This window comes from Treponema sp. OMZ 840, assembly GCF_050937815.1.
In the GTDB taxonomy this organism is placed as follows: Bacteria; Spirochaetota; Spirochaetia; order Treponematales; family Treponemataceae; genus Treponema_C.
Window position 1 is genome coordinate 1 of record NZ_JACDIJ010000008.1, and the last position, 57671, is coordinate 57671.

The 57671-nt window shown below is 41.8% G+C and carries 53 protein-coding genes and 3 tRNA genes (1 of these 56 running past the window's edge); 38 read left to right on the forward strand and 18 right to left on the reverse strand.

Annotated elements, in window-relative coordinates; all coding sequences use genetic code 11:
- The 7 genes from H0R92_RS10050 to H0R92_RS10080 form a co-directional block, all read left to right on the forward strand.
- Positions 1-552, forward strand: a 552-nt coding sequence (locus H0R92_RS10050) for a L,D-transpeptidase family protein (RefSeq protein ID WP_432964058.1), incomplete at its 5' end; no start/stop codon positions are given.
- A gap of 1 nt (position 553) precedes the next feature.
- Positions 554-1714, forward strand: coding sequence for an NADase-type glycan-binding domain-containing protein (locus H0R92_RS10055; RefSeq protein ID WP_432964061.1), 1161 nt, complete (start codon positions 554-556; stop codon positions 1712-1714).
- A 332-nt stretch (positions 1715-2046) separates the two neighbouring features.
- A complete protein-coding gene (locus H0R92_RS10060) occupies positions 2047-2457 on the forward strand; it encodes a hypothetical protein (RefSeq protein ID WP_432964064.1) in 411 nt (136 codons plus the stop codon).
- Positions 2458-2611: 154 nt separating this feature from the next.
- Complete coding sequence (locus H0R92_RS10065) at positions 2612-3283, forward strand: hypothetical protein (RefSeq protein WP_432964067.1); 672 nt, start codon at positions 2612-2614, stop codon at positions 3281-3283.
- Positions 3276-3851 (forward strand): hypothetical protein, encoded by a 576-nt coding sequence (locus tag H0R92_RS10070; protein WP_432964070.1) that lies wholly within the window; start codon positions 3276-3278, stop codon positions 3849-3851. The genes H0R92_RS10065 and H0R92_RS10070 overlap by 8 nt, the downstream gene beginning before the upstream one ends.
- A 103-nt stretch (positions 3852-3954) precedes the next feature.
- The gene (locus tag H0R92_RS10075; RefSeq protein ID WP_432964073.1) at positions 3955-4239 is read left to right on the forward strand and encodes a hypothetical protein; all 285 of its coding nucleotides are present in this window, start codon (positions 3955-3957) and stop codon (positions 4237-4239) included.
- A gap of 17 nt (positions 4240-4256) precedes the next feature.
- Positions 4257-5045 (forward strand): NADase-type glycan-binding domain-containing protein, encoded by a 789-nt coding sequence (locus tag H0R92_RS10080; RefSeq protein ID WP_432964076.1) that lies wholly within the window; start codon positions 4257-4259, stop codon positions 5043-5045.
- A 159-nt stretch (positions 5046-5204) separates the two neighbouring features.
- On the opposite strand, the gene H0R92_RS10085 is transcribed toward H0R92_RS10080, so the two are convergent.
- Both H0R92_RS10085 and H0R92_RS10090 read right to left on the reverse strand, forming a co-directional pair.
- Complete coding sequence (locus H0R92_RS10085; protein WP_432964079.1) at positions 5205-5351, reverse strand: Arm DNA-binding domain-containing protein; 147 nt, start codon at positions 5349-5351, stop codon at positions 5205-5207.
- Positions 5352-5452: 101 nt separating this feature from the next.
- Positions 5453-5526 (reverse strand) — tRNA-Val (locus H0R92_RS10090).
- Positions 5527-5703: 177 nt separating this feature from the next.
- Between H0R92_RS10090 and H0R92_RS10095 the strand changes: the two genes are divergently transcribed.
- The 3 genes from H0R92_RS10095 to H0R92_RS10105 all read left to right on the forward strand — a co-directional run bounded on the left by H0R92_RS10095 (position 5704) and on the right by H0R92_RS10105 (position 6708).
- A tRNA-Arg gene (locus H0R92_RS10095) sits at positions 5704-5777 on the forward strand.
- A 58-nt stretch (positions 5778-5835) separates the two neighbouring features.
- Positions 5836-5908: transfer RNA gene (locus H0R92_RS10100), tRNA-Pro, on the forward strand.
- Positions 5909-5910: 2 nt separating this feature from the next.
- Complete coding sequence (locus tag H0R92_RS10105; RefSeq protein ID WP_432964081.1) at positions 5911-6708, forward strand: sulfite exporter TauE/SafE family protein; 798 nt, start codon at positions 5911-5913, stop codon at positions 6706-6708.
- 58 nt (positions 6709-6766) lie between these two features.
- Here the strand turns inward: H0R92_RS10105 and brnQ are convergent, their stop codons facing one another.
- The 3 genes from brnQ to H0R92_RS10120 form a co-directional block, all read right to left on the reverse strand.
- On the reverse strand, positions 6767-8095 hold the full coding sequence (gene brnQ / locus H0R92_RS10110; protein ID WP_432964084.1) for a branched-chain amino acid transport system II carrier protein: 1329 nt from the start codon (positions 8093-8095) through the stop codon (positions 6767-6769).
- A gap of 27 nt (positions 8096-8122) precedes the next feature.
- Positions 8123-8818, reverse strand: coding sequence for a late competence development ComFB family protein (locus H0R92_RS10115; protein ID WP_432964087.1), 696 nt, complete (start codon positions 8816-8818; stop codon positions 8123-8125).
- 75 nt (positions 8819-8893) lie between these two features.
- Positions 8894-10942 (reverse strand): aconitate hydratase, encoded by a 2049-nt coding sequence (locus H0R92_RS10120; RefSeq protein ID WP_432964090.1) that lies wholly within the window; start codon positions 10940-10942, stop codon positions 8894-8896.
- Between the two features lie 138 nt (positions 10943-11080).
- On the opposite strand from H0R92_RS10120, the gene H0R92_RS10125 reads away from it, so the two are divergent.
- Genes H0R92_RS10125 through H0R92_RS10135 form a run of 3 tightly spaced genes read left to right on the forward strand, consistent with a single transcriptional unit; the run spans position 11081 to position 13394 of the window.
- Positions 11081-11725: a hypothetical protein gene (locus H0R92_RS10125; RefSeq protein ID WP_432964093.1), complete on the forward strand. Its 645-nt coding sequence runs from the start codon at positions 11081-11083 to the stop codon at positions 11723-11725.
- Positions 11722-12900, forward strand: coding sequence for a hypothetical protein (locus tag H0R92_RS10130; RefSeq protein WP_432964095.1), 1179 nt, complete (start codon positions 11722-11724; stop codon positions 12898-12900). Before H0R92_RS10125 ends, H0R92_RS10130 begins: the two co-directional genes overlap by 4 nt.
- 26 nt (positions 12901-12926) lie before the next feature.
- Positions 12927-13394, forward strand: a complete 468-nt coding sequence (locus H0R92_RS10135; protein WP_432964098.1) for a hypothetical protein — start codon at positions 12927-12929, stop codon at positions 13392-13394.
- Here H0R92_RS10135 and H0R92_RS10140 read toward each other — a convergent pair.
- Together H0R92_RS10140 and serS are read right to left on the reverse strand one after the other, a co-directional pair.
- Positions 13382-14527, reverse strand: a complete 1146-nt coding sequence (locus tag H0R92_RS10140; RefSeq protein ID WP_432964101.1) for an AI-2E family transporter — start codon at positions 14525-14527, stop codon at positions 13382-13384. The genes H0R92_RS10135 and H0R92_RS10140 overlap by 13 nt on opposite strands.
- A complete protein-coding gene (gene serS, locus H0R92_RS10145; protein ID WP_432964104.1) occupies positions 14524-15801 on the reverse strand; it encodes a serine--tRNA ligase in 1278 nt (425 codons plus the stop codon). The genes H0R92_RS10140 and serS overlap by 4 nt, the downstream gene beginning before the upstream one ends.
- A gap of 119 nt (positions 15802-15920) precedes the next feature.
- Between serS and H0R92_RS10150 the strand changes: the two genes are divergently transcribed.
- The 3 genes from H0R92_RS10150 to H0R92_RS10160 are packed head-to-tail and all read left to right on the forward strand — an operon-like array spanning position 15921 to position 21068.
- Entirely contained in the window at positions 15921-18878 is a 2958-nt protein-coding gene (locus tag H0R92_RS10150) for a chromosome segregation SMC family protein (protein WP_432964107.1), read from the forward strand.
- Complete coding sequence (locus H0R92_RS10155) at positions 18862-19209, forward strand: hypothetical protein (RefSeq protein WP_432964110.1); 348 nt, start codon at positions 18862-18864, stop codon at positions 19207-19209. Before H0R92_RS10150 ends, H0R92_RS10155 begins: the two co-directional genes overlap by 17 nt.
- Entirely contained in the window at positions 19206-21068 is a 1863-nt protein-coding gene (locus H0R92_RS10160; protein WP_432964113.1) for a hypothetical protein, read from the forward strand. Before H0R92_RS10155 ends, H0R92_RS10160 begins: the two co-directional genes overlap by 4 nt.
- An 84-nt stretch (positions 21069-21152) precedes the next feature.
- Here H0R92_RS10160 and H0R92_RS10165 read toward each other — a convergent pair whose 3' ends face one another.
- From H0R92_RS10165 to H0R92_RS10190, 6 genes are all read right to left on the reverse strand, one after another.
- A complete protein-coding gene (locus tag H0R92_RS10165) occupies positions 21153-21716 on the reverse strand; it encodes an ATP-binding protein (protein ID WP_432964116.1) in 564 nt (187 codons plus the stop codon).
- 85 nt (positions 21717-21801) lie between these two features.
- The gene (locus tag H0R92_RS10170; protein WP_432964119.1) at positions 21802-22143 is read right to left on the reverse strand and encodes an anti-sigma factor antagonist; all 342 of its coding nucleotides are present in this window, start codon (positions 22141-22143) and stop codon (positions 21802-21804) included.
- An 87-nt stretch (positions 22144-22230) separates the two neighbouring features.
- On the reverse strand, positions 22231-23886 hold the full coding sequence (locus H0R92_RS10175; RefSeq protein ID WP_432964122.1) for a GAF domain-containing SpoIIE family protein phosphatase: 1656 nt from the start codon (positions 23884-23886) through the stop codon (positions 22231-22233).
- 27 nt (positions 23887-23913) lie between these two features.
- On the reverse strand, positions 23914-24828 hold the full coding sequence (locus tag H0R92_RS10180; protein ID WP_432964125.1) for a transcriptional regulator: 915 nt from the start codon (positions 24826-24828) through the stop codon (positions 23914-23916).
- The gene (locus H0R92_RS10185) at positions 24825-25496 is read right to left on the reverse strand and encodes a metallophosphoesterase (protein ID WP_432964128.1); all 672 of its coding nucleotides are present in this window, start codon (positions 25494-25496) and stop codon (positions 24825-24827) included. The genes H0R92_RS10180 and H0R92_RS10185 overlap by 4 nt, the downstream gene beginning before the upstream one ends.
- Position 25497: 1 nt before the next feature.
- A complete protein-coding gene (locus H0R92_RS10190) occupies positions 25498-26868 on the reverse strand; it encodes a tetratricopeptide repeat protein (protein ID WP_432964131.1) in 1371 nt (456 codons plus the stop codon).
- 140 nt (positions 26869-27008) lie between these two features.
- Between H0R92_RS10190 and H0R92_RS10195 the strand changes: the two genes are divergently transcribed.
- Entirely contained in the window at positions 27009-27776 is a 768-nt protein-coding gene (locus tag H0R92_RS10195) for a tetratricopeptide repeat protein (protein WP_432964134.1), read from the forward strand.
- On the forward strand, positions 27748-30000 hold the full coding sequence (locus tag H0R92_RS10200) for a tetratricopeptide repeat protein (protein ID WP_432964137.1): 2253 nt from the start codon (positions 27748-27750) through the stop codon (positions 29998-30000). Before H0R92_RS10195 ends, H0R92_RS10200 begins: the two co-directional genes overlap by 29 nt.
- A 108-nt stretch (positions 30001-30108) precedes the next feature.
- Here H0R92_RS10200 and mutL read toward each other — a convergent pair whose 3' ends face one another.
- The 4 genes from mutL to H0R92_RS10220 are packed head-to-tail and all read right to left on the reverse strand — an operon-like array spanning position 30109 to position 35331.
- The gene (mutL, locus tag H0R92_RS10205; RefSeq protein ID WP_432964140.1) at positions 30109-32082 is read right to left on the reverse strand and encodes a DNA mismatch repair endonuclease MutL; all 1974 of its coding nucleotides are present in this window, start codon (positions 32080-32082) and stop codon (positions 30109-30111) included.
- Positions 32083-32089: 7 nt separating this feature from the next.
- Positions 32090-32326, reverse strand: coding sequence for an exodeoxyribonuclease VII small subunit (gene xseB, locus H0R92_RS10210; RefSeq protein WP_432964143.1), 237 nt, complete (start codon positions 32324-32326; stop codon positions 32090-32092).
- A 19-nt stretch (positions 32327-32345) separates the two neighbouring features.
- Positions 32346-33563 carry an exodeoxyribonuclease VII large subunit gene (gene xseA / locus H0R92_RS10215; RefSeq protein WP_432964146.1) on the reverse strand — a complete coding sequence of 406 codons (1218 nt, stop codon included), beginning with the start codon at positions 33561-33563 and terminating at the stop codon, positions 32346-32348.
- A gap of 52 nt (positions 33564-33615) precedes the next feature.
- The gene (locus tag H0R92_RS10220) at positions 33616-35331 is read right to left on the reverse strand and encodes a glycoside hydrolase family 13 protein (protein WP_432964149.1); all 1716 of its coding nucleotides are present in this window, start codon (positions 35329-35331) and stop codon (positions 33616-33618) included.
- Between the two features lie 250 nt (positions 35332-35581).
- Here H0R92_RS10220 and H0R92_RS10225 point away from each other — a divergent pair, with 250 nt between their 5' ends.
- From H0R92_RS10225 to H0R92_RS10300, 16 genes are all read left to right on the forward strand, one after another.
- The gene (locus H0R92_RS10225; protein WP_432964152.1) at positions 35582-36352 is read left to right on the forward strand and encodes an MBL fold metallo-hydrolase; all 771 of its coding nucleotides are present in this window, start codon (positions 35582-35584) and stop codon (positions 36350-36352) included.
- A gap of 15 nt (positions 36353-36367) precedes the next feature.
- Positions 36368-37237: a methyl-accepting chemotaxis protein gene (locus H0R92_RS10230; protein WP_432964155.1), complete on the forward strand. Its 870-nt coding sequence runs from the start codon at positions 36368-36370 to the stop codon at positions 37235-37237.
- A 74-nt stretch (positions 37238-37311) separates the two neighbouring features.
- Positions 37312-38787, forward strand: a complete 1476-nt coding sequence (locus H0R92_RS10235; protein ID WP_432964158.1) for a spiro-SPASM protein — start codon at positions 37312-37314, stop codon at positions 38785-38787.
- Positions 38762-39760, forward strand: coding sequence for a glycosyltransferase family 2 protein (locus tag H0R92_RS10240; protein WP_432964161.1), 999 nt, complete (start codon positions 38762-38764; stop codon positions 39758-39760). Before H0R92_RS10235 ends, H0R92_RS10240 begins: the two co-directional genes overlap by 26 nt.
- Positions 39757-40488 (forward strand): cytidylyltransferase domain-containing protein, encoded by a 732-nt coding sequence (locus H0R92_RS10245; RefSeq protein WP_432964164.1) that lies wholly within the window; start codon positions 39757-39759, stop codon positions 40486-40488. Before H0R92_RS10240 ends, H0R92_RS10245 begins: the two co-directional genes overlap by 4 nt.
- 8 nt (positions 40489-40496) lie before the next feature.
- Positions 40497-42119 carry an ATP-grasp domain-containing protein gene (locus H0R92_RS10250; protein WP_432964167.1) on the forward strand — a complete coding sequence of 541 codons (1623 nt, stop codon included), beginning with the start codon at positions 40497-40499 and terminating at the stop codon, positions 42117-42119.
- An 18-nt stretch (positions 42120-42137) separates the two neighbouring features.
- Complete coding sequence (locus H0R92_RS10255) at positions 42138-43211, forward strand: N-acetylmuramoyl-L-alanine amidase family protein (protein WP_432964170.1); 1074 nt, start codon at positions 42138-42140, stop codon at positions 43209-43211.
- Positions 43208-43705: a GerMN domain-containing protein gene (locus tag H0R92_RS10260; RefSeq protein WP_432964173.1), complete on the forward strand. Its 498-nt coding sequence runs from the start codon at positions 43208-43210 to the stop codon at positions 43703-43705. Before H0R92_RS10255 ends, H0R92_RS10260 begins: the two co-directional genes overlap by 4 nt.
- Before the next feature lie 95 nt (positions 43706-43800).
- On the forward strand, positions 43801-44850 hold the full coding sequence (locus H0R92_RS10265) for a flagellar filament outer layer protein FlaA (protein ID WP_432964176.1): 1050 nt from the start codon (positions 43801-43803) through the stop codon (positions 44848-44850).
- Between the two features lie 68 nt (positions 44851-44918).
- Entirely contained in the window at positions 44919-46208 is a 1290-nt protein-coding gene (locus tag H0R92_RS10270; RefSeq protein WP_432964179.1) for a (p)ppGpp synthetase, read from the forward strand.
- A 195-nt stretch (positions 46209-46403) separates the two neighbouring features.
- Complete coding sequence (locus H0R92_RS10275; RefSeq protein ID WP_432964182.1) at positions 46404-48026, forward strand: formylglycine-generating enzyme family protein; 1623 nt, start codon at positions 46404-46406, stop codon at positions 48024-48026.
- Positions 48023-49477, forward strand: coding sequence for a hypothetical protein (locus tag H0R92_RS10280; protein WP_432964185.1), 1455 nt, complete (start codon positions 48023-48025; stop codon positions 49475-49477). The genes H0R92_RS10275 and H0R92_RS10280 overlap by 4 nt, the downstream gene beginning before the upstream one ends.
- Positions 49477-51069, forward strand: coding sequence for an ABC transporter substrate-binding protein (locus H0R92_RS10285; protein ID WP_432964188.1), 1593 nt, complete (start codon positions 49477-49479; stop codon positions 51067-51069). Before H0R92_RS10280 ends, H0R92_RS10285 begins: the two co-directional genes overlap by 1 nt.
- Positions 51070-51078: 9 nt before the next feature.
- Positions 51079-51963 carry an ABC transporter permease subunit gene (locus tag H0R92_RS10290; protein ID WP_432964191.1) on the forward strand — a complete coding sequence of 295 codons (885 nt, stop codon included), beginning with the start codon at positions 51079-51081 and terminating at the stop codon, positions 51961-51963.
- On the forward strand, positions 51947-52753 hold the full coding sequence (locus H0R92_RS10295; protein ID WP_432964194.1) for a hypothetical protein: 807 nt from the start codon (positions 51947-51949) through the stop codon (positions 52751-52753). The genes H0R92_RS10290 and H0R92_RS10295 overlap by 17 nt, the downstream gene beginning before the upstream one ends.
- Positions 52750-54207, forward strand: coding sequence for an ATP-binding cassette domain-containing protein (locus tag H0R92_RS10300; RefSeq protein WP_432964197.1), 1458 nt, complete (start codon positions 52750-52752; stop codon positions 54205-54207). Before H0R92_RS10295 ends, H0R92_RS10300 begins: the two co-directional genes overlap by 4 nt.
- 160 nt (positions 54208-54367) lie before the next feature.
- Here H0R92_RS10300 and H0R92_RS10305 read toward each other — a convergent pair whose 3' ends face one another.
- Complete coding sequence (locus H0R92_RS10305) at positions 54368-55246, reverse strand: AraC family transcriptional regulator (RefSeq protein WP_432964200.1); 879 nt, start codon at positions 55244-55246, stop codon at positions 54368-54370.
- A 95-nt stretch (positions 55247-55341) separates the two neighbouring features.
- Here H0R92_RS10305 and H0R92_RS10310 point away from each other — a divergent pair, with 95 nt between their 5' ends.
- The 4 genes in view from H0R92_RS10310 to H0R92_RS10325 are tightly spaced (at most 58 nt apart) and all read left to right on the forward strand, a layout consistent with a single transcriptional unit that may run on beyond the window.
- Complete coding sequence (locus tag H0R92_RS10310) at positions 55342-55788, forward strand: hypothetical protein (protein WP_432964203.1); 447 nt, start codon at positions 55342-55344, stop codon at positions 55786-55788.
- Positions 55778-57001: an aminotransferase class V-fold PLP-dependent enzyme gene (locus H0R92_RS10315; RefSeq protein ID WP_432964206.1), complete on the forward strand. Its 1224-nt coding sequence runs from the start codon at positions 55778-55780 to the stop codon at positions 56999-57001. Before H0R92_RS10310 ends, H0R92_RS10315 begins: the two co-directional genes overlap by 11 nt.
- An 11-nt stretch (positions 57002-57012) precedes the next feature.
- Positions 57013-57444, forward strand: coding sequence for a SufE family protein (locus H0R92_RS10320; protein WP_432964209.1), 432 nt, complete (start codon positions 57013-57015; stop codon positions 57442-57444).
- A gap of 58 nt (positions 57445-57502) precedes the next feature.
- Positions 57503-57671 carry the 5' portion of a hypothetical protein gene (locus H0R92_RS10325; protein ID WP_432964212.1) on the forward strand. The gene runs 1280 nt beyond the window's last position, so the window shows 169 of its 1449 coding nt (coding positions 1-169); it begins with the start codon at positions 57503-57505; the stop codon falls past the right edge of the window.

The window sequence follows — 57671 nt, forward strand, 5'->3', positions numbered from 1 at the left end:
ACTTTGTTAGGAAATGCCATTTACACAGATTTTGTGACAGGCTCTTTTAATAAACAGAAACAGACATTGACATTGGTTTTTGTGGATAAAAAAGAAAAGATACATCGCATAACTTTTACTCCTGATGAAGTTACTTCTGGAGTTGAATGGGGCGGGGATCGTACTAGTTTATCAAATTCTCATATTGAAACAAGACAAGATAATGGTACAATGCCTACGCAATTTCCTGATGGCGATCATAATATTGAGTCAATTGCTGATACGACTGATCCTTCTAAGTATGGAAGTAAATGGTTAACAACAGATGCCTCTCAATATCTTTCTGTTGTGGATGAAAATGGAAATCCTACAGGGAAAACTGTAAAAGATTTCGGATATTATATACATTTTACTATTTATAAAAATACTCATGGTTGTATTGGAATTTTTAATAAATTGGTTATGACAATTTTATTAAAAGCTTTTGAAAAGAACAAAGAAACTTCCGATCCTTCAGCGACATTACATGTAACTGGAGATCCTTCTAAATATGAAAACAGTGTGGAGAACTAAAATGAATAAAAATAAATTCTGTCTATTTTTTATATTTCTTTTGGGTGACTTTTTTGCAATAGCACAACCGGTCGAATTTAAATTCTATAACGATATGGAATTGACAAAACAATTCGCGTGTATTTCATTTGACTCTAATGGAATAATAAAGAAAGTTCAGTTTAAAAATGATTTACTGCTGTGTTCGCAGTTTATTGAAAATGAGAAGATTAGGATAGATGTTATAAAAAATGATGAACAACAAAAAAAGACTTTTTATTTCCAAGAAAGCGGTGATTTTTTAATTATCCAAAATAAAAATTTAAATAAAAGAATTTCATTTGAAAAAAATACGCATAATTTAAAAACGGTTTATATAGCGGATGATTATTATTTTTCATTTGGTAAAGATTTATTTGTATATAAAAAAGATAGTAAAGAAAATACTTTTGAGAATAATAACTTTTCATATTCTGCCGTAAAAACAATAAAAAAGAGTTATTATTCACTGATACAAGTAGAGTCAATAGACAAAAATTCGATTTCGTATGGATATTATTCATTAAATGATGATGGGCGAGGCGGTGTTTTTTACAAGGATTTTGATTTTTATTCATTGATAAATAATAAAAATACTTTTTCGATGTCAACTAATGTACTTAATTATTTAATATTAATGGAATATATCCCGAGAGAATATATATCCATTATTTTAGGTTTTAATAATCTCCAATTTAGATATAATAAAACAGACATTATTAACTATGAAGTCTCATCGTTTCTAACAGAAGGAAATTCTATCTATGCGGCTGAAAATTTGGCAAGTATCGACGGATTGCCTTGGGCGTCAGCCAATGGATATGGAATTAATGACACGATAACTTTAACCTTGCATACCGGTACTGCTCCCAAACTTTTAATTTATAACGGTTTTCAATCAACTGAAAAACCGGATTTATACAACAAAAATTCAAGAGTAAAAAAGATAACAATCAAAAATATCGACATAAAAAAAGAAAAAGATTTTCTTTTAGAAGATAATACAAATCCGCAATTTTTAGATATTTCTGATATTTGTAAACCTTATTTTGGAGTTCAGAGGTTACAATTAATAATTTTAGATATTTATCCCGGAACAAAATATAAGGATTTGTGTATTCAGGCGATTGTTCCTGAAACCTGAATATTTAGAAATAACTCAGCCTGTAGACAATAGGATGCTGCCAAGCCCTTGCAGCTAAAGGGGAACGCCCGTATAATAAAGAATATGGAAGCAGGTATGCGAGTTTTTTCAGACGCAACACAGAGCAGTCCGAGCGGCTGTAAAAAACTCGGTAAGCACGGCTCGCGTAAGAGAGCCGTGCGACGGACTGGGAGGACTCTATAATACGGTGAATGTGCACTTGTAGCATTATGCGGGTACCGAAACAGAAATAATGACAGCTGGAAAAGTCGATCAGCAGAAGATAAACGATATTGCGAATTATAGTATAAATACTGTCATGAGATGGAAAAATGATACACAAAATATTGAGTAAATTATTTATTTTTATATCGATTGTAATGTTTATTAGTTGTCGTGTTGATAACAGTGGTAACACAAGCATACTTTCTCCGCAACTATATAATATATACCCCGACAATTGCACTGCCAAAATAGATTTAAGAACCGGGTATAGTGGAGAATTAAAATCAATTTTAGTTGAAGATACTCAGCAAGATTTCTCCTTCGTTCTAAATTTGATTGATGATGGTAACTGTATGTATAAAATAGTTACAAAATTATATGAAGAAACTACAAATACATATATATCAGATAACTCGGATAAGCTAATCGAGAAATGTATTGTTGTAAACAATAAATTGTATCGGTTGGAGGAGATTCATGCTGATGGGAGTATAACTGCTGAATATAAAATAGAATAGTAACTTTGTTATAGACTATTTTTCCGGCAGAGAAAGAGATGAAGCACGCACAATAGCCGGCGTCTTGTGCGTGGGCCTGTATTACTACGGCGCACGGTATCTGGACGCTAAAACATCACGCTGGCTGACAACAGACCCCGCGCTGGGGGAATATATGGCTGGCTCTGCTGTCGGTGAAGGAGGGATTTATAATCAGGTAAACTTTAACCTTTACCACTATGCAGGCATCGGGCAGCGAAGCGACAGCGAGCTTCAAGCCAATAACCCGGTGCAGTATATTGACCCGGATGGGAAAATAATAAATATTCCAATAATAGCTGATAGGGCGAGTATTGTGGATATGATAAATAAGGTATCAAAATATAAATATAAAACAGATGACGAAGGAAATTTAATAAAGGATGGTAATAAACTGAACGGCTTCTTAGTATTTGGTCGTTCAGAAACTTTTTCCAATGATTTAGATGCCGGAATACAGTCATCTAGTCATATCAGTATAGAATTGGGTGAAGTGTATGTTGCTAAGAATAGAAATGTACTATCTTCTAGTGTGCATGAGCAAGCAAATGGAGGAATCACAGTGCCGGAAGGAGGAAAGATAAGTGTTGTACTTTCTAGAAAAGGAGGATGGATATCAAAATTTAAAGATGGAAGTGCAAAATCGGGAAAGAGTTCTACTGAAGTGCTCATACATGAACTCTCGGGGCATGCGATTCCTATTGCAACCGAAAATCCAGGAAATGCTGTTGAAAATGAAAATAAAGTTAGAAAGGAAATGGGATGGCAAGAAATCTTGCCTGATCCGGAACACAAAAGTTATGATTAAGATACCGACTGTAATTTTAATATTGGTATGTATATTTTCATGTTCGAAAAACACTATTGACTTAGTAGAAATACAAATTAAAAATGATTTAAATAAATCTGTTTATTTAAATAATGCTTTTACTTTGAATAGTTCTTTTGAAACAAATTTGAATAAAACTTATATGATAAATCTACCACTTTGCTTAAATGCAAGCTTTGAACAAAGTGGAATAGTCTGTATCCCCGAACCCAAGTTGACACATTTTGAAATTAAAAGAGGCGGACTGATTAGAGTTAAAGTTTCTGGGAAGTATAATTTTATACAATACGATAAAGATAGATATCAACAAAAGTCATCATCACATTTTCTACTATACTATTCTAAAGAGCCTCTAATGCTGGTTCCTAACAAAGATAACTATAATATGTATATTGATGAAATGCTTGCTAACGGAAGTGTAGCCTTAGGTACATATGTCAATGGTATAATAGAATTCATCTTATCTGACAATGACTATCGGATAAATGAAAAAGCCATTTTTGATATACAAACATTTGCAAAAGAAGCAATAGACAGTCAGGTTTGATTTGACATTTTGAGTGGTTTCTGATATATAACGTTTATTAATTAGTTTAAATGACACAAGATTTGTATCATACAATAGTTAAAGGTAGTTTAGAAACATTTAGATGGGAATAAAGCTAAACTCCATTGATGTACAGTCAACCGCTGATTATCAGTCTGGAGTTGACGCAGGTAGAGGTAGAACAATTCCTGCTGGTGATTATACGGGAACATTATTAAATAAGTCTGGAAGTTATAATAATGCTATCAGCATTACTGGAAATGACGTAACAGAGTCTGAAGCTGTTTTATTTCATCCAAATGCAAAAACAGCAAAAGGTGATACAGCTTGGGCAAAAGGTGATAGCATTAAAATACAAATTAAACCTCCTCAGGTAAACGAAAACTAATAGCATTGGAGATGCGTATGAAAAAATCAATTATACTAGTATTATTCTTTATGTTTACATGTTTTTCACTTAATTCGTTATCGATGAGTGAATTGAAAATTGATGAACCTGTTTATTATAAAGATATCAACAGTTTTAAAATTATTTCTTTTTATAAAAATAATAAAGTTGAATTCTCTGATGAAGAGAATTGGAATTCAAGTAAATTATGGAATCAGATCTTCGATTATTCCATTTCCGTTGACGGTAAATTCTATGAACTGGAGATTAAAAATAAAGAATTCTCTGTAAAATTATTGATGTTACTTTCTCAAGATTATTTGGTTTTATATGAAGAATCCGACATACCTATTTTTATCGGTGCTTCAAAGGTAAAAACTGAACTCTTATATTTCCCCGCTTATTTTGATGCTTCTTCAGAATTGAAAGAAAAGACTGTTATCTATTCCGGTAACAATTTGAGTAAATTGGATTTAGCAAAACCCTGGGTTGAAGCAGTAAATGGATATGGAGAAGGAGAATCTGTACAGTTTCAAATGAATGGTCAAGAAATAATTATTTTTAACGGATTCGTATCAAAAAATAAACGGTATTTATTTTCTCAAAATAGCAGAGTAAAAACAATGGATCTGTATTTTAAATCTTCAAATGTGCGTAGAAATTATGAATTACAAGATACGCCAAATCCCCAAGTAATAAAACTGGAATCAATGGTTAATGAAAAAGTTGTATTAACGATTGTTGACGTCTACAAAGGAAATAAATATAGCGATACATGTCTAAATGCAATTATGATAAGGCATTAATTTCTTAATGGATACTATTGATATAAGCAGCCAATTGATATTTTAGCATTAGTACAAAATAAACTAGTTTTGCACCGCCATATCACACTCGTGAGTTTTTCAAAAACTCACGAGTCGCAGCCGCAGGTATACATAGGGAAAAAGCGCTTTTTTTCTGCATTAAGCTTCGGCTTCATTTTTGGTTTTACATCCTCTACAAGCTTTTTTGATTTGTATACCCGTCGGATCGTAATACCGGTAATACCATTTTTTAGATTCTTTACCGCTTTTGCTCTTTACGGTTTTCTTAAACAAACGATACGCCATTTCTCTTCTCCTTCAAACGGACTTTATGCCCATTTTATTCCACTCGATGCCGAAGCAAAAAAGAAAGGAAGAGTAAATGTTTACATTACAAGCAATTATATTGGGCGCTGACGGGATCGAACCGCCGACATTTTGGGTGTAAACCAAACGCTCGTACCAGCTGAGCTAAGCGCCCGTAACTCTTTTATAATATCGGATTTGCGCCTTTGCGTCAAGTGGGTAAAAGCTTGTTAAGCAAAATTTATCGTAAAATTATCGTATTTTTTGGAAATTATAGGTTTTTTTACAGAACGATACTGTTCTACGGACTTTACATCGCTGCATTTTTTTGATATAATTAAACTTCAAATACGGGTTCGTAGCTCATCCGGATAGAGCAGCTGCCTTCTAAGCAGCAGGTAGGGGGTTCGAGTCCCTCCGGACCCGCTTTTATATAAAAAAGTTTTGCGGCAATGTACTTTCGCATGATAAAGCAAAATTTCTGCGGAACGTAGCGCAGTTGGTAGCGCGTCTGCTTTGGGAGCAGAATGTCGCAGGTTCAAATCCTGTCGTTCCGACTATGAATGCGGTTCCCTATATTGTTTTGGCTTTAGGCGCTACGCTTATCGGTTCTGTAAGCGGTATGGGCGGCGGCGTTATTATAAAACCCGTTATGGATTTTATGGGAGATTACGATTCTTCCGTAATCGGCGTCTTAAGCAGTATCACCGTTTTTTCCATGTCCTTTGTTTCGCTTGTGCGCGGCTATGCGGTACAAAAAAAAGCCGGAAATTCCCTTCCCGTTCTTAAATTGATTATATTAAGCTTAGGTTCGGTATGCGGCGGTATTGCAGGGCAGTATGTCTATACGCACATTACATACTTTTTTCAAAACAATCGCAGCGTTACGCTTATTCAAAACATATGTCTTTTTATATTGGTGGGTTTTGTCTTTGTATACATGATAAAATCGGATACGATAAAAAACCGCTCGTTTTCTTCTGCGTATTTGTATGCTCTGTGCGGCGTTATGCTGGGTTTTATATCTTCGTTTTTGGGAATCGGCGGCGGCCCGTTTAATGTCGCCTTGCTTATGTATTTGTTTTCATTTGACATAAAATCGGCGACCCTTGCAAGCCTTATGACGATTTTTTTTGCTCAAGTTGCAAAATTGACTTCCGTATTGTTTACTACGGGTTTTTCCGTATACAACTTGGAAATGGCGCCCTTTATGGTCGTATGCGCCGTTATCGGCGGTTTGGCGGGTACCCGGCTTAAAGCAAAACTGAGCGCCCGCAGCGTAGCCTTTTTATTTAACTGCGTGCAAGTATGCATTATGATCTTATGCGTTGTTAATGTGCTTCGTTCGCTGTGCTGAACCGGCTTTTTCTCTATACGCTGAAAAGCCGGCTATGAATGAATCAGTCGAATAAAAATCATACGGTATGTCCGCGTCCGTTTATGCATTTTTCGATAAGGGCACTTGCCCCTAAAACCGTAAAAGCGGGAATAAGCCATCCGAGTCCTGCGGTGTAAAAGGGTAATTTTCTGATAAGCGGTGTAAAGCCGGGAATAATAAGCTTTGCTTGGTCCAGTGCGTTTACAATGCTTATAATGGCAGTTACATAGATGGTAGAACGGTATAAAATACGTCCGGTACCTATGATTTTTGCCGATAATGCCAAAATTATGAGCATTATCGATACCGGATATATTGCCGTTAAAATGGGAATATTATATTTTAAAATGCCGTCAAGGCCGATATTGGCAAATAAAAAGCTTATAATTGTCCAAATAATCACCCAAACCGTATAGCTTAATCGCGGAACAAGGGTCGTAAAATAATGACTGATGGATGCAATAAGACCGATACAGGTTGTCAGGCAGGCGAGTGTAAAAATAAGTGCCAATATAACCGCTCCGAATTTTCCGAATAAACGGTCCGAAACAAAAACAAGTATTTGTGCGCCGTTTGTCGTATCGGGAAACAGGGAAGCTGTTTTAGCGCCTATATCGGCGAGCATCATGTAAATTAAAAACAATATACAGCCGGCCAGCATGCTTATTTTGATATTGATGTGCAAAATGCTTTTTTTATCGTTTATTCCGTATGACTCTATCGCCAAACTGATTACCAAACCGAAATTAAGCGCTGCAAGGGTATCCATCGTCAAATAACCGTCGATAAATCCTTTTGCCGACGGATGTACCGCATATTCTCCCAGCGGCTGTCCGTATGGCGGCATATCCGCAAAAAGTGTGCCTATATACAAAGCAAAAAGCATTATAAGCAAAGCGGGGGTTAAAATATCTCCCATTACCTTATTCATCGTTTTATTACGCATTAAACTGACAATACCGGCAAGGATAAAAAAAACGGCCGTATACAACAAGAGAGCCAGCGGTTTTGAAAACTGAGCCGGCAAATACGGCGCAATGGCCATTTCAAACGGAACGCTGCCTGCACGGGGAATGGCAAGAAACGGCCCTATCGACATATAGACTAAAATTGTAAAGGGCGTTGCAAATTCTTTACCGACCCGCAAGCCCAGATTCGGCAAACCCCGTGTTTTTGCAACGGCCATCATACCCAATACGGGCAATAACACTGCGGTAATACCGAAAAACAACATTGCATAGGGCATCTCGGTTCCGGCAAGTTTTCCTACCATCGGGGGAAAAATCAAATTTCCCGCTCCGAAAAACATAGAAAAAAGCATCAAACTTATAAGAAAAAGAGTACGATTGGAAAATGTATTTTTCATGAATGCCTCAAAAAAGGGTATGTGTATTTAACAGCTTGTAGGAAATAAATATAAATCCTGAATCTTTACCGATTCAACCGTATTGGGTTCTTTTATTATATACTCGCAGCTGGTAAGAGGAATATCAAAGGTATATATAACTGTATCGAAACCTTCGGCTTTGATTTCAATTTTAAACTGGAACTGCTTTGTTTCATTTAAGGTTTGCGCTTTTTCCGGTTTAACCCAAAACGTATATCTTCCTCTTGTGTGAGAAGTCAATACCGTCGGATTTGTCCATGTATGATCAATCATTGTACACAAACTGCCGCTTCTGCTTAACGAAATCTCCGCTCCTTTTACCGGTTCAAAGGTGGTGCCGTCATATACGGAACCGATAAAAAACGGAAAATTGAATACGGGTCCCTTCGATACTTCCGAAGTTTCAGGAACCTGTGAGTCATGAAAGGGGCGCAAATTTGCCGATACCTTTTTCATACCTTCTATTATTAAAGCATCTATGTCTATGCTCATTTGTATATCGGTATGAGCCAGCATATGCGTTAAACCTCTTCCCGATACGATATAACGCGGGGGCAGCTTATTTAAAACATAGGCAGCTGTATCAAGGCGGCATTGTTCGCAATCACAGGTAAACCATGCAGGGTTCATTTCTTTAACGCGCTTATAATTATTATTTACTTCAATAAGAACCCGATCTTCAAGTATATTATGTATGTTCATCTTTGTCCGCCTTTTTTTATATCAATTATATGATATACCAAATTCCCATTATATGCAATATCTTTTTTTTGAATTTTACTGCCCGCCCTTACGTGTGTACACGCTTAATCCTCCTGCCGCTAAGATTTTTCTTGAACGCATATCCAAATCGTTGACGGCTTTAAAGCAGCCTTTGGCATTTCCCCGGTTATCCGTATGTTCGATTACAAAGTCGGACGCATTGTGTAAAGCTGTATCGATATTGGTCAAACTTAAAATATCGCCCTTTGCAAGGGTATCGTAATCGTGCGGATTTTCAAAGATAAGGGGCAGTATGCCGTAATTGATTAAATTTGCCCGGTGTATGCGTGCAAAAGATTTTGCTAAAACGGCGCGTATTCCCAAATACATGGGAGCTAAGGCAGCATGTTCGCGGGAAGAACCTTGTCCGTAATTTTCTCCTCCGACTACGATTGAGCCGGGATGGCCGGCGGCTAAAAGAGCTTTTGCGTTTGCATAAAAGTCGGGATCTATACGTTCGAGGGTGAATTTTGCGATTTCGGGAATATTCGAGCGCAAAGGCAGCATCTTGGCTCCTGCGGGTAAAATATCGTCGGTAGATACATTATCCGGAGCTTTTAAAATAACGGGCAAAATTAAAGAGGGTGCCGGATCGGGGGGAAGCGGACAACTTTTTATGTTCGGACCGCGGATAATTTCAATATCGGCTGCTTTTTCAGGAGGAAGCGGCCGGATAAACATTTTTTCATCGCAGGTACGCTGTAATATATCGGCTGTCGAAATTTCATACGCATAATCCGTTCCCCGTACGCTTCCGCCGTATAAAAGGCTTTGGTTTTTTTCCGCAAGAGTTTCGGGTTCCGTTATACAGCCGGATATTGCAGCGGCGGCTGCCGTTTCCGGCGATACAAGATATACTTGCGCATTGTCGGTACCGCTTCTTCCTTTAAAATTTCTGTTAAACGTACGCAAGCTGACACCTTCGGATGAGGGGGCAAAGCCTTGTCCTATACAGGGGCCGCATGCGCTTTCCAATATACGGAAACCCGCCGCAATTAAATCTTCCAATACGCCCGTTTTTGCCGCCATTAAAAGCGTCGCGCGGCTTCCCGGTGCGATACCGGCTTCGACATTGGGTGCTATATGCTTGTCTTTTACTATAGCCGCCGTTGCCGTCAAATCGTCGAGGGATGAATTGGTACATGAACCGATAACAACCTGCTGTACGGGTTTTCCTTTTAAAGATGCGATACTTTGCACGGCGTCCGGCGAATGAGGACAGGCGGCTAAAGAGCACAGTTCGGACAGGTTTATATCGATTATTTTGTGGTAATCCGCACCTTTGTCGGCCGAAAGGGGCTGCCAAGCTTGGGGACGTCCCATAGCTTCAAGATATTTTTTAGTCGATTCGTCCGATTCAAAAATACTTGATGTCGCTCCCAATTCCGCACCCATATTCGTAACCGTTGCACGCTGCGGAACGGTTAATGCCGCCGCTCCTTCGCCGAAATATTCATATACGGCACCGACGCCGCCTTTTACCGTTTCGCGCCGCAATACTTCCAAAATAATATCTTTTGCGCTTACGCCCGGTTTCAGCTTTCCGCTCAAACGTACCCCTATTACTTTAGGCATAGCCAGATGAAATGCACCTCCGGCCATTGCAACCGCAACATCCAAACCGCCGGCTCCTATGGCAAGCATTCCCAAAGCTCCCGCTGTAGGAGTGTGCGAATCGGAACCCAACAGGGTTTTACCGGGCATACCGAATTTTTCCAAATGAACTTGGTGGCAAATACCGTTTCCCGCGCGGGAAAACCACAGTCCGTATTTTGCGGCGATACTTTGCAAATACCGGTGATCGTCCATGTTTTTAAAATCGGCTTGCAACGTTGCGTGGTCGATATAAGAAACCGATACTTCGGTTTTTACACGCGGAATTCCTATCGTTTCAAATTGCAAATAGGCCATTGTTCCTGTTGCGTCTTGCGTAAGCGTTTGATCTATTTTTATCGCAATATGAGCGGCCGCCGGTATCTTTTCGTCGGCTTTTACATTTAAATCGGAACAAGCTTCGGCTACAATATGCCGCCGTATGATTTTTTCGGTAAGGGTAAATGCCATTGTGTTCTCCTGCATGTATGTAAAAAGAGTGTAGCATTTTCCGTAAAAAAAGTCTATGAAACTTCTATATAACGGATTTATGCGGAAACCGGTATCCGTTTGTAGCATAAAAACAAAAAAACTGTTATACTTTATCCGATGGATTGCATAAAAAATCGTATATGCACATGTTTTTTTTATTTGCTGTTTTTATATGCGCCGTATATTTTTATAGGCTGTTCGAATGCCTCTTCATCTTCATATGATTTATATTCGACCGTTACGCTCAGAACGGCGCTTTCCAATTTGGCGAATTCCACTGACTGGGCGTCCGTGCAGGAAAATGCGGAGGATACCGGCGATTTGCAGCAAAAAATAATTCGCTTGCCGGCAGACAGTCCGCAAAATGCCGAAAATCTGTTTATAGCCTTATTGGAAATTGAAGAACCCGTTTATCCGTTTTTGGAACATTTTACGATATTGGATACAAATGCCATGCCCGAAACTGCCCGTTCTTTAATCGACGGCGTTCTTTTAGGGTGTAAAAATAAAAATCTTGAGCCGGATTTTTTCAGCGCCGATACGGCCTTTTTAAAAATGATAACGGAATACGAATTAAAATTGCGGCCCGATATCGATACGTGGATATTGGGCTATGTACAAATGGTACAAGACGGTGTATATGAAATTCCTGTCCGCTTTTTTACCGACCGGGACTTTTTCGATGCTTATATATATATAACAAACAAGGATTCGCAATCGTATAAAGTTGAGCAATTATGTTTTGCGGAGAACGCCGAATGAACGTTGAACTTACGGGTATCGTACGGGATATGGTGGTTTCTTTTTTATGTGCGGAAAAACCGCCGCTTACATTGCGTTCGTCCGTAAATCCTGCGGATAAAGCCGAATCAATCAATGTATTTTACGGACAATATTCGCTTGTATCAAAGCGTTTGTTTTTTTTCCCATTCGGTCTTTTTTCAAGCGATTTTATCGAAAAACCTGAAATATACATTTATTTTTTTTACAAAGGAACGGAGTTGTATATCGAAGGACCCGTTAAGCGTGTAAAAAACGGTTTTGCCTTTGTAATACCGCATACGATATTTAAAAAAGCTGATGTTCCTTCGGTTTATTTACGGGATTTGAGCGCAAAAATATATCTTCCCGGCTTTAAAACCGCCCATGCCGAATGCCGGCTTGCACAGGGCTATACGCCCTTCGATAACCGATTATGGCTTTCTTTTTCCGAAAACGAAATTTTGCATTCCCGGCACATGTTGGAATCGATTGCTTCATTAAAACCTGTAGAACTTCCGGTTGTATGTAAAAAATTGCTTGCAAAGACAAAGAGAATCTTATATCTTCCGGGGAAAAAAATTCCGAGCAGAAATTTTTTCCCCTTTCCCGTTTCCGTTACAACCGATGATGTTGAGAATGAAGACTTTGAACGGCTTGACTTTGAAATTGAAAGCCTCGATTACGATGTATATATTCCGCTTACGCACGGCGAGGATGGAGAAATCTCTCATATTTTTGCTTTTAAATCGCATAAACCCATGTCGTCGCCGCTTGAAATAGAAGAAAAGCTGTTTTTGCTGCCGATATGCCGTTTTTTAAGTACGGCACATGCACAAAGCCGCGGCCGCTGGGGCAGGGTTGAACCGCTTTCGGTTTTATGCATAACTCATTCGCGTATTATTTTGGGCGGCTGCGGAACATCCGCCTCTTCGGTTTTGTCGAACGATTCACAGAACGCTCCCTTTGCTTTACCCTTAACCGAAGGAGGCGAATATCTTATATGCATAAGAGTACTGTTGGGTTCGGTGTGCCGTGTGTTGAAAATGAATATCGCCGTTTCAAAAATATATAGCACTGCCGGGGGGTGTTTTTGCGCCTCGTGTCTGTTTTCACGGATACAGGAAGAAGACAGGCGGTTTTTATATGAAAAATTCTACGGAATACTCTATAAATAAATACGCATATTTGCTATACTTCAGCTATGATGAATCAAAGGCAATCCGATATACAGAGCCGCGAGGAATTTTTTAATGAAATGCAGGGGCGCTTGGGCGATGAAGTTTTAGAGCTGGAAATGGTTTGTTTTGAAGCTGAAAAAGACGTGTTTGCCGCTTTAAATCTAAAACCGCAAAAAGACGGTCTGTGGGGTTTGCTTATTATGTGCAAACACAGCTTGCATTTTTACGTACATCCGAGCGAATCGCCGTTTGCGGTTTTATTTCGCACGGCATCCAACGGTAAACCGCCTGCAGAACAAATCTTTTCATTTTCCGCATTTTCTCGGTGGACCGTTCAAAAAATTCAAAAACGCAGTTTGTTCGGGAATGCATACGAAAAATACCGGCTTGTGTTAAAAGCGGATATCGAAGGAGCTTCCGTCATATTCTATATAAAGACTCACCATTCGGCCGATGCAGTGTTTGAAAAAATAAAGTCCTATTCGTTTTGAAGCGGGCCGTTTTTTTCTCCCGTTTCGGCGGAATTCGGTACCGTATTGTCGGCAGCCGGCTGCGGATCGACAGTGACCGGTTGCGTAGAATTACCCATTAAAATTGCAAGCGGGTACAAAATCGAAACGTTTTCACACACAATTTTAAGTATAACCATCATGGGAACGGCGACAATAAGTCCCGTAAAACCCCATAGCCATCCCCAAAACGATAAAGATACAATGATAACAAAAGGCGATAATCCCAGATTTCTGCCCTGTATTTTAGGTTCGAGAAAGTTTCCCAAAATAAAATTGACGCCGATCATAAGGAGTGCAACAAAGATAACAGGGGCGGGGTGCGGCCAAAACTGTACTAAAGCAAATACCGATGTCAATAATCCGGATATTATCGAACCGAAGTTGGGAATAAAATTCAATATAAAAGCAAGAAAGCCCCATAAAACGGGAAAATCCATGCCGACGGCAATTGTTCCGCCTAAGACGATGAGTCCCGTTAAAAGGGAAATAAAAAATTTAACCGACATATAGCGCGTCACTTGCTGTATAATATCGGTAATCATAACGGTTAATTTTCCCTTACTGCTTCCTTCAAAAGCATATTCAAGTCTTTGACGCAAATAACGCAAGTCGAATAAAAAGAAAAGCGAAAACAAGGTAACCAACATTAAATCTTTCAAAAAACCGATAAGCGAGTTTGAAAGCGAAAAAGCGTAATTTTGCAGCGCCTGTCTTACGCCCAATTGACTCCACAGATTTTGAAACAACGAATCGTCGGCATTGTAGGGAAGCACAAAAATATCTGCAATCGTTTTATAAATGGTCATAAAACGCTCTTCATACTTCGGATATAAATCTACAATGGTTTTAATGCTGGTAAGCAAAAGCGAGCCTATAACGCCGACACTGATAATAACCAGGGTTAAAAGAATAAGTATGCAAATTACCCACGGAATTTTAAACTTTTGATTCCATGTGACAATCAGCGGTTCAAAAACAAGAGAAATAAGCATGGCAAGCGTTACGGGAACAAAAACGCTTGAAGTCACTTTAAAAACGGCGGCCATTACGATAATCGTCAATACCAAAAGCAATAAAAATATCGGCCGGGCAAAGTTCACTTGTTTTTTCATTTTTTCGGACCGATTACGTCAAAACCGCACAGGGGGCGTAAAACATTCGGCACCGTAACGGAACCGTCTTCATTTTGGAAATTTTCCAAAATTGCAACTAAGGCTCTGGATACGGCAACGGCGGTTCCGTTGAGCATATGGACGTATTTGTTTTTACCGTCGTCGTCCTTATATCGCACGTTCAGCCTGCGCGCTTGATAATCCGTGCAATTGGAGGTCGATGTTACTTCTCCCCATTCGCCTCCGTTGCGTCCCGGCATCCACGCTTCAATATCCCATTTTCGATAAGCAGGGGCGCCTAAATCTCCCGTACACGTATCTACAACACGGAAGGGAATACCCAAACCTTCGAATATTTCTTCTTCGATAAGGCGCAGTTTTTCGTGCAATTCGTCGGATTGTTCCGGCAAACAATAGACAAACATTTCGAGTTTTGTAAACTGATGTACGCGGTATAAACCTTTTGAAAATTGACCTGCGGCTCCGGCTTCGCGCCGGAAACAGTGCGAAAGACCGCAATACAGCAAGGGCAGGCTTTCTTTGTTTAAGATTTCGCCGGCATGGTATCCGCCGAGCGTTATTTCGGCCGTCGCTATCAAACAGCTTTTTTCGTCTTCCAAATTATATACGTTCGATTCGTTTCCGCGCGGATTAAAACCTATGCCCCACAGAATTTCTTCTTTTGCAACATCGGGTGTTATAAAGGGGGTAAAGCCGTGTTTTCGTAAAATATTCAACGCATACATTACAAGAGCTTGTTCCAAAAATACGGCTTCGTTTTTTAGATAATAAAATTTGCTGCCGGATACCTTTGTCGCTTTGTCAAAATCTATTAAGTCCAATTCTTGACCTATTTGAATATGATCTTTCGGTTCAAAGGTAAAAACCGTAGGCGTACCGCATACTTTTACTTGCAGGTTTTCCGCGTCCGCCGTTCCGACGGGGGCGTCCGGATGAGCCATGTTGGGAATTTTGCGGGCCTCGGCTTCAAGGTTTTGCTCTATTTCCGCAAGAGTCGCTTCGGATGATGAAATGGCGTCTTTAATGTTTTTTCCTTCATCGATAAGACGCAGCCGTTCGGCATCGGCCAGTTTTGTTTTCATAGCCCTTGCAATTTCGTTGCGCTTTGCCTGTAAATTTTGTACGGCAGTTATCAAAGCCGTTCGTTTGTCAAACAGGGCAACAACCAAATCGGCAGCGGCATCCATATTGCGCTGTGCAATATTTTTTTTCACGGCGGCAAGGTTTTCTTTTATAAAACGGTAATCAAGCATAGTAAGCCTATTTTAATGTTCCTCTCTATTTTATTCAAGAGCGGAAAAACGAAATTACTTTTGCCCGTATAATTGACTACATGTATCATTCAGGGTAAAATAGATGAAGAGGGGTTTTTGTGTTTTTAAAAAATCTTGAAGTTTTTGGTTTTAAATCGTTTGCCGACCGTACCCGTATTGAATTTTCCGCAGGAATTACCGCTCTTTTAGGCCCGAACGGCTGCGGTAAAAGCAATGTTGTCGATGCGGTAAAATGGGTACTCGGCGAGCAGGCTGCAAAAACAATGCGAGCCGAAAAAATGGAAGATGTTATTTTTAACGGAACCGAAAGCCGCAAACCTTTAAATGTTGCCGAAGTAAGCCTTACCATTTCAAACGATGAAGGCTTGCTGCCCATCGATACCAGCGAAATTACGATAAAACGGCGCTTATACCGTTCCGGTGAAGGCGAATATTGGATAAACAATCAACAGTGTAAGCTGCGCGATGTGCGGGAATTGTTTTGGGATACCGGAGTCGGAAAAGCCGCGTATTCCGTTATGGAGCAGGGAAAAATCGATCAGATTTTGTCCAGCAAGCCCGAAGACCGCCGATATTTATTCGAAGAAGCGGCGGGTATTACCCGTTTTAAAGTAAAACGCGCCGAAGCCGAACGAAAACTCGAACGAACCGAAGACAACATGCGGCAAATCGAATTGACTTTAACTGAGGTAAAACGTTCATACGATTCTTTAAAAATTCAAGCCGATAAAACGATAACCCACCGTAAATTAAAAGACGACATATTCAATTATGAATTGGACATTCAATTGTTGCGCCTTAAAGGTTTTATTCAAGACAGGCATAACCGGGAAAGCGATATCGAAAAAGCCCGCGAAGGGCGCAGCCGCGTTCAAGCTCAAATGGACGAAGTAAATGCGGCTATGTCCGAGCATATGGATGAAGTTAATGAAATGGAATCCCGCCTTGTTAAAATTCAGCAAAAAATATACGGTCTTGCGATAGAAGAGCGCTCAAAAAACGAACAATGCCGTTTACTGGAACAAAGCAAACATGAAGCAAAAGAAAAAATAAATCAGCTTGAAGTAAAAAAGAAGGGTGTAGAAGAAAAAATCGAAATACTTACCGACGATGCCGACGAACAGGAAGGCAGTTTACATAATCTTAATAAGCGGCTTGAAGAAATTGCAAAAAATATTTGTTCGTTTGAAGAAAACATTACGGTTGCCGGCAGCCGCATCACCGAAAACGACAGGCGCAGCGTCGAAATCGAAAAAGAAATAAGCGTTCTCGATGTAAAACGTTCCGAGCTTCAAAAACAATTGGAAGCTATAACCGAAAATATCGTAACGCAGCTTGACATAAAGCTTAAAGAAGCCGGTTATTCGGTGCAAGGGGCAAAAAATGCACAAGACAGGGTTGAAAATCTTGTAGCCCAGCTTAAAGTACTTGCAAGCGGCCGGCGAAAACTTTTTTCGGATTTTGCGGCTGCCGATTCTCCTTCAAAAGCGGATATCTCCCGTTTCGGTTCGGCTGCGGTGAGCGCTTTTAGCGAAATTGAAAAACTGCTGGAAAATTTGGAACAAGCCGTTAAAGCCTATGTGTCCGTTACGCCGAGTTTTATCGAAGAGTTTTTATCGCCGGAAGGCATTATAACGCAAAAACGTTCCATCGATTTGCATATTCAGCGCAATACCGAAAGCGTTAATGAAAAACGCGAACATATAGTTTCATTAAAATCACAAAATTTGGACCTTGCGTTAAAGATGGAAGAATACCGCGTTACTTTGGAAAATTTGCGTATAAATCAAGCGCAAATGAAAACGCAAATCCAATCGGCCGAAGACCAACTGCGTCTTTTGCACCGCGAACTTTCCGGTCAAGAAGCCGTTTTGCATGATTTACAAAACGAACTGTTTACCGAAACCAAACGTTTTGATGATATCGATACTCATATTGCCGATATGCGCGAAGAAATAGCCGGCATTCAAAGCGAAGGCGTTTTGTTGACAAAACAACTTGAGAATCTTGAAAAGACGATAGATTCCCGAAACACCGATGTTGCCGGAAAACGGGAAGTGTTAACGAGGCTTACATCCGATATAGGAAAATTCCAACAGCAGCTTGAAAAAGCCTCTCTTGATTTGGCAACCGCCGAAACCGAGATTCGAAACATTCAAGAAAATTTCCGTGATACGTATTCGCGCGATTTAATGGAATTTGAAGAAAGAATGCTTACCGTAAACGTTCCGGCCGCTCAATTACGCGAACAGTTGACTTTGACACGTCAAGCTTTACGCGATTTGGGCAGCGTCAACTATTTGGCACCCGAAGAATTCGCCGAAACAAAAAAACGCTTTGATTTTTTAACCGTTCAAATTGCGGACTTACAAAAGGCAAAGGATGACCTTAAGCGGATTACCGAAGAAATCAGAGCCGAATCGACCGAACTGTTTTTAGCCACATATAATAAAATAAAAAAGAATTTTCACAATATGTTTCGGCGCCTTTTCGGGGGCGGCCGTGCCGAGTTGAGATTGGTCGATCCGCAAAACGTGCTTTTATCCGGTATCGATATTTTTGCTCAGCCGCCGGGAAAAAAACTTGAAAACATCGCCCTTTTATCCGGCGGTGAAAAAACAATGACGGCGGTTTCGCTTTTATTTGCAACCTATATGGTCCGTCCTTCGCCCTTTTGTTTGCTTGACGAAATCGATGCTGCATTGGACGAAGCGAACGTTTTGCGCTTTGTTCAAACCTTGCGCGAATTCGGTAATGTCAGTCAATATATCGTCATTACGCATAATAAAAAGACGGTAGCAGGCGCCGGCACCCTTTTGGGGGTTACAATGGAAGAATCCGGCGTAAGCAAACTTATTACCATTAAGCTTGAAAATGACAGCGAGGGGAATATCATTCTTCCGGAACCCGAACCCTTTGAAGAAGAAGATGTCGAACCGGAACAAAACGTATATATTCCTCCTCACCCTCCGAAGCGCCGAAAAACCGCCGCCGGAACTCCTGTTCCCGAAACCGAAGACGGTTCCGAAAAACCTTCGGATGTTCAAACGGATTGATAGGGGAGATGCCGTAGTGGAAAATGTAAAGCGTTTGTTCATTATAGGTATATTGATTTTTATTATTATTTTGTCCGTGATTTTACTTATCGGGTACGGCACAAAAAAAAAGTTTTATGCTCAGCCTGTTCGATATTCAATAAACGAAGCGCCTTTTTTGCCGCTTGAACCCGGATTGCAAGATGCCTATATCTATGCGAACGATACGGCTTCTTTTTGGACAAAAGAAGCTTGTGAAGTATGGTTTACAGCTCCCGACGGAAAGCTGCTTGAACAGCTTGAAAATTCCAACGATATGATGGTTAAACGAATTTTGGAGAGTGCGCCGTGAAAATTGCCGTATCTTTAGTTGCCGCAATAAGCATACTGTTTTTTGCGGTAAGTTGTAAAAGCTTACCGCCGGAAACAAAAAGTACCGAAACCGAAAACACCGCCGTTGCCGAGCAAAAAAAACCTATAGCCGAGCCTCCTGTTGATGTTGAAGCTGTCGGCAAACCGAAAACGGCTCAAACGGATAAAAATCGGGATAAAACCGCACCTCAAGTGGTTGTTCTCGGACACGATACGCAGCTGAAGCAAAACCCGGAAGTGCAGGCGCCCAAAGACGGCGAAGCTGCCGCCCGAAAAACGCCGGCTGCGAAAAAAATATTAAAACCTTCGACTCCGAAACAAGCCCCCGCTTCTAAAAATATTATAAAACCCGCAGTTCCCAAAGGGCATAATGCTGCCGAAAAAGGAGTACAATCTGCGCAGGCAGCGGCTGCAGAAGTCCCGGCAAAGTCCGCAGCGGCTGCACCGACGGCTCAAGTACCCGAGGCGGCGGCACCCGCTCAAACGGTACGGCCGGCTGAAAAAAAAGACGCCGAGCAAAAAAAACCTATAGCCGAGCCTCCTGTTGATGTTGAAGTTGTCGGCGAACCGAAAACGGCTCAAACGGATGCGCCGCCGGCATCCACAGATACTGAAATGCCGCCGGTACCTGTTTTAAAGTCGGCCGCCCCTGTTGAAGTGCCTGCAACATCGGCAAAGTCGGCGGCACCCGCAAAGCCGGAAAAAACGGAAACAAAACAAACGGCACATAAGGACGCACAAATTAAAACACCGCCGGCATCCACAAATACTGAAATGCCGCCGGCATCCTCAAGCATTGAGTCGCCGCCTGCATCCTCGGATGAAGCCGGAAAAAGACGTGTAAAACGCAGCGATGAAATTGCAGTGCGCGAACAAACCGAAAAGGGCAGGGCGCCGGCACCTTTAACGGCGGACAAAACCGCCGATTTACCGAAAAAAAGCGGTGTTTTTTTTGAAGAACCTGATGTCGTATTGGAAGTTCCGTCCGAAAATCCTAACATACTGTCCGAACCTCAGGTTGTATCGCTGTTTGAAACCGAATCGGACTATTCCGCCGATTTGCAAAAAACGGATGATAAACTGCCTGCTCCGATTGTTCCGCAGCGTTTTGTACGGGCAAAACGCAATCAATTTATAGATATCCCGTATCCGGGTAAAAACTGGGTATTTTTAGGCGAAATCGAAGCCGGCGACCCGCCGGCAGTGCGGTATGTAAACCGCGTACTTGCCGAACACGATACTCTGTTTTCAATTCAAGCAAAAAATCCGGGAAAAACCGTATTGCATTTTTATAAACGCGATCCGCTTAAAAATACTCATATCGATGATTATGTCGAGATTGAAGTAAGCGATGAAATGCTGACGGGAAATGAGCGGGTTAAAGCCGCCGATGCCGTTTTTTTATCGTCGGCATCAAGTGAATATTCATACGATGCCGCACCCGGCGCCGTAACCGAAGCTTTGGAAACCGATAAAACAAGCGCCGAAAAAAGTGCAACGCTTTTGAAGCCGGCGGATAATGCTGCGGTCGGTTCGGCCGAACGGCAAACGATAGATGCCGAATCCGTATACGCGCAAGCGGAAAAAGCGTTTGGTGAAAAACGCTATGCGGACGCTTTGTCTTTTTTAGCTGCCTATGAAGCTTTGCCGGATGCAAAACTTGACAAAGCATTGTTTTTACGCGCACGTATTTTCGAATCGGATTCCGATTTCCGCAATATCCGCAAAGCTTTGGACAACTATGAAAAGATAATCGATTTTTTCCCCGAAAGCGGTTTTTGGCCGGAAGCAAAAAAACGCAGCACCTACATAAATCGATTTTATTTTTATATAAGATAAAGAAATATAAAAAAAGTTTTGTAAAAAAGGAGTGCTTTAAAAAGCCGGGCTTTTTTAATTTTTAAGCACTCCTTTTTATACGGATTATTCTGCGTCGATATTTACGCCGTGGCGCTTTTTAGGAAACTTTTTTAACATGGCAACGCAATTTCTTTTTGACGTATATACAAAACCGCCGTTCCAATATTCCAATGCCGCAAACAGGGCATTGCCTCCGTCTTGATCGTCGCTGTCTTTTGTTCTAAACGAAACATAGTCGGCCAATTTTTCAAAATCCTGTGTGTGCAAATATTCAAGACGTTTACGGTTAAATTCGTTCCATGCTTCCAGATCTTTAAATCCTTTTCCCTCGTCTTCCACTATTAAATGGGCATGGGTAGGGCTGAACGAGTACCATACCTTTACTTTCTTTTTTATGTCGCATTTATTTCCGTGTTTTACGGCATTTTTTATAACTTCGCTGATTTGCTGTTCAAGCAAGTTGATTTCCTTAATTTCCATCGGGGCGGATTGGACGATTAAAAGGGTAAAATATCGTATTTGTCTGAAATCGGACGGGAATTCTTTATACAGCAAATCGGTACGGTCAAATAATACATCATTATCATCACATCGCAATTCTTTTATTTCATCAACTTTTTTCGGCATATTTATCTCCTAAATAAAATACATGTGAGCGGTTCGGTTGTTATTGTCGAAAAAACCGCTTAAAAAATAAAGGTCTTTAAACAGATTATTTACCGGTAAAAAGACCGATGGCTTCTTCGACGGTATTTGCAATGGGGAAATACCCCATTAATTTGGTCAGTTCAATAACTTTTTTAACGGAACCGTGAACATTGGTAATTGAAAGCTTTAAATTCATTTTTTTTATTGTCGAACAAATATAAATTAAAGCTCCTATTCCCGATGAATCGATATAGTCAACTTGTTCAAGATTGATAATGAAATTCTGCACTTTTTTTTCAAGCATTTTCATTACCAATTCCTTTAATTTGTATGAGTTATACAAATCCATTTCTCCGTTTACATCAATGATGTAAATCTCTGCACTTTTTCTTATTTTTAGTTCCATATTCACTCCTATAAAACTATTTCAGCAAATTCACTTTTATTCAAAAACGAAACGCTTATCAAAATGCCGTTTCCCTCAAAGGTCTTTTTACTGTATTTTCAAAACGACAAGACTTTGATCGTCATGAGAAACGGCATTTCCCATAAAGCCGGTTAAATCCGCGTAAACCGCATCCGCAATTTGTGTGCCGTCACGTAGAGCATGTGCCCCTATAACTTCTTTTAATCTGTTCTCGGAATATTGAAGACCGGCATCGTTTACGGCTTCAATCAAACCGTCCGTATACAATACAATCAAATCTCCCGTATTGAGCTGTACCGTGTAATCCGAATATTGTGTGGTTTTTTCAACACCGAGCGGTTCCGATTCGGAAGATATTTTTTTCCAGTGTTTTTCAGCCGACGCAAAATAAAGAACGGGAGAAGTTCCTGCGGTTGCAAATTGTATTTTTTTTTGCCGTGCATCATAATTTATCAAAGCTGCGCTGGCGTAGTGGTCGATATTTTTTTCCAAGGCGATTCCCCTGTTTGCCCATCCCAAAATCGTTGCCGTCGTTTGGGGCGTATTTATAATAACACGTAAAATCGCTCTGATCATAATCATAATGGTTAAAGATACCATCGATTTTCCGGTTACGTCCGCCAATATAAACGATATGCGGTCGGTGCGTGACGGAATAATATCGAAATAATCGCTGCACACCCCTTCAACCGTATTAAAAAAACTTCCCACGGAAAGGTGCGGCAGCGGGGGAATTTTTTTCAAATACAAGGTATCTTGCAGCTTCCCCGCAATATAGGCTTCACGGGTAAGTTCGGCATGTTCGCTTCTTTCTTGAAACGCATACATGTTTTTTACGGCAATACCGATAAAATCGGCAAGAATCTGCACTTTTTCAAGATCGTCCGTATCGAATTTTATATTGCCGATTTTGCGGGCAAGTGCGATAACGCCTACAACCGCTTCGCTTACCTTTACCGGCGTAAAAATATAGGACGATGCTTGTAAAAAGTCTTCTTGCATATTTTGAAATACGCGCGAATCCGATTGCGGCGAAAGAATTAATTCCTGATTTCCCGTTTTAACGATATGACCGAAAATATTGTCTTCAAATGAAAAATCGGCGTTTTTAAAATGGCTTCGTATCATATCTTCTTTTATGGGGAAATTGTCCGGAAGTTTATACGGCGGAGGAAAATCCCCGCACAGCGATTTTACCGATACCAAGTCTTCAAAATCGTCTACAAGCAATAAGGCCGAACCGTCGGCATCGGTATGCTGCATCACAATACCGGTAAGCCGATCCGCAAACAGTGTTAATTCCGATTGTGCCGAAATCGCGTCCACGGATATTTCTACAATGTTTTTACCGGCTTCCATAAGCTCATTGTCGGCGGAATTGTTTTCGCCGCGTCCGCTTTTGCCGGACGCGCTTTTTTTTCGGCGTAAATAGCTCTTTAAATCGCTTTTTCGCTCTTGTTCGGGTGACGTTTTATGAAAAAAAACAAGAGAATACAGGATAAACAAAAAGCTTTGCGATAAAATCGTTACCGATAAAAGAAACAAACTGCCCGTTTGCAGGGCGAAAATACTTCCTGCGCCTATAACGGCACATGCTAAAAATTGAAAGATGCTTATATGCACCCTTTTTACTTTTAAAATAATAAACAGTACCAAAAGCACCGCATTTACAGCAAGAGTTAACAGCAGCGGTATATAAGCCAATGAATCGTCAATTATCATAAAAATCTCCTGCAAATAGTATCATTGTTATTTTCTAAGGTCAAGAGTATATTTAACTTTGTTAAAAAAATGCCTTAAGGAAAAAGTTCCGAAAGAACCCCGTAATTCTTCCGCAGCGGTATCCAAACTTATATCGGACCCGAATTTCTTTTTTAACTCGTCCCAATATGTTATAAGCCATACATACATATCGGAAACGGTCCGTTTTTTGAATTTTCTCATAATACGCTGCTTTTTTATAATATGAACTACCGGCATATATACGCTATTATACCACGACAAAACGGCTTCTGTCATCTCTATGTTTTTATTTTCATTTTTTTGCATATATTCTTTGTGGTTTTCTATATGATTGTAAATGACATCATACTCGCCGACGGCGGAAAAATCCAAATTCCAATCATCCGTTATATCGCCGAAGCCCGTTTCCGAATAAAAGACACGTTTTTCATAATCGAGGACACGTTTTAATATTTGTTTGCGCGTCATGCCCGGTTTTAATTTTATTTCGCTTTGTAAACTTATAACTTCCGCATCTATGTTTTCAACGCCCTTTGCCTTTGCAACCGACACGCGGTGATTTCCGTCGCGCACAAAATACAAACCGCCGATTTCATATAGCTGTATGGGCGGTAAAATAATATCATTTAAATGCGCTTCATCTATGCGTTTCCACCGGTTTTTTAAATGTATGCTTCGCGGGAAAAAATGGCTGTCGAAATCTTTATAACGTCCTTCGCTTCCCGCGATAAGATATACCGGTATAACTTGCATACCCAAATATACTTCGTTTTTCGGCTTCAGCCATTTTTTTATATCGCCGAACGACAGCAGTTCCGTTTCTTTTAGCGTTAAAAAATTTTGTAAATCGTTAAATAAAGCTTTGTTCCGCGCTTTGTTAAAATCGTTTTCAGTTTGGAGCGAATTTTCCGCAAAGGTCATTTTACACCTCCGAATTCAATTATATAATGGCTGTATGCATTTACAATTGTCGTCGAATTCCATTCCGTAACTCGTTTTTCCTGCAAATCGTATAAGTGTATATGTCCGTGAACCATATATGCGGGCTTGAATTTCCGTAAAAACCATAGGTAGCAGGCAAAACCGGTGTGACACCTGTCTTTTTTATCGTGAATGCCCAGCGGAGGGGCATGGGTTAAAAAAATGTCCACATAGCGGCCGTAGCGCAATTTATTGTATAATAATTTCGGCAGCATTTTTAAAAGCATAAAAAACATTTGCTTGTCGGTATATTGGTTTTCGCCCCTATTATACAGCATCGAACCGGATGTTCCGGCAATAAGCAGGTTTTCTTCCCGCAATACTTTAAAACCGGCATATATTGCCCCGTGTGCGTGGCTTAAATCGCCCGTATGGCGGTCGGTGCTGTAGGGAGAATCGGCTTTTCGATGATAGTATGGAAATTCTTCCAAATTATGATTGCCGAAAATAAAATAGGTAGGCTTATTCAACACCGATACGATATAGTCCACATATTCCATCGGCAAATCGCCGGCACATAATACCAGATCGATGTCTTTAAAAAAATCCTTTGCCGCTGAAGAATATACGATAGGATCGATTTGATCGGAAACACAAAGTATTTTCAATCTAAATATCTGCCTTACTTAAAAGCTGTTGTAATTTTTCTTTACCCACAAGCTCTAGCGGACGGCTTTCGGCAAAGCTGATTGCCGAACGGGTAAAATCGGAACTGGTACATACAATTCCTTTTACATAGTTTTGTTTTTTTATTTCATCTACAAGGCTTCTGAGCACGGCTTCTTCTATGGGGTCGGATTCGCGGTAAAAAACCAATAAAACAAGCTGTTGGCGTACATTGCGCCAGTTTTCGTTTTTTGCATCGACCGCGATAATTTTACAGCCGTATTTTGTAATATTGACATCTTTCGGCGAACATTGCAAACCTTTTATGGCAACCGATTTGCACAATTCCCCGAAGGGCTGCTCGGATGCGGTAAGGTATTCTTTCATGCTGTCGTTATCCTGCAAATCTTTATATTCTACCAGTTTTGCACTTACATCGCGAAAATTTTTATTTTTTTCGGCTATTTTTTTCCATTGGACTATTGCCAAATCTATTTTTCGCTGCATTTCATAACAGCCGGCCAAAAAATACCGCGCATATAAGGTTTCTTTGCTTCCTTCGTCTTTTGACGTTTTTACGGCACGGTCGAACTCGTCAACGGCTTTTTCGACATTATTTGCCGCCATATAGCAAGAACCCCGTTCTATAAGCGATCTTTGACGGAATTCGGGATCGCGCAAAGCTTTTTCAAAGGCATTGACCGCTCCGGCGTAATCTTTTGAGTCTTTAAGTATTTTTCCCAAATAATAATAAAACGAAAACATATCGGGACTCAAAGACAATGCGTGATCTATGGCTTTTTTTGCTTCGCCGTACTGTTTGGATCTATAGAGAATCATACCGAGCGCCGCATAGGCTTTTCCGAAGCGTTTATTGGCTTTAATGGCCATGTTGTAATATCCGAGTGCCTGGTCGGTTTTATTTTTCTTTTCGAACAATACCGCCGCGTTATAAAAGTTTTCCGCATTTGTCGGTTCGAGTTTTGTAAGCAAAAGATATTCCTGCAAAGCTTCGTCATCGTGATTAAAACGGGCATATAATTCCGAGCTTAATTTTCTGAATTCTTTTTCGGGAATATTCATAGTGTCGAAAACCGCATTTTGGCCGACCGTTTTAAATTCCATTAAAGCCAACTCCGGCTTGTTGTCGGCTAAATATGCTTTTCCTAAATAATAATGCGCCTTATAATCGCGGCTGTCGCTTGCAATAATCGCCTTTGCCGTTTTGATTGCGGCCGTCGTTTTTCCCTGTTTTAACAATCGTTGAATACTTTCGATTTTTTTAGGAACGACAAAAGATTTAATTAAAAAAAAGGCTAAAAAACAAGCTCCCACACCGAGTACACAGATGAGAATTATCTGAAAAGTATCCATCAATCCTCCGATATTGTTATTGAAAGAGAGTCTTTCTTATGATAGTATTGACAGTAGTATAAGCGAGAACAATTACTATGGATAAAAAACTCTATGTAAACAGTATAACAGTTTTCTACGGTCTTTGTATACTGCTTTTTTTGAATTTCTTTGCTTTATATGCGCGCGACTCGCTGCCGGAAGTGTCGGATGCTTACAGTGAAGGAGAACGATTGTTTCGCATCAATCAGCCGGAAAAAGCGATACCGCTTTTACAAAAATCGTTATTGGAAAAAAAATCGGCTTTGACCGTTTATAATTATCTGGGAACGGCATATATGCAAACGGGCGATACCCGAAAAGCTTTGGAAATATTTTTACAGGGGACTGCAGTACCGGGAACCGATAAAAAAAGTTTATACTATAATGCCGGTAATGCCGCTTTTTTGCTTGCCGATTTTGCAAAAGCCGAAGAATATTTTTCGCTTTCGCTTGCCGCCGACTCTTCATGGGCTTCTTCGTATTTGAATAGGGCAAACACACAAGTCCATTTGGGAAAATACCGCGAAGCGATAGATGATTACAATAATTACCTTGTTTTGGCCTCCGATTCCGCTCAAAGTGCCGAAATCAAGCGTATGATCGGCGCTTTAAATGACGAATTGGCTTTTCAAGCGCAAGAAGCTTTGCGTAAAGCCGAAGAAGCCGAGCGTATTAAAAAGGAAGAACAACGTTTGCAAGCCGAGCGTGAGCGTATTGCGGCGGAAAAAGCACGCTTGGAAGCCGAAAAAGCGGCAGCCGAAGCCGAACGCAGACGAAAAATACTTGAAGAAGTATCCGCCGCTTTACAAGCCGGCTCATCGACAAATGTTTCGGCCGGCACCGAAGGAGTTTTAGATTATGAGTACGAAGAAGTTGAACTTGAATAAAGAAGAATGGAAAAAAAAGTGGGACAAAGAAAGTCCCAAATACTCTTGGGACAACGCCGAAGAAAGGCTTGCCGAAAAAAAAACTCGGAATTCCTCAACCGCTTTTGAACAGGAAAAAAAAACGGCACAGTCTTCATATTCTTTCGGTAAACCGCAGTCCGTTCCTGCGGAAAAACGAAGTTCCGGCATAGGAACAACAATAAACAGTGAAAACCGCGATCCGGAAAAGCGAAAAAAACGCATACTTGTTTTGTTAGTGACCCTTGCATCCGTTTTTTGTCTTTTTTTTGCAACCTTTATTGTGGCTTCGGCCGTACGGGGGTGTCAGCAAAAACGGAATATTCCGGCTTTAAGCGCGGCGGAACGCCAAAATACGCTTGCCCTTGCGCGCAGATATATCGAGCGCGGCGAATACGATCGTGCAATGAATTTGCTCGACCAGCTTCTTATTCAAAATGCCGAAGATGTCGAAGCGCTCGCATTAAGCGACAGCATCCTTGCATTAAAAGGGCAAGCCGATTCGAAAAACAGTCCGAAAGCCGATGTAAAGATTGATACCGGCGATATAGAACGGGCCGTTGACCGCATGGCTGCGGAAAATGCCCGTGTTGCGCGGGAAAATGCAAAAAATGCCGCCGCTTTGGCCGAAATGGTAAAAAAACAGGAAGAGCAAGCCCGTATCGAAGAAGAAGAGCGGGCGGCAAAAAAACGCGCTCAAGAACAGGCGGCGGCGGAAGAAGCAAAACGTAAAGCCTATGAACGCGCTCTTGCGGAAAAAAATGCGGAACTGCAAAAAACGCTTGCACGCATAAACGATGAAGTCGCTTCGGGGAAGGCAGGCTTGCTTTCCGGACGGTATAACGATGCGTTGGAGCATTTTAAAAAAGCGGATTCCTTATTGCCGCCCGAACCCAAAGAATTGGCCGGCGGAAAACTTGCCGAAATAGCGGGTTTGCTGTCTTCCGCCGCCCAAAGCGAACCGGATAAAGACAAACAGCTTTTATTAAAAGATGCGGCTGTCGCATATGCGCAAAAAAGCCTTTCTTTTACGCCGGACAATCCGGTGTCGCATTATGTGCTGGGAAAAGCGGCCGCAGACGCAAAAAATTATCCTGAAGCTTTAAAAGAATTTACCTTGGCGGTTCAAAAAGATTCTTCAAATCCCCTGTATTTTTATGAATTGGGTAAAGTTCAGTACACAATGAAAAAATACGGCGAAGCCCGTTCGTCTTTTGAATCCGCCGCAAAATTTGATTCGTCTTTTCACCAAGCATGGTTTAACGCTTCGTTGGCATACAACCGATTGGGAAGAGTTGACGATGCCGTTGCTGCCCTTCGTAAAGCCGTTTCGGTGAACCCCCAGTATGATACCGCATGGCTTCAGCTTGCGCGGCTGCAAAATCAAAAAAACGATTTTACCGGAGCGGCCGCTTCATACAAAAAGGTATTGGATATAGATTCGACGAATATCAATGCGCTGCGTGAATTGGGTTCGTTATACGGCGGTCAGCAAAATTACGCCGATGCGGAAAAATATTTTAGAAAAGCTTTAACCTATGCCGACACGGATCCGGTAACGAACTATAATTTATCGACCGCCCTGTTCGGACAAAATAAGATGGACGATGCGCTGAGCTATGCACAAAAAGCGGTAAATGCGGCGCCTCAAAATCCGGTATATCACTATAATGCAGGGCTGATACAGGAAGTTTTGGGACGTTTCGATGCCGCCGTAAAATCCTATGCCGCATCGCTTAAAATAGACCCGAATCACATAAAAGCGAATATAAATTTGGGCAAACTCTATCTTGATAACGGCGATATTGAAGGTGCCTTAGCGTATTTAACAAAGGCGGTGAGTCTCGATAAAAGCAGTTTTGAAGCCGTCAATAATTTAGCCGGCGCATATTTGGCAAAAAAAGACTATGATAATGCAATAACGTATTTTTTGACGGCATTAAAACTTGAGCCTAAAAACGAAACCGCAAAGATGAATTTGGCAGGCGCCTATGCATCCGCAAAGCAATTCGACAGTGCAAAAACACTGTATACGGAAATATTGCAGCGCAATCAAAATAATTCGGAAGCCTTTGTCGAATTGGCAAAGGTATGCATCGCTTTGCAGGATAATAAAACTGCCGAAAAATACTTGATTGCCGTTCAAGCAAAGGATCCGAATTTTCGTAAAGATGAAGTAAAGGCTTTGCTTGAATCCGTAAAATAAGCGAAATCGTTAAGCGGGGCGGTTAAAACGGTTAAAAGCGCCTTTGTTTTTCGGCGCATATCTTAACGCTGGCGCGTGTCTTACCGCTCAGCGCGTAGATTTTACCGCTCAGCGCGTACGTCTTACGGCTTGAAACAGTTCGTCCTTTGTGATTTTTTTCCATATCGGGCGTCCGTGTGGACAATGGGGATCTTTAAGAGAAAATATGCGGACTAAAAGTTCTTGTGCCGTTTGAGGATCCAACATATGGCCGTCCTTTACGGCGCTCCTGCATGCGCTTGTTGCAGCAAGAGAGCGGATAATTTCGCCGGGAGCAATACGTTTGTCGAGTAAATCGCTTTGTAAATCCCGTTCCGTTCCCTGCCATTTTGCCGGCACCGATTCCGCCTCCCATCGTCCCGAACCGCAGTTTTTCATTGTAAAGCCCGCTTTTTGCAATTCGGGAAGCAGGTTTTCAAGATATATATCATCGTCGGGACTCGGCGTTTCGATAACAAGGGGAACCAGTAATGCTTGCGTTTCGCCGGCGCTTTCCAAAAAACTTTCAAACAATATGCGCTCGTGTCCGGCATGCTGATCTACAAGATATAAATCACCGTCTTTTTCCGCAATTAAAAACACACCCAAAGCCGAACCTATGTAACGCAAACTGCCGCTTTTTTGTTCCGTGCCGCCTTGTTTTTCATTGCCGTGCAGGGTATCGCGGTTTAAGCCGTCCCCTTGTTCGTCTGCGGAAAAGGCGGTGCGTAAATCCGCTTGCGCACCGCTGCGGAAAAATGCGGCCGTCCGGTTTATGTGTGCATAAGCGTTATGACAGTCGGACAGGCGCGTATCGCTTAAGCTGCTGTTTTGTAGCGCCGTATCTTTTAGCGCCGCATTCGGCAATATATCGCTATGCCCCGTATCCGTTTGTGCGCAGTAACCTGAAAAGCGCTCACCTGCATAATCGCTGTCCGATTCGAAAAGATGTCCGTTTTGTGTTTCGTACAGGTTTTGTGCGTGCTGCCGGTTTTCCCGCGTCAAAGAACGGATACTTGCATTTTTATAAAAATTGCGAACGGCCGTGCTGATACTGTGGTGAATGGGGCCTATATCTTTAAATCGTACTTCCTTTTTTGCAGGATGAATATTAAAGTCGACAAGCGAGGAATCTATATTTAAAAACAAACATGCCGCCGGATGAGTTCCGTTGGGAAAATATCCTTCGGCACCGTAGTCCATAGCTTGTAAAAGAGCGTATTCCTGTACTCTTCTGCCGTTTACAAAGACATACATAAGTTTGCGGTCGCTTCGGTATATGCCGGTTTCACCGAGTACAATCGAAAAACTCCACGGTTCGCCCTGCGCTCTGCTGTCGCTGAGTCCTTTTTCGGTATCCGGATGAGAATGTATTTCATAAAAAAGAGAAGCGTGTTCGTTCATTTCCAATGCGCTGCAAAACCGTTGAGTTAAACTTTGCCCGGCGGGAAAATCAAAGCGGATTTTGGAATCGCAAATAAAACGGAATGCCGTATTCGCAAAGGGCAGGCTTTTATCGATAAACGTTTGCTTGCATAAAGCGGTTTCGGCTTGCGGTCTTTTTAAAAAACGATGCCGTGCGGGAAAATTATCGAACAACCCCCTGCATAAAGCCGTCGTACCGGCAGGAAGCGTTGCGGGGCTTATCGTTTGTTTGCCTTCCGGTCCCGTTTCGATACGCCATGCTTGTCCCTGTCTGCTTGAAGTGATTTCCAAACGGCTGACCGCCGCAATCGAAGCAAGGGCTTCACCGCGGAAACCGAGCGTTTTAAGCGCTTCAAGGTCGCTGTCCGATGTGATTTTACTGGTTGCATGCGGATGCGTACACAGTTCCAAATCTTCTTTACTCATTCCGCATCCGTTATCCGCAACACGTATGCAGCTTATGCCGCCGGACTCTATTTCGGCTGTAATTCTGTCGGCGCCCGCATCGACTGCATTATCCAAAAATTCGCGCAATACCGCAGCCGGACGGTCGATAACTTCTCCTGCCGCTATTTTACGCGCAACTTCCGGGGCCAACGTTTTAACCGGTTTAATATGTATGATGTCCCTTGTGTTCATAGCCGATTTATTCGTCGCCGACCGAACTGAATAAATCAAGTTCCGGTTTGTCGGCCGGAGCGGACGGTTGATTTACCAATTGCTGAATCTTTCCCTCTATTTTATCCAACTCCTTTTCCATACCCTTTGCCAAAGCGATGCCTTCTTCAAACATTTTTAAAGCATCTTCAAGTTTTATGTCCGTTTTTTTTATATCCGCACCCAATTGTTCAAGGCGCTGCAATTTTTGCTCGAAGTTTTTCATATTACTCCTTTTATACCGATTACTCTTTTGTAACAATAACCCGTATGTTTCCTTTATAGGGTTGTATAAGCAAGTTTTGTCCGCTTACCGTTTGGCTTGCATCTTTAATGATATGTCCGGTAACGCTGTCCGTAACAACCGAATAACCGCGTTCCAAAATACTGCGCGGATTTGCCGCCTCCAAATCTCTGCGTGCAAAGGCGATTCTTTGTTTTGCCGTATCGATGCGTTCCTGCACGGAAAACAACAGCTCTTCTTTTGCGTCGTCAAAACGCTGCAAAATCGGCTGTTCGATACTTCGAAGTTTAAGTTCCAGATTTTCCGCAGAAAAAGATTTTACCAAAAGCCGCATGTTTTGTACACGGTTTTGCATGGTTTCGCATAAAGACTGCATACCCGATTGTATATCCTGTGTAATACGGTCCAAAAGCGGAACGGCAAGTTCTGCTGCAGCCGAGGGGGTCGGTGCGCGTATGTCGGCGGCAAAATCGCTTAATGCCCAATCGATTTCATGCCCAACTGCCGAAATAACCGGAATCTTCGATTCAAACACGGCTCTTACCGTACTTTCTTCGGAAAAGGGCAATAAGTCTTCAAGCGAACCGCCGCCCCTGCCTACGATAAGAACGTCCGCAAGCGAAAACATATTTGCCCGTCTAATTTGCATACATATTTGTTCCGCAGCTTCCGCTCCTTGAACGGCGCAGGGCAATATTGTAACCGAAACTTTCGGATTCCGTCTACGTGTAATTTGCAAAATATCGCGCAATGCCGCTCCCGTCGGGCTGGTAACGATGCCGATACGTTCGGGAAAAAAGGGCAGGGGTTGTTTTTTATCATTATCGAATAAACCTTCGGCTGCCAATTTTTGTTTGCGTTCTTCCAAAAGTTTTAAGATTTCTCCTGACCCGCTTTCTTCCATTTTTTCGACAATAATCTGATAGCTTCCGCGCAGGCCGTATACCGACAAAGAACCGCTTGCACGCACTTTTATGCCGTCGCGGGGTATAAACGACAAGCTTCGCGCCTTGCCTTTAAAAAGAACCGCCGCTATGGCAGCCGTTTCGTCTTTAAGCGTAAAATAAATATGCCCGGTACTTGAGGGGCGGTAATTGGAAATTTCGCCTTCGATTGTTACAAACGGAAAAGAACCTTCTATAAGGTCTTTAAGCATTTCCGTTATACGTGTTACGCTGAAAATTTCGGTGTTTTGCAGTGCGTTTTCGGGTAATGACATCCGTTATCCTTTACAATACTTGTGTGCGATTCTACAAGTTTCGCTTTTAAATCTAAAGCTGAAAAATACGCGCTTCATGTGCTCTGAGCATATCGATTTGTCCCTTTTCCATATTGCTGCACAGCATAGATAAACCGGAAAATTCGGCCGGTACTATATATTTTTTTATTTCACTGCTCAGTTTTACATTCTTTTTTGAAAAATTAAGCAAAATAAGACATGTTTGACCTTGAACGGAGCGGGTATATGCAAATACGTTTTTGGGGCTTTTTAAACGCCGGAACGTACCGTTCAAAAGAGCGGGAGTTTGTTCGCGCAGGGCAATAAGTTTTTTATAAAAGGCAAACACCGAATCGCTTCGTTTTATTTGTTCTGCGGCATTGATTACCGTATAATTTGCATTTACCTTAATCCACGGAGTTCCGGCAGTAAACCCGCCTTGTTTTTCCGCAGACCACTGCATGGGAGTGCGCGCATTGTCCCTTGACGTTTTTAAAAGCAGATTCCATGCTTTTTTTTCCGAAAAGCCTATTGTGCGCATCAATGTATGTATATTAAAGCTTTCAAGGTCGCGAAGATCGCTTATGCCGGTAAAATCGCCGTTTGTCATGCCCAATTCCTGCCCCTGATATATATAGGGAGTCCCCTTTAGACTGAATAATAAACAGGCTATGAGTTTTGCAAAGCGTTCGCGATCGGCCTTTTCTCTTTGGCTGCCCGTATAACCGCCGTAGCGGGATACGGTTCGGGGTTGGTCATGGTTTTCAAAATAGTTTGCGTTCCATGCAACGTTATTTTGCCATTTTTCAAGTATCGAAAACAGTTTTTCGGGCTTAAAGGGAACTTTAAGCCATTTATTGTTTATACTGTCGGCATCCATATGCTCGAACGAAAAAACCATATCCAGTTCGCCCCTGCTTTCATCGCACAGTTCTTTTGCATCCGAGGGCGTTACCATAACCGTTTCGCCTACGGTAAAACAGTCATAGCGGGAAAATACATCACGGCGCAATTCCCGTAAAATGCTGTGACATCCTTTTTGCGAAAGATAATGCTCTCTGCCGGTAAGAATAAGCCGTTTTTTGCCGTTTTTTAAACTTGTTTTGTAAATAATATTTATAACATCGCAGCGGAAGCCGGCTATACCCATATCGAGCCAGTACTTTAAAATACCGCGTATTTCTTCGGCAACCTTGGGGTTTTTCCAGTTTAAATCCGGCTGTTTTTTTGAAAAAAGATGCAAATAATATTGGTTTGTCGCCCTGTCTTTTTCCCATACCGTACCGCTGAAAAAACCCGTCCAGTTATTGGGTTCTTTACCGTTTTTTCCGCTTTGCCAAATATAATAGTCGCGGTACGGATTGTCTATACTGCTGCGGCTTTGTTTAAACCATTCATGTTCGTCCGACGTATGATTGATAACCAAATCCATAATGATTTTTATATCGCGTTTTGCCGCTTCGGCGATAAGACGCTTCATATCCGCAAGAGTGCCGAAATCCGGATGGATATTGCGGTAATCGCTTATATCGTAACCGTTGTCGTCGTTAGGCGAACAATATACGGGCGAAAGCCAAATGATACCGATACCCAAATCCGCAAGATAATCGAGTTTTGAAATAATACCCGGAATATCGCCTATACCGTCGCCGTTCGAATCGCAAAAACTGCGCGGATAGATTTGATATACGGTTTTATTTTTCCACCAGGGCAGGGAATCTTTATCGTTTTTTTTTCCCGCCTTTCTTTTTTTCAAATTAAACAACATAATTCCAGTATAGGTGAATTTTTAAGAAAGCGCAAGAACAAAGAAAATACGCTTATCGGCACACATATAGGCAGACATCGCGTACAGGACGCCTTGTTTGTACCGCACACAAAGTGCTGCGTCATTTTTGCCCGTGCATTTTGTACTCTATATATATTTTTGCCCTTGTATATCTGTCTGTTTGGAAGTATACTTACATACATAGCTGAAACGATACAGTATAAAAGATGTTCCGGGAGGTACGATTATAATGATACAGGCAGACGATATTCACGGTAAGGTTTTGTACGAAGATGCCGAACATACCTTTATTTGGCTCGGTGCCGAATCCAAATACCGCAAGGGTGCGGTACAAACCATGCAGTACCTTATTATAGATAAGGGAAGGGGAGTGCTGCTGGATCCGGGAGGGGTACATCTTTTTTCCCGCGTCGTAACCGCCGTGAGCCGTTTTATATCCGTAGATAAAATCGATACCATCTTTTTTTCACACCAGGACCCCGACGTTTCATCCGGTATTGCCCTGTGGCTGGGAATTACCAATGCAAAAGTATATATTTCCGAATTATGGATACGGTTTTTACCGCACTTCGGCATTGTCGATATGGAACGTATGATCGGCGTGCCGGATAAGGGGATGGATATTATGCTGCCCTCGAATTCCCGTATGCGCTGTATTCCCTCTCATTTTATGCATTCACCCGGACAATTCGGTTTGTTTGACGAGCGTTCGGGCATTTTATTTACCGGCGATATAGGCGCTGCCGTTTTCGGCGAACATGAAGAAACGCTTTTTGTCGAAAATTTTGACGAACACGTATCCTTTATTAAAGACTTTCACACGCGCTATATGGCATCCAATGCGATTGTCCGCCGCTGGACGGAAAATGTGCGCCGATTGAATCCGCGCATGATAGCACCCCAGCACGGCGCCGTTTATAAAGGCGAAAACGTCGAAACCTTTTTAAATTGGCTTTCCGAATTAAAGTGCGGCTTGGATTATATGGATACACTTTTTTAGTTTAGGCGGTGTGCAATGAGCGAATACATAAACAATCCCAATACGGTTATTGAAAATTTTACCGATGCCGTAAATAAAACGGTTGTGCAGTACAATAAAAGTATTGTTTTGGACTTTGTAACGACGCATTCGTTTCAAATTATCGACGAATCGATGGAACAGCTCCAAAAGGGTTTCGATACGATTGTTGCCGCCTTCGAACAAATACAGGCAAGCGGCAATGCTTCGTCGGCAAATACGGGCAGAGTCAATACTATGATGGCCGATATTTTGAACAACAACAAAAAACTGCATGCCGAAATCAACGAAAGGGTAAACGAAATTGAAGAAGCTTCCGTCAATGCCCGCAGTGCCGCCTCCAGTTTTGAAATTCTTAAAGATAAAACGGCCGACGTCGCCGAAATGCTTGCCGGCATTCAAGACGTTTCGGTTAAAACCGGCATTCTTGCCATCAATGCCTCCATTGAAGCCGCCCGTGCCGGAAAAGTCGGCAGCGGTTTTAGAATTATCGCAAACGAAGTGCGCTCTTTGGCGACACAAACCGGAGAATCTACCAAAAAAATCGAAGAAAAATTAACCGAATTCCGCAATACCGTTGACGAAATAAATAAAAGTATGACCCTTTTTATCGATTTATTTTCCCGTTTTCAACAGTCGTTTACCGGTGTTTTAAATAATTTTAACGAAAATGCCGCTACTCTTGACGAAGCCGGCAATTCATTGGCGGAAATAACCGCTGCGGTAAAAGAACAAGCATTGGCAATGAAAGACGGATTGCAGTCTTTGGAAAAAGTAAACGAATCTTTGCACGATACCCATGCAATCCTCGACGTCGTTCAAACAAGTCATGCCTTTTTGGATACCTTATTGGAACAAAAAGAATAAGATACCGTTTTTCCGAAACCGAAGGCATGGAATGTTCTTATAAAACTTTTTTTAATGCCGATATTCAAAAAAGTATGAAAGCTTTTGTATTTTTATATGCCGCGGAAATGACCGATTTCGCTTTTCGAACGGATTTTAAAGGTGTAAGCGCTCGCGATAAAACGGCGCTGTGGGCGAAACATATCGATACGAGTATCGGAACACAGAGCATAGATGACAAAATGACGGTTGCACAATTACTGAGCCGTATGGAAACGGTTTTGCATGAAAAAAAAGCCGATTTTGCCGTTTATGCGTGGGCGGATTGTCCTTTTTTAAACGATGCGCTGACATCCGAGCTTATTGCCTTGCATACGCGCTATAAAGCCGAGTACAGTTTTGCAGACGGTTATCCTTACGGATTGACGCCGGAAATAATAGATGCGGGTACGGTACGCATATTATCCGAACTTGCCCGCTCGAAACCCGATTTGGGAAATGCGCCGGTAAAACGCGATTCTTTGTTTTCGCTTTTAAAAACCGATATCAATTCTTTTGAAATAGAAACCCTTATCGCCCCCGAAGATTATCGCTATTTGCGCCTTAGTTTAAACTGTTTTTCGCTGCGCGACAGCTTGTGCTGCCGCCGTTTACACGAGCTGTGTCCGGATACGGCAAATGCCGATATGTTGTGCAAAACGGCGCAAAATTCGGAACAAGTGCAGCGTACGCTTCCGTCTTTTTATAATGTGCAAATATATTCGAGCGGAAAAGCCGAAAATATATATGAAGTGCAAACGGCGGCGGCGGCCATGGACTTTAAAAAATTCAAATCCTTTTTAGCGGATGCGTCCGAGTTTTCGCCCGATGCGGTAATAGGCTTATCTTTTTTAGGAGATCCGGTATACCATCCCGACTTTGTTTTGTTTGCCGAAGCCGTATTGGCCCGCCCCGAATTTTCCCTTTTAATAGAAACGGACGCTCAAAACTTGGATATAAAGACGATAGAACGTATCCGGGCCGCCGCCGCCGACAATGCAGTACGGAATACCGGATATAAGGCGGTCAATTGGATTATAAAACTCGACGCCGCCGACGAAACGGTATATAAGCGCATTCATACGGCAGGCAGTCTTGAAACCGCCGAAAATGCCGTACGGACATTAAAGCCGCTTTTCCCCAATGCCGTATATCCGCAAATGGTCCGCATACATTGCAATGAAAACCAGTTGGAAGCTTTTTTTAGAAAATGGAAGGCTGACGGAGAACTTATTATTCAAAAATACGATCATATAAGCGGCTTTTTGGAAGATATGCGCCCCGCCGACTTATCTCCGGCTTTGCGTACTCCCTGTTGGCATATAAAGCGCGACATGTGTATATTGGCGGACGGCCGGGTTCCGCGCTGCAAGGCGGCTGTTTTTAACACGGAAGATTTTTACGGCAATATTTTTACGGACGGTTTGGAATCAGTATGGAATAAGGGCTATCCGCGATTGCGGGAGCAATTACAGGGAATCTATACCGGAGACTGCAAAAAAAGCGATGAATACTATACCTTTAATTTTTAACGAACGTCAGATACAAAGAACGGTTTTAGGAGGTTCCGTTACACCCCTTTCCGATTTTTCATCATCGATTGCCGCCATACTTTTAAACCGAAGCGGTAATCATTATTGTGCCCGAAATATCGAAAATCTTTTTACCTGCGGTTTCAGTGAAATTATCGTCGTTGAAAGTTCAAGCAAAAGTTACAGCTTGGAAGATCTTTCCCAACGCTATCCGCCGGTAAAATTCATCGTACCCCTTGAAGAGCTTACTGCCGGCGATATGATAAACATCGGTATAAGCGAAATCAAATCCCCATATGCGCTTGTTTTGTGGGATGATATAAAAATCGCACCGCCCATTTTAAGCGAAAGTTTGGTACGAAATATATTTGGTGCAGAGCGCTTGTGCACGGTTCCCTTTTTGCAATCGTCAAACTTGCGCAGTTTACCGGTTAAAATGGATCCGGTTATAGAAAAAAATACTTTTTTTGCCCGTCCCGCTTCGGTTGCGGGAGCTAAAAAAACAGTATATCCGTTTGACTTTATAGGGATATACAACAAGCAAAAATTTATGCAATTGGGCGGTTATGATTATACGATTGTGTCGCCGTATTGGCAAAATTTGGATTTTGCATTGCGCGGATGGCTTTGGGGCGAAGTGTTTGAATTTTTTTCTTCGTTTAGGATTTTATATGACGGTGATCCGCCTGCCGAGGACATGACGGCCGACTGTACGCAATTGAGGTTTTTTTTAAAAAACTGCGCTCCGGTTTTCAAATCCGATTGTGCGTATATACCCAAACTGCGGTATTTTGATTTTTTACGCCGCTGTCCGGGCGGACCTTTTAAAGCCTATGCTTTGTTTGCGGATGCGTGCTCATGGACGTATAAAAATCGCTTTCGATTTAAAACCGATATTGTCCGGTTTACGCAAAACTGGAAAGCCGAATCGGCAAACGAAAGCGCACATATACACGGCAGGATACATACATGATTCTTGTTGCCGTTCAATGCCGCTTAGCTTCGGCACGTCTCCCCGGTAAAGCCTTGTTTCCCCTCGGCAGAGAATCCCTGCCCCTTGTTGCGTGGACTTTGCGTGCAATGAAACGGGTACCCGCGGACGCTTATTGGCTTGCCTGCGATACCGCTTCATACGATACGTTGCAGCCGATTGCATACAATCAAGGATGGAATTGCTTTGCCGGGCCGGAAGATAATGTTTTGGAACGCTTTTGTCTGCTCGCGCAAAAAACGGGAGCCGATGTCATAGTCCGCGCAACCGCCGATAATCCTTTTTTGTTTTATGAAGCGGCCCAAGCGTCCGTTAAAGAGTTTTTGCGCCGTACATGCGATTATTTTACCTATACCGGTTTGCCGCACGGAAGCGGTATTGAAGTTCTTTCCGCCCGAGCTCTTATAGAGGCGCATAAACGGACGCGCGATGCTTTTGAATGCGAGCATGTCGGCCCCGCACTTTATAATCATAAAGATACGTATACGTGCATTTTCGAACCTGCCCCGAGTGAATGGAATTATCCGCATTTACGCACCACCGTCGATACGGCCGACGATTACCGCAATGCATGCCGGGTATGCAGTTTTTTGGAGCAGCGTTTTTTTGCGGGGCAAAAGGAAGTGCCCCCGTATACGGCTTGCAGTATCGTAGAAGCCGTACAAAATAAAAGCCCGCAAACATGCGGTGCGGATGGGGAAAAAAGGTAGCGATTATTATGGAAAAACATGTGTTATTATTGGGCGGAAGTCTTATGCAAAAACCTGCAGTGCAAGCCGCACGGGATTTGGGCTGCCGCATTACCCTTGTGGACACCGAATCGCACGTGTTATGCCGGCCGCTGTGCGATTCTTTTAAGCAAATTAATTTGACGGATACGGAAAAAATAGTGGATTTTGCCCGTTCGCTGTATGACAAGCAGGGGTTGGATGCCGTATTTACTGCGGGCACCGATTTTTCCTATGCGGTTTCCCGTGCGGCCGAAGAGTGTTCTTTTCCGGCACACAGTTCGTTTGCGGCGAAAAATGCAAGCGATAAGCTGCTTATGCGCGCTTGTTTTGAAAGAGCCGGCGTTCCTTCTCCCTTATTCGCCGAAGCCGATGCCGAAACGGCTTCGTTCGACAAAAAGATATTGGAGGTGTTTTTACGAAACTACAGCCTTGCTTTTCCCCTTGTCGTAAAACCCTGCGATAATATGGGAGCGCGCGGTTGCCGGCTTGTGCATTCGATTTCGGAATTGTCGTCGGCGCTCAAAGAAGCGATTTTCTTTTCGGAAACGGGCAGGGCAATCGTTGAAGAATATATGGACGGACCGGAATTTTCAATAGACGCCCTTATATATAACGGCGAACTTACAATTACCGGTTTTGCCGACAGACACATCTTTTTCCCTCCGTATTTTATTGAAATGGGGCATACGATGCCCTCATCAATAAACGAAGCCGTGTACAGAGATCTTTTGGAAGTTTTTGCCGACGGCATACACGCTTTAGGCTTGAGTTACGGTGCGGCAAAAGCCGACATAAAATTGACGTCTAAAGGACCGATGATCGGAGAAATCGCCGCGCGCCTTTCCGGCGGCTATATGTCCGGATGGACCTATCCGTATGCGTCCGACTTTAATCTGATCCGCGAAGCTTTAATATTGGCTTTAGGCGGCAGCCCCGAAACTCTCGTACAAAATCGGATTAAAACGAATATTCACGACAGTGCTTTTGAAATTTTTGAAATACCGTGTAAACGATTTTGTGCCGAACGTGCATGGCTTTCCATTCCCGGCACCGTGCGGGAAACGTTTTTTTTCGATAAAGCGCGCTGCTGTGAGGGTGTAAAAGACGTCTTTCCCCGTATTTGCGAAAACGAACACGCCGTTTTTCCCGTCAACAATGTCGAAAAAGCAGGAAACGTTATTGCCGTCGGCTCCGATTTTACGCAGGCGTCGAATTATGCAGCCGAAGCGGTTAAAACCGTTTTTTTGCGCTTAAAACCCGACAATGCCGCAACCAAGGACTTTTTGGAACAAGCGCTGGATACGTCGTTTCCGCCTTCGGCTTTTCAGCTTCCTCCGAAAACAATCGATCGATTGGAAAAACAGGTAAAAGATACGCAATACGCTGACGGAGAAGAGATTACACTCTTGCATTGCTTAAAAAAACATGCGGATCTTCTTGATTGGAACGGCCGCAGCCTTTCGGAAACCGTATGCATGTATAATGAACTGCGAGCTGCCGGACTTATTAACGGAGCAAAAAGCGGCGCCGGCGTTTACGGAAAAAAATTCTGGCATTATCTTATCCGCGGCGGTTTGCAGGGCGCCGTATTTTATTCCGATAATGAATAGTAAGGAAGGTTGAAAAACGTGTTGAAAAAAGCGGTATTTTTTTTGTTTTTATGCGTTTTGCATATTGTATCGGCCGCGTCTTCCGATCTTACGGATGCCGCCCAAAAAAAAGCTTTGCCGGCGCAGCTCATCCCGTTTGCACAAATCGCAAAACAAACCGATTCGGTTTTATACTGGGACAGCATGAGTGCAAACGGTATGTTTGAAAAAAACGGCCGCCGTTTAAGTTTTTCGGCGCATCATGATTTTGTCTTGTTGGATCATACCGAAATTACCGCTTGTCCGGCGCCCGTGAATTATAACGGCACTTTTTATGCACGAGCCGCCTTTTTCGATACCGTAAAGCAAATTTTTGAAAATCTGCCTCCCGAAGTTCATTTTCGCATAGGGGCGATTTTAATCGATCCGGGACACGGAGGGCAGGATCCGGGCGCCGTAGCCGATCATATCGTAAACGGAAAAAAGAAAACGTTGCGCGAAAAAGATATTGTGCTTTTTACCGCCCGGGATTTGTACGCGCGCTTAAAAGAAACCTATCCCGATAAAAAAATTATGCTTACACGCAATACCGATACTTTTTTAACTTTAAATCAACGTACCGACATTGCAAATACCGTAAAATTGGCGGAACATGAAGCCATTCTCTATGTTTCTTTGCACGCAAATTCGGCTTTTCATGCAAAGGCAAAAGGCTTTGAAGTGTGGTATCTTTCTCCCGGCTACAGGCGTACTTTGATTAAAAGTACCGGCGGCGATAAAGATAAGGATGTCGTACCTATTTTAAATTCGATGATGGAAGAAGAATTTACAACCGAAAGTATCCTTATTGCAAAATATATTCAAGACGGAATCAGGGAGCAAGTCGGCGGCTTAAGTCCCGACCGCGGCATCAAAGAAGAAGAATGGTTTGTCGTTCGCAATGCAAACATGCCCAGCGTTTTAGTCGAACTCGGTTTTGTAACGAATCCGGAAGAAGCTTTGTTGCTTTTCGATCAAAACTACTTGCGTAAATTATCCGTTGGGATATATAATGGATTAACCGCATTTGTAAGTCATTTTGAAAATTCAAGAGGTTTTACCGGCATAAAATGATCGATTTCAATTATGTTATAAGTCAGTACAAAAGAATCCCGTTAAACAAGATTCACCGCATACTGTCGGTGTGCGCGATTTTTTCGTTTGTTTTATCCTTTACATTATATCTTATTTTTTATCCGGGAACGAAAAAACTTTTACTGTTCGAATCCTTGGATAAAAACGGTGTTTATGCCGAAAACTGTTTTATTCCCCGCAAGCCGGTGCAGTCGTCTTTAATGTATTTTACCGAAGAACTTTTAGCCGGGCCTAAAAACGACAGATACCGTCCCCTGTTTCCGGCCGGTACTAAGATTTTATCCTTTTTTAAAGGAAAGGACGGAACGCTTTATATTAACCTTAACGGAGAAGCCCTTTTACAAAAACGTACTTCATCGGAAACCGCGGCCGCTTGCAAACTGCTTGAACAAAACATACAAAAAAACTATAATTCGGCCGATAATATAATGATTGCGATTTTGGGGCATAAAGTATATGAATATACCGATTAAAATATGATTTTAGCAAAAAAACCGTTGACAAAAGCCGGTATAAAGTATATTTTATATATACAAGGCTACATCATACTGTTTAAAAGGAGCTTTGAATGAAGAGGTCTTTCGTTTTAGTGGCAATGGCATTCCTGTTGATAGGAAGCCTTGCTTTTGGTGAAAAAGCAGTTCTTATTGACTTTTCAAATCTTGAACCGGATATTGTTGCTGATGAAAACGGTAATCCGACTATCAACAAAAGAACTGTTATGGATTTTTCGAAAATTTCATCAATACCCTTTGATGATACTCAAAAAGCGTTGATGCGTACTTCATTGGCTTTAACCGACTGGGAAGTTCAATTAAATTCTTCCGCACGGATTGTAGCCAATATGCAGCGTTCTATTGTCAAATCGGCTCCGGTTATCAACGGACCCTTTGCAGGCAAAAACGTTATGGGTATACGTATCGTATTCCCGACTGCACCCGTAAATGCAAACGCGCGCATACTGCCTGCTTTTGATATCCCCGCTTTTGAACCGATGGCCGATATTGATGAAAACGGTCAAGTTGTAGAAGGTTCGCAAAAGCCCAATGCATACCGCTTTAGAAAAAACGGCGACGATCCCAACGGATACGGTGTATTGGACAATGTAGGAACCCTTAAATCGGTTTCTTTAACGACCTACGGTTATAACTATCCCCATGCGGTTTACGTTTTACTTAAAGACAATGACAATGTAGAACGCCGCTACTATATGGGAACCCTTAATTTCGACGGATGGAAAAACCTGATTTGGAATAACCCCGATTACGTTACGGATATCCGCAACCGCGAAATTAAAGTATATCCTTTGTATCCGCGCGGACTTCCCTATGCCAAACTTTCCGGCATTTTGATTACCCGCGATGCGGCTCATGACGGCGGCGACTTTGTTGCCTACTTTAAGCAAATCGACGTTATCTACGATAAAGCCGTTGCTCAAACCGAACGCGATATTGCCGACGAAGATTTGTGGGGTATCGTAACCGAAAAAGAGCAAATCCGCCAAAGCATCGAAATGAGACGTTTCGGCGCACAGCAGGTTAACCGCTTTATTGAAAAGAGCAATCTTGCGAAGGAAGAAGGATTCACCGCTACGGTAACTCCTGCCGGCCAAGAATAATCCGAATTGAAAAAGCTGTCCTTTCGGGGGCAGCTTTTTTTATGTCGATGATTTACGGGAAGCTTGCTATGAGTGTACAAAAACAACCCGTATTTTACTCTAAAGAAGCGCTTAAACGCTTATATGAAAAATCCATGCCGAGTTTCAGTGCCGTACTTGAAACCGTGCAAACCGAATTAAAAAAAAATGTTTCCTGCGTTTCGACTCCCGCCTTTAAGTATCGGGTTAAAACTTTTAAAAGCTATTATCGCAAATTGGTAAAAATGCGTCCGACGCCTTCGCCGCTTATGCCCTTGCTCACCGATATTTTAGGTATACGGATTATTTGCTCGTTTCTTGAAGATATACGCATTGTCGAAAAATACGTATTGGACACCTTTGACGTTTTTGAAGTCGAGCGAAAAGGCGCCGACCGCACATTCAGCGAATTCGGTTATGAATCGGTGCATATTTTGGTACATATTCCTCAACCGGTATATGACGAGTGCGTTCCGCCCGATTTAAAAGACGCCTTTCAAGGACCATTGCTTTGTGAAATACAAATCCGCACGATACTTCAAGATGCTTGGGCGGAAGTCGAGCATGAATTGGTTTATAAATCGGAATTTTCCCCCTTTGACCTTCCGCTCAGACGTAAACTGGCTTCTATGAACGCAATGCTCAGTCTTGCCGATATCGTTTTTCAGGAAATCAGAGATTATCAAAATAAACTGAATTCGGAATTGGATTTGCGCCGTTCGAGTTTTTACGGACAAGCGGATATTTTGTCGGCCGGAAAACTGGATGCCGGCGATGAAATAAATAAATCTTCACCGCTTTTAAAAGAATTGGGTAACGCTTCTCCCTATGTGCAGGGAACCGTAGACGATATGCTTTTGGAAGCCCTGCATTCCCATAATATCGGCGATTTGGATAAGGCAATAGATATTTATACGCGAATTTTGGATACGCAGGCGGCGGCAAATCCTATTGTGCTTTCCGTCATTTATAAACACCGCGGAATGGCGTATTTTGCACAAAACGACTATGAAAAAGCAAAAAAAGATTTTTTAACCAGCGTCGAAAAGGATGTAAACAATTATATGGCACTGTATTATGTAGGTATCATATACAGCGTTTTAAATGAAGAAAAACAAGCGCTTGTGTATTTTGACCGTGCTTTGGAAAAAAACGCCTATCAGCCGCACGTATATTACCGCAAAGCGCTTGCCTTGTTCCGCTTAAACCGCTTTGCGGAATCTTCACAAACTTTGGATATCGGTGTTTCTTTAGGATTAAAAGACAGTGAGTCTGTGCGTTTGCGTCGTTTGCTTGAAGAAAAACTGGATATAATGGATATAACAAACGGAAATCGGTGAAAATTTGATTTTTTTTATGCAATTTTATTTGTCTTTAAAGCATAATCATGAAAAAATCTTTTTTTTATGTTATACTAATAGGGTACGGATTTTTCCGTATATGTCGTATAACTGCAAAGTATCGGCAGCTTAGAATCCTTATGAGGATTTTTAAACTACGTATTCCGGAAAACGGAATTACAGGAGGTAAAATATATGGGTAAGTCAATAAAACGCAATCGTTTTTTGATTCTTTTGTTTTTTGTTTTTTTTATCTTCGGCACTGTAACTGCTTTTGCCAAAAAACCGAAGTCCGCACTTGTAAAGCAAGAAGAAGGCTATTACTACGGTTTCGGTAAGGGGGCAACCCTTGAAGAGGCGGAACTTGCAGGAAAACGCGATCTGGTGGAAAGCGCTTTAACCGCAACATTGCGTGCGGCTAATCCCAAAGCTTCCAGAATTTCGGTGAGCGACGAGTCGGTAAAAGCCCGCCTTGCGGATCTTAAACCCTTTTCGAAATCGAAACCGAAAGAAGCTCCTGCCGTCACATATCGAATAAAAATTGTCGATTGGGATAAAAGAGAAAAAGCGTATGCGGATAATCTTCGAAACGATTTGACTGCCCGTTTCAATGCAGCACAAGGTAAAAGCGGCGCTGCCGATAAAATAAAGGGCGCTATTGACATTCTTGCCGAACTGATTGCCGAGGGCGAAACGGAATTGCTTACCGCTAAAGAATCGGGTACCGAATTGTTTGCACACAGACTCGAAGCTTTTTGTGTGCAAGTAAGCAAAAAACTTGTTATTACTTTTTCAATAAAAGACGGTTTTGTAAATCCGTCTACAAGCTTTTCTGTAAAAGTTACCGATACGTCGGATAATGCCGTTGCAGGCGTTCCTCTTTCGGTTATATGGGAAATTGCCGACCTTCCGTCGGATGCCGCAGCGACTGACGTGCCGGAAGTTCGTTCTTCCGGTAAAACGGATGCACTCGGATATGCGACAATCGATTATCCGGTTTCCGAAGATTACCGCAATCGTCCGGTAATTTTGAATGTTGCAACGTCTTTTGCACAGTTTCTTCCCTCTTCGGCCGCACTTAAAAAAGCGGATACGCAAAGTTCGGTTGACGCCTATTATGTGCACGTTGACGATATGGATGCCGCATACCCGTCCGTTTTTGTTTCCGAAGGCGAATTTAATGCCGGTGCCGTTGCACAGGATACCCGCGCAGGAAAAAAAGAAGCTTCGCGCCTTGTTTCTACGGCTTCTTACGCCATAGATGTGTATCCGGTTACAAATGCACGTTATGCGGCTTTCCTGCATATAACGCGTGCCGAAAACATTCCGGAATACTTTTATAACAACGATTTTAACCAAGGAAGTCAGCCCGTTGTCGGATTGACTGTCGAAGAAGCGGAAGCTTATGCGGCCTGGTTGTCGGAACAAACGGGTTTTACATACCGCTTGCCGACTGAAGAAGAGTGGGAAAAAGCTGCCCGCGCAGGTACGGAAACCGTATATCCGTGGGGAGATGACAGTCCTGCCGCCGAAAAAAAAGCCAATTACAAGGGTAACGGTACCTTTACTGCGCCCTCTCCGGTCGGTTCGTTTGAAAACGGTAAAAACGCCTGGGGGCTTGCCGATATGGCCGGCAACGTATGGGAATGGACGGCGTCCGTACACGGTATTGACGGTGAATCGAATCTTCGCACCGTTAAAGGCGGTTCTTGGATGGACGGTCCGGTTGAACTGCGTATTTCCAATTTCCGTAATATCGATGCACAAAACGGATATACCGATGTCGGTTTCCGTTTGGTTAAGGAGGTTTCAGAATGAAAAAAAAATATGGAATTATAATTTCGGTACTTGCTTTTGCAGCCGTTATATTTATGTCTTGTGCCACTGTGGACGAGATTCCGCCGGACGAACGGGCGCTTGCCGCCGGTATACAAGCTTGGCACGAACGCGAACCGGCTGATGCGGCCGTATATTGGAATGAAATTCAAGATGAAAAACTCAAAAAGAAATATCTTGGTTATATCGATTTGTATAAAGCCGGCGCCGAATCGCTCAATAAAACCGATTCGATAAAAGCTTCAAACGAAACAAAATTACGCGAAGCGTGTAATAAAGCAATTGAAAAATTTTCGGCCATCGACCCTGCTCTTAAACTTCCGACGGAGGTAGCGGAAAAAGGAGCAGCCGTTTCGGCAAAGTGTATCAAAAGTTTGGTAACTTCAGGTAAAGTGACCGCCGCGCGCAAAATGCATGAATCCGCAACGAAAGTGTTCGGAAGCAGCGACGAACTTGCCGAAGTACATAAGGAAATCGAAATTGTAAGTTCGTTATACAAAAAAAAGTCGAACCTCGATTCGCAGGCGGAAAGCATTGCATCCGTTGAATCGTTTGAAGATAAGGTAGCCGCTTACGATAAGGTAATTGCGTCTTATGCATCGGCGGAAAAAGAAATTAATTCCGCTGCGGCCAATGCGGGCCTTGCAAAAAGTACCGCCCTTGCTCCGAATATGCGTGTTTTAAGAAAAGCCCGCCAAGACCTTACGGTTAGTCGCGCAGCCCTTATCCGCGAGCGTGCATACGACTATAAAAACAAAATCAATGAAGAATTTGCACGTACGCCGGAAAATGCCGAAAGCGGAAAAATGTCTCTTGAAGACATTCTTGCACATCATAAATCGATAGAAAAAAATATCGATGTCATATATCAAGACTTGCTCGGTTTTGCATCGAAATATCCGAACGATATCGGTCAGGATATAATCGACGATATAAACGCGCAAAAAAAGGATCTTGAAGCTAAAATAGCACAGGTAAATGCGGAAATTCGTACCGCACAGGAAATTGCAAGCCGCGGAAAGGTTGTTATACCGCTTATAATAGGGCTTTTTAACCCCGATCCCCGTTCGACGGCAGAAAGTAAAAGAAGCCGCCCTGCAAAATTCAGCGCTTCAAATGTAAAAAAAGACGAGTACTGGTGGGGTATGGTTTCGATTCCCCGCGGTCAAATGAACGACTTGGTAATTACTTTAAAAGATAACCGTACTGTCCGTGCCTTTGCCGAAAATACAAAAAGCGGTAAATTGATCGAAAAAAACAAAATGAAAGATTTAATTAACCGCAGTTACAAGGTAGGTAATTCGTGGCCGATTCTCAATGCGGGAAGTCAATTAACAAGCGATAAATATTTTTTTGAAGTTCAAAAAGGCAAAACTCCGGATTATTCGGGAGAAGTAGTCGTGTATAGTTCGTTTATTGTGAGGATGCGTTAATGAAAATGAATAAAAAAAGCATTATAGTTATTGTTGCCGTCTGTCTTATTGTTTTAGGCTCTGCCGGTGCATTTGTAATTTGGAAAGCTCAACCGAAGGGGGTGATGGTTGCCGTATCGACCTTGCCGGATTCCCTTAATCCCGTTTTGGAGCAAAATACTTCCGGCTTAAATGCCGACGAGCTGTTATTCGACGGTCTTGTCAATTTTGAAGTGGACGAGCAAAGCGGTTCGTTGTATTCGGAGCTTGCTCTTGCCGAAAGTATCGTGCAGGATTCGGTAAATAAAAAAACATATACGGTATTGCTGCGCGATGTAATGTGGCACGACGGAACTCCGCTTACCGCAAGTGACGTTGAATATTCGTTTGCCGCTTATACGGATGAAAATAATGATTCTCCTAAGCGCGACTATCTTATGTCCTTTATTAAAAGTGTTACCGCTGTTGACGATAAAACGGTAACGGTTGAATTTATCAACCCCATACCCGAATTCCGCGCTTATCCGGTGCTTACCTTTAAGATTGTTCCGTCAAAATATAACGGACAAAATATGCAAGTAAATATGCGCTCCGGTGAAAACGAACGCAAATTTGCTACGGCACCGGTCGGAACGGGACCGTTTAAATTGGCGGATTGGGAAATCGGTAAATGGGTTACCTTTGAGGCAAACGGTACATATTTTAAGCATAAGCCCCAGGCAAGCAATTTGGTGATGAAGCGCGTAATAGATCCGATTATTCGTATAAACGAAATGCGCAAGGGACGCATTAATTTGATTCTTGAAACGAATCCGATGGATCGCGCCGATGTTGAAAAAATCCCCAATGTGGATGTCAATTCATATATGCCGTATGCGTTTTATCAAGTTGCAATTAACACCAAACTGTTCCCCAATGCCGAAGGCCGCCAAGCGATGGCTCGGGCACTTGATAAGAAAGCTCTTATTCCGTCGATTACGGATAAGGATTCGGGAGTGATTTTAAACTACGGCCCGTTCCCGTCGAATCTTTTTGCGTCCAATATTCCCGAATATGTAAACAAACCGATGCCTAATTTTCTTCCCTTTAATGCGAAAGAAGCTAAAAAACTTGCTTCCGCAGGCGGAATCAGCGGTCAAAATGCGATTCTTTTGTTTCCCGATTCAATGGGCGAATTCGGTGCAAAGATGGCCGACGGTCTTGTAAAACAATTTGCCGAAATCGGCTTAAATGTCGAAGCAAAGCGTACCGGTGATAAGGTTTTTAATCGTATGGTATATACCGAAAAATCGTATGAACTTGCCCTTATGTACTGTGAAGGCTTTGATAACCTCTATTCGAGTTTGGGCGATTGGTACCGCTCCAAAGGTTCGCATAATATTACCGGCGTAGCGGACAGCAAATTGAACGGACTGTTCGATGCATGGGAAAAAGAAATTGTTACGTCAAATTGGATTGATTTAACGCTTCAAATCGATAAGCGAATTTGCGAACTGTCTCCGGCGCTGTTTTTATGTTCTTTGGAAAAAGACGTATATTCGCGCGGTTTAAGCAATGTTGCCATCGCTACGGATAATCCCTTTTTATCTGCAGAAAACTGGAAATTAAAGTAGGTCGGAGCGATGCGGTTTTTACGTTTTTTAGTCAGAGAATTTATCATCCACGGCATTGTATTTGCCGTGGCCGGAACCTTAATTTTGTCGGCATTTTATTTGCTTTCAATCGGTGCCCCGGTTGAAAGCTATGCCGAAGCGGCGCGTTCTTTCTTTTTGCTTATTACCGGTTCCGAAGATTTTTCCATTGCTCATCCGGGATTCAGCTCCGGTCAAATAATCGCTTCGGCAGCGGCCGTTTCGCTGCCGCTGACTTTATTGTCGCTTTTTATTTTGACCGTCATCGCCCTTTCAGCGTCGGCTTATGCCGTGACGGGGCGGTATTTGACCGAACATCATAAAAACCGCAAAGCGGAACGGTTCGGCGGATTTTTGAGTTCCGTTTTGTCCGTTTTTGCCGCGGTACCGCTGTTTGTCGGTTTTTGGGTGTTGGCCAATATATTCGGAAGCGATGCGCCCTTTATTGTTATTGCCCTTATTACGGTTGTACTCGGCGGGCTTTCATGGGATGCAACAAATTTTCTTAAGGCCGATATGCTCAATCAAGTTCATACAACTCATGCCGTTGTGTTTTCAACGCTCGGACACGGTTTGGGGCGCTTTTTTCCGTTGCCGGAAACGTATTCGGGGTATCTTTTTTCTTCAAGTTTACCCCGCTTTATTCCGTATCTTGCGGGTAAGGTACCGGCTATTATCGGTTCGGTAACCATTGCCGAAATAGTATTTTCCTTCCCCGGACTCGGCAGTACCCTGCTTGACGCTTTGCTTGCAACCAACACCGATTTGCTTGTGGCTTCTGTTTTTATTCTTTTATGTGTAAATGCAGTTGTGGCCTTTCTTGTAAAAACTGTTTTGTTTTTGATTTATCCGAGATGGTATGAAAAAGCTATATAATATTCTTAAAATCATATGTATTCTTATTTTAATGTCGCCCCTTGCATTGTCGTGGCTGCCGTCCGAATATTTCGGCAATTTTTTGCCTTCTGAAATTGCTGCGTCGGGCTTTTTTACTGCATTGTTTGCTTCTTTCCGCGAACTGTCGATTACGCTTGTAGCTACTATGCTTTTTGCAATGCTTATAAGCCTTATACTCGGTTATATAAGCGTTTTATGGATGCGGCTCGGACGGGCTTTTGCAAATATACTCAATGCCGTTCAGTCGATTCCTTCGATACTTGTAGCTCTTTTTTGTTACGCGCCGGTTTCGGGCTATCTTGCCCGCCATACGAATGCGGCTTCGGCGTTGATGTCGCTTGTCGTGTTCGTACTTGCGGCAACGGTAACGACTTTGCCGGAAGCGGTAAGAAGCATTGCCATCCCGCTTATCGACTTGTATAACCGAAAATACAGCTTGTCTTTCCGTTCGTACGGTTTTACAAAAATGCGTATTCTTGTAGTGCTTATGAAAACCGCTTTAATGCGCAATACGTTTAAGCGGGTTGCCGCCGGTATTTTGCTTAAAACACTCGTTCTCGACTGTTCTTTCGGTTTTATTATTCAACTGGGTTTCGGAAGTTACGGAACGCCGGCTCACCTCAGCCCGGGGGCTTTAATAGCGGCTCACCGCGATGCGTTGTTTGAAGGCGGAAATCCTCTTCTGTTTTGGATTCCTTCAATTATGCTTATAAGTATCAGCATTGCATTTTTAATTATGCTGAATAAGAAAAAGGGAGAAAATGCATGAAACCTATTTCGCTTGATAATTTTTCAATTAAATTGGGCAAACGCATCCTCCTTAAGGATTCGAATTTTTCAATCGAGCCGAATTCCTCCGCCGTTATTATGGGACCGACGGGAACCGGTAAATCGGTTTTTTTGCAGTCCATTGCAGGTATTCTTTCTACGAAAATTTTTACTTTTTCCGGCACAATGAAAGTAAACGGCTTTGACGCCTATGTTAACGGACGTAAACGGAATTTCAGTTTATGGTCGCAAATTGCACAGTCGGGCCTTATGTTTGTGCCGGCTGAAACCGCACAGGTGATGAATCCGGCTTTGACTTTGGATCAAAACCTTGCTCTTCTTGCGCCCGGCCGTAAACCGATTATTCAAGAGAGGCTTAAAAAATACTTTTCGCTTGATTTTGAAGCTTTTGCGCGTTTGTATCCGGATGAAATTTCCGGCGGCGAAATGCAGCGTATTACTTTGATGATTTTGCTTTCGCGCAAGGGTAATTTAATCCTTTTGGACGAACCGACGGTTAACCTTGACCGCAATTTGCGTAAACATTTTGTGGAATTTCTAAACAACGAAATTCTTGCAACGCGGGATAAAACCTTTCTTATGGTAAGCCATGACCTTGATTTTATTAAAAGGCTTACCCTTGATCGGGCTTTTAGACTGAACGACGGCATAATCGAACTTCAGGAAAAACTTCCGGAAATGGAAGGATACGAAAAACCCGAAGCTAAAAAAGGTGCGTCCGGAACCGCAATTGAACTTTTGGATGTGTCGCAAACATATTTTAAGCGCGGCATTTTCGGCGAGCGTGTATTTACGGCATTTAAGGGGCTTAATCTTGTTTTTGAGCGTTCCACCGTCTACGGTATTACCGGGCCTTCCGGCTGCGGAAAATCCAGCACGATTAAAGCGATTTTACGGTTACTTGACGGTACAAAGGGACGTATTTTGTTGGAAGATTCGGATTTGGTAGCCCTTAAACCGAAAGAAACGGGAATAGATCCGAAATCCTTTAAACCCTTCCGCCGCCGCATGGCTGTAGTACAGCAGGATTCGCGGTTTTCTTTTTTCCCCGACCTTAATATCCGCGATTCTTTTAAACAGATTTCGGCGGCCGGGCAAAGCGGAACCATTGAAGAATTGACGGAAAATCTTGAAAAAGTCGGTCTTACAGCTGCACATCTTAAAAAACGTCCGAACGCTTTATCTTCCGGTGAAATGAAGCGTATGGATATTGCACGCGCGCTTACCGCCAAACCCGATATTTTACTTCTTGACGAACCCTTTGCACATATCGACTTCGAAACCCGCTTACAAGTAATGAAGGCGATTTCCGAATATCTGGCCGACCATGCTACGATATTGGTAATTGTTACACATGAAGATTTTGACTTGCGTTACTTTATAGAAAAGAATTTCGATTTTCCGGAATTGGTCGGACAATTTGTCGGTGAGTGATAAAAACCGCAGTTTTACGCTGCGATTATAGGGGCAGTTTCGCCTAAAAACCATAATTTTTTTGCGGTTAAACCTCCGCTTGCTTTGTATTTTTACGGGCAGGGCGGAGGTTTTTTATATGCGGTAGCGATATGCGGGTTAATGATGGCGTACAGGGGTTTTAGTCTTCGGCGAAGGTATTTTGTTTCCCATATTGTTTGGGAGATAGCTTTGTATGTTGTTTGAATATTCTGATAAAATGTGATAAAGTATTGTATCCGACCAGTGCACATACTGTATCGACAGGCATATTATTTACAAGAAGTTCTTTTGCTTTCATAATTCGGCAATTTATAACATACTGATTTGGAGAAAATCCTGTTACTTTTTTAAAAAGTTCACAGAGGCTATGTTTATTTGTACATGCATACTTTGCTAAGTTATCTAGGCAAAGATCCGTTTCCAGATTTGTGTGTATATGTGCTATGAGTGAGTATATCCGCTTGTATTCGGGTAGTATGCTTTCCGGTACGATATTGTGATATTCACGGTATAGCCGGTTTATATATATTAACAGTTCTCCGATAAGAAATTTATTATACAAATCTTTGCCGTATGTATCTTTTTTTTCTTTATTGCTGCTGTCTATAATTTTGTTCAGCATAACCTCTATTTGATCTGCTGCCTCTATACTTAATTTTAATATCTGTGAATCTAAAAATGGTCTGAAAAAAAAACATTCAAGTAAATTGGTTGTAGGAGAAGACAGCTGTTCAATATACTCAGGTTTAAAGAATAAAACATATCTGTCATATTTACATCGTTTATTTAAAGTTATAAGATGAAGATCCGTATTGTTAAAAAGAATTACAGTATTGGCAGGAATATGATATGATTTTTCGTCTATATTACATATCACATTTTCCGAACGTATAAATAAGATTTCAAATACATCATGTATATGAAATCGTCGTTTTTCTGGAATAAAAGTTGTTTTATGCTTTAAAAGAAAATCTTCACTGAACGATTCATAATAAAGATCATAATCTTTAGTTTTCATACCAGTTACTATGATTGTATCATCATTTTCTTGAAATGTAAATAAATATTATCAAAACGCAAAAAAACAAATAGTATAGAAAGTATACTTAACACATGAGTGATGAACGCTATATTGAAAAATGCATTGTTGCTGATCTGTCTGCAGAAAAAATCATACAAACTCTTCTTTCCTCAAAGTATGATATTGCTATTTTTAAATCTTATTTGAAAGAATATCTTTTAACAAGATTTATGCTTAATTCGAATATAGAAGAAGAAAATATATATAATCTTGCAGTAATGAGCATTAAGGCTAATTTATCGGATAAATCTGCCGAAAGTTTAGCCAATGCGGATTTACGTATCGATAAATATGATTGCCATCATACCAATTCCGCTGTCCGAAAAAAAGTTCTTTTTATAATGAATTTGGAAAAAAAACTTAACATACACTTACCTGATGATGCAGCCGTAGAAATAAACAATATAGAAGACTTGGCTTTGTTATTATATCCGAAATATATGCAAAAATGGGAAAGTAACAGTGAATATGACATTTAATGTATCGAATATACGTAAGGATTTTCCGCTCATAGATTCCCACTGTTTGAAATTGATTTATTTGGATAATGCTGCAACGACGCAAAAACCGCTTGTTGTCATAGACGCATTAACTGAATACTATAAAAATAAAAATGCTAATATACATCGGGGTGCGTATGAACTAAGTATTCATTCAACCGATTTATATGAAAATTCACGAAAAGTTATACGGAAATTTATAGGAGCTCATAAAGATTGCGAAATTATATTTACAAAAAATACTACAGAGTCAATTAATATTGTTGCATATTCGTTTTGTGAAACTTTTCTTAAAATGGGAGGAAATATAATAACTACAGAGTTGGAACATCATTCAAATTATCTTCCGTGGCTGGCTGCATGCAGTAGAAAATCCGGTGAACTGCGGCTTTTACCTATCGCCGACGACGGCTTTTTCAGTATGACCTTATTGGAACGTTTAATAGACAACAAAACGGCTCTTGTTGCGGTAACAGGCGCGTCAAATGCAATCGGTTTGTTGCCTCCGTTAAAAGATATTATAAAAATTGCTCATGCGCATAACGTTCCTGTTCTTGTGGACGGCGCCCAACTTATTGCGCATTCTTTTGTTGATGTTTCAGCAATTGATTGTGATTTTTTTACTTTCTCCGCTCATAAAATATATGGTCCGACCGGAATAGGTGTATTGTACGGAAAAGAAGCATATCTTGAGAAAATGCATCCCTATAATTATGGCGGTGATATGGTTGATAGAATAGGAGAAACTTTCGGAACTACTACTTGGCAAAACTTGCCGACGAAATTTGAAGCAGGGACACAGGATGTAGGTGCTGCCGTCGGCCTTTCTACCGCGTTGCGGTATATTAATGTACAGGGCACAACTTGTTTACATGCATATGAGCAAACCCTTACACAATATACTCTTAAAAGATTGGATAGTATTAAAGGAATAACTGTAATTGCCAAGCACAGTCCTCGTGTTCCGCTTATTTCGTTTATCAGCTCAATTTTTTCTCCCTATGATATAAGTATGCTTTTAGCGGCTCACGGCATTGCAAGCAGATGTGGAGAACTTTGTGCACAGCCGCTAATGAAAAAACTTGGTTTAAAAAACGGACTTATTCGTATATCCATTGCTTTTTATAATACAAAGGAGGAGATAGATCGGTTTTGCGATGTTCTTGAACAAATCCAAACGTCTTATTTATAAATATGGGTACGATGTATGAAACGCTGGAAAAAAACTTGCAGTATTTTGAGATGTTTAAAGATTCGCTTTCAAGATACGACTATTTAATTCATATTGCTTTAACAAAAGCCGGAAATGAAAAGTTCTTACTGCATAATGATGAGTATCTGATACATGGCTGTCAATCGAAGTTATGGGTAAAATGCAGTTTTGAAAATAATCGTATAAAAATAGAATGCGACAGCGAATCATTAATAATACTCGGATTTGCAACTATCATTATTGAGGTTTGTAATAACAGAACGGCCGAGGAAATTGTTGCTTTTGATTTTGATGTGTTTAAAAAATTTGAAACCGATAACGGATTACTTTCCGGAAAAAGCCGAAACGGTTTGCTTGGTATGATGAATCGTATAAAAATGTTTGCTGATTGTATTATAAATTCAAGAAATGCAAAGTTTTAAAACTGAAAACACTAAAAATTGTTTAAAGCACTGTTAAAATAAAAGTACGAGGTTGTTTATGAAATATGCTATGGATGTAAAAGTTAATGTAAAGCCGATATTCAGCAATATGGTACATAGCGATGTATGGGAAGGCCCTTGCAGAGTAGGTACTCCTGAGGAACTGGAACCATCATATGAAATAAGAACAGGTAAGGAACAGTTTAAAGTATGGCAAAGAGAGTTGG

What these genes read in the sequence shown, in the direction of transcription:
- H0R92_RS10295 (WP_432964194.1), top strand. Translation starts at nt 51,947, where the DNA reads ATGAAAAAGCTATATAATATTCTTAAAATCATATGTATTCTTATTTTA.
- H0R92_RS10060 (WP_432964064.1), top strand. Translation starts at nt 2,047, where the DNA reads ATGATACACAAAATATTGAGTAAATTATTTATTTTTATATCGATTGTA.
- xseB (WP_432964143.1), bottom strand. Translation starts at nt 32,326, where the DNA reads ATGAAAAACTTCGAGCAAAAATTGCAGCGCCTTGAACAATTGGGTGCG.
- H0R92_RS10070 (WP_432964070.1), top strand. Translation starts at nt 3,276, where the DNA reads ATGATTAAGATACCGACTGTAATTTTAATATTGGTATGTATATTTTCA.
- H0R92_RS10320 (WP_432964209.1), top strand. Translation starts at nt 57,013, where the DNA reads ATGTATGAAACGCTGGAAAAAAACTTGCAGTATTTTGAGATGTTTAAA.
- H0R92_RS10315 (WP_432964206.1), top strand. Translation starts at nt 55,778, where the DNA reads ATGACATTTAATGTATCGAATATACGTAAGGATTTTCCGCTCATAGAT.
- xseA (WP_432964146.1), bottom strand. Translation starts at nt 33,563, where the DNA reads ATGTCATTACCCGAAAACGCACTGCAAAACACCGAAATTTTCAGCGTA.
- H0R92_RS10305 (WP_432964200.1), bottom strand. Translation starts at nt 55,246, where the DNA reads ATGAAAACTAAAGATTATGATCTTTATTATGAATCGTTCAGTGAAGAT.
- H0R92_RS10200 (WP_432964137.1), top strand. Translation starts at nt 27,748, where the DNA reads ATGAGTACGAAGAAGTTGAACTTGAATAAAGAAGAATGGAAAAAAAAG.
- H0R92_RS10155 (WP_432964110.1), top strand. Translation starts at nt 18,862, where the DNA reads ATGTTCAAACGGATTGATAGGGGAGATGCCGTAGTGGAAAATGTAAAG.
- mutL (WP_432964140.1), bottom strand. Translation starts at nt 32,082, where the DNA reads ATGAACACAAGGGACATCATACATATTAAACCGGTTAAAACGTTGGCC.
- H0R92_RS10125 (WP_432964093.1), top strand. Translation starts at nt 11,081, where the DNA reads ATGGATTGCATAAAAAATCGTATATGCACATGTTTTTTTTATTTGCTG.
- H0R92_RS10245 (WP_432964164.1), top strand. Translation starts at nt 39,757, where the DNA reads ATGATTCTTGTTGCCGTTCAATGCCGCTTAGCTTCGGCACGTCTCCCC.
- H0R92_RS10230 (WP_432964155.1), top strand. Translation starts at nt 36,368, where the DNA reads ATGAGCGAATACATAAACAATCCCAATACGGTTATTGAAAATTTTACC.
- H0R92_RS10265 (WP_432964176.1), top strand. Translation starts at nt 43,801, where the DNA reads ATGAAGAGGTCTTTCGTTTTAGTGGCAATGGCATTCCTGTTGATAGGA.
- H0R92_RS10105 (WP_432964081.1), top strand. Translation starts at nt 5,911, where the DNA reads ATGAATGCGGTTCCCTATATTGTTTTGGCTTTAGGCGCTACGCTTATC.
- H0R92_RS10170 (WP_432964119.1), bottom strand. Translation starts at nt 22,143, where the DNA reads ATGGAACTAAAAATAAGAAAAAGTGCAGAGATTTACATCATTGATGTA.
- H0R92_RS10220 (WP_432964149.1), bottom strand. Translation starts at nt 35,331, where the DNA reads ATGTTGTTTAATTTGAAAAAAAGAAAGGCGGGAAAAAAAAACGATAAA.
- H0R92_RS10260 (WP_432964173.1), top strand. Translation starts at nt 43,208, where the DNA reads ATGATCGATTTCAATTATGTTATAAGTCAGTACAAAAGAATCCCGTTA.
- H0R92_RS10130 (WP_432964095.1), top strand. Translation starts at nt 11,722, where the DNA reads ATGAACGTTGAACTTACGGGTATCGTACGGGATATGGTGGTTTCTTTT.
- H0R92_RS10275 (WP_432964182.1), top strand. Translation starts at nt 46,404, where the DNA reads ATGGGTAAGTCAATAAAACGCAATCGTTTTTTGATTCTTTTGTTTTTT.
- H0R92_RS10240 (WP_432964161.1), top strand. Translation starts at nt 38,762, where the DNA reads ATGAATACTATACCTTTAATTTTTAACGAACGTCAGATACAAAGAACG.
- H0R92_RS10165 (WP_432964116.1), bottom strand. Translation starts at nt 21,716, where the DNA reads ATGCCGAAAAAAGTTGATGAAATAAAAGAATTGCGATGTGATGATAAT.
- brnQ (WP_432964084.1), bottom strand. Translation starts at nt 8,095, where the DNA reads ATGAAAAATACATTTTCCAATCGTACTCTTTTTCTTATAAGTTTGATG.
- H0R92_RS10080 (WP_432964076.1), top strand. Translation starts at nt 4,257, where the DNA reads ATGAAAAAATCAATTATACTAGTATTATTCTTTATGTTTACATGTTTT.
- H0R92_RS10175 (WP_432964122.1), bottom strand. Translation starts at nt 23,886, where the DNA reads ATGATAATTGACGATTCATTGGCTTATATACCGCTGCTGTTAACTCTT.
- serS (WP_432964104.1), bottom strand. Translation starts at nt 15,801, where the DNA reads ATGCTTGATTACCGTTTTATAAAAGAAAACCTTGCCGCCGTGAAAAAA.
- H0R92_RS10285 (WP_432964188.1), top strand. Translation starts at nt 49,477, where the DNA reads ATGAAAATGAATAAAAAAAGCATTATAGTTATTGTTGCCGTCTGTCTT.
- H0R92_RS10115 (WP_432964087.1), bottom strand. Translation starts at nt 8,818, where the DNA reads ATGAACATACATAATATACTTGAAGATCGGGTTCTTATTGAAGTAAAT.
- H0R92_RS10140 (WP_432964101.1), bottom strand. Translation starts at nt 14,527, where the DNA reads ATGAAAAAACAAGTGAACTTTGCCCGGCCGATATTTTTATTGCTTTTG.
- H0R92_RS10290 (WP_432964191.1), top strand. Translation starts at nt 51,079, where the DNA reads ATGCGGTTTTTACGTTTTTTAGTCAGAGAATTTATCATCCACGGCATT.
- H0R92_RS10280 (WP_432964185.1), top strand. Translation starts at nt 48,023, where the DNA reads ATGAAAAAAAAATATGGAATTATAATTTCGGTACTTGCTTTTGCAGCC.
- H0R92_RS10310 (WP_432964203.1), top strand. Translation starts at nt 55,342, where the DNA reads ATGAGTGATGAACGCTATATTGAAAAATGCATTGTTGCTGATCTGTCT.
- H0R92_RS10135 (WP_432964098.1), top strand. Translation starts at nt 12,927, where the DNA reads ATGATGAATCAAAGGCAATCCGATATACAGAGCCGCGAGGAATTTTTT.
- H0R92_RS10120 (WP_432964090.1), bottom strand. Translation starts at nt 10,942, where the DNA reads ATGGCATTTACCCTTACCGAAAAAATCATACGGCGGCATATTGTAGCC.
- H0R92_RS10235 (WP_432964158.1), top strand. Translation starts at nt 37,312, where the DNA reads ATGAAAGCTTTTGTATTTTTATATGCCGCGGAAATGACCGATTTCGCT.
- H0R92_RS10250 (WP_432964167.1), top strand. Translation starts at nt 40,497, where the DNA reads ATGGAAAAACATGTGTTATTATTGGGCGGAAGTCTTATGCAAAAACCT.
- H0R92_RS10065 (WP_432964067.1), top strand. Translation starts at nt 2,612, where the DNA reads ATGGCTGGCTCTGCTGTCGGTGAAGGAGGGATTTATAATCAGGTAAAC.
- H0R92_RS10085 (WP_432964079.1), bottom strand. Translation starts at nt 5,351, where the DNA reads ATGGCGTATCGTTTGTTTAAGAAAACCGTAAAGAGCAAAAGCGGTAAA.
- H0R92_RS10270 (WP_432964179.1), top strand. Translation starts at nt 44,919, where the DNA reads ATGAGTGTACAAAAACAACCCGTATTTTACTCTAAAGAAGCGCTTAAA.
- H0R92_RS10180 (WP_432964125.1), bottom strand. Translation starts at nt 24,828, where the DNA reads ATGACCTTTGCGGAAAATTCGCTCCAAACTGAAAACGATTTTAACAAA.
- H0R92_RS10055 (WP_432964061.1), top strand. Translation starts at nt 554, where the DNA reads ATGAATAAAAATAAATTCTGTCTATTTTTTATATTTCTTTTGGGTGAC.
- H0R92_RS10190 (WP_432964131.1), bottom strand. Translation starts at nt 26,868, where the DNA reads ATGGATACTTTTCAGATAATTCTCATCTGTGTACTCGGTGTGGGAGCT.
- H0R92_RS10075 (WP_432964073.1), top strand. Translation starts at nt 3,955, where the DNA reads ATGGGAATAAAGCTAAACTCCATTGATGTACAGTCAACCGCTGATTAT.
- H0R92_RS10300 (WP_432964197.1), top strand. Translation starts at nt 52,750, where the DNA reads ATGAAACCTATTTCGCTTGATAATTTTTCAATTAAATTGGGCAAACGC.
- H0R92_RS10225 (WP_432964152.1), top strand. Translation starts at nt 35,582, where the DNA reads ATGATACAGGCAGACGATATTCACGGTAAGGTTTTGTACGAAGATGCC.